Origin of the sequence: Mesorhizobium sp. M0189 (assembly GCF_040322135.1) — a bacterium.
GTDB lineage: Bacteria > Pseudomonadota > Alphaproteobacteria > Rhizobiales > Rhizobiaceae > Mesorhizobium.
In genome coordinates, this window is sequence record NZ_JAMYSW010000009.1 from 57672 (window position 1) to 114502 (window position 56831).

Below are 56831 nucleotides of genomic sequence, written 5' to 3' on the forward strand. Positions count from 1 at the left end.
GGAACGCTGCTACTTGATGAAATCGGCGAGATTTCGCCGGCCTTTCAAGCCAAGTTGTTGCGTGTCTTGCAGGAAGGCGAGTTGGAGCGAGTCGGCGGCACCAAAACGCTACAGGTCGACGTGCGCCTCATATGCGCCACCAACAAGGACCTCGAGATGGCCGTCATAAAAGGGGAGTTCAGGGCCGACCTTTATTACCGCATCAATGTGGTGCCAATTATCCTGCCTCCGCTCAGAGAGCGACCCGGCGATATTCCACGCCTTGCGAACGCGTTCCTCAACCGATTCAACAAGGAGAACGATCGCGCACTCGCCTTCGCGCCGTCGGCGCTTGACCTGATCTCGCAATGCTACTTCCCTGGTAACGTCCGCGAGCTGGAGAACTGCGTCCAAAGGACGGCGACACTTGCGCGTTCAAGGACGATCACGCCATCCGATTTCGCCTGTAAGAAGAGCCAGTGCCTTTCCTGGCTCCTCTGGAAGCGAGCCGACCGCTCGAATGGCGGCAATACCATCGACGATCTCGCACGGGTCAACGCAGTGCCGGTCGGATTGCGGCTGCCGGCCAGTCGCATCGGTGCCTCCGCAGGCAACGTATCTTCCCTTGCGGCCGGCGATCCAAACGATCCCGCTTGTCCCCCGCGTCTGACGGAACGCGATCGGCTGATCGACGCGATGGACAAGGCCGGTTGGGTTCAGGCCAGGGCGGCTCGTATCCTCGGCCTCACGCCGCGGCAAATCGGCTACGCGCTGCGCCGATATGGCATCGAGGTGAAGAAATTCTAGACGTCGTGATGACGTCAAACGTAAGCCCGAAGTAGTCTCCCTCACACCCTTCGCGCCCAAGGCTGGTAGCCTTCGCGACCCGATTTGCTTGTCCACTGTCGGAAGCCCGACAAAGGTGTGTCGGAGCAATCCGACGGAATCCGACACGAAAGCCAATTCGTGAACCAAAACCGCTCTTTGAGCTGGCATAGCTCTTGCGGTTTGAACTGCGACATTCACCCAGCAACGGAGCCGTTCGATGTCCGCACCGGCAATTTCGCTTGAGAGCCTCAGCACGACATTCGGTGACCAGTTGCTTGCCACCGTGAAAGCCGGTGGCTGCGCGTCTTCGTCCTGCGGCTCGTCGATAAAGCCGGACGACACGGATCCGGCTATCTGGGAGAAGATCAAGGATCACCCCTGCTTTTCAGAAGAGGCGCATCACTATTTCGCGCGCATGCACGTCGCGGTCGCGCCCGGCTGCAATATCCAGTGCAACTACTGCAATCGCAAATATGACTGCGCCAACGAAAGTCGGCCTGGGGTGGTCTCCGAAAAGCTGACGCCCGACCAGGCGCTACGCAAGGTGGTCGCGGTCGCCAACGAGGTGCCGCAGCTCTCCGTGCTCGGCATCGCCGGACCGGGCGATGCCTGTTACGACTGGAAGAAGACGAAGGCAACGTTCGAACGAGTTGCCAGGGAAATCCCAGACATCAAGTTTTGCATCTCCACGAATGGGCTCGCGCTGCCGGACCATGTCGATGAGCTTGCCGACATGAATGTCGATCACGTGACGATCACCATCAACATGGTCGACCCTGAGATCGGTGCAAAGATCTATCCTTGGATCTTTTACGACCATCGCCGCTACGTCGGCATCGAAGCCGCCCGGATCCTGCACGAGCGGCAGATGTTGGGTCTGGAGATGCTGACTGCGCGCGGCATCCTCACCAAAATCAATTCGGTGATGATCCCCGGCGTGAACGATGAGCATCTGATCGAGGTGAATAGATGGGTCAAGGAGCGAGGCGCGTTCCTGCACAACCTCATGCCGCTGATTTCGGACCCGGCGCACGGCACGCACTACGGACTGAGCGGGCAACGCGGCCCAAACGCAATGGAGATGAAGGCTCTTCAGGATCGTGTCGAAGGCGGCGCCCAGTTGATGCGCCACTGCCGGCAGTGCCGGGCAGATGCCGTCGGCCTGCTCGGAGAGGATCGTGGCCAGGAATTCACACTCGACCGGATTCCCGGCGAGGTCACCTACGATGCCAGCAATCGCAAGGCCTATCGGGAGCTGGTCGCGGAGGAGCGCCGTGATCACGTGGCGGCTAGGAGAGAAGCGATCGGATTGGTCAAGGCAGCGAGCCCCGGCAAGTCCCTTCTCTTCGCGGTGGCGACCAAGGGCGGCGGCCGCGTCAATGAACATTTCGGCCATGCGAAGGAATTCCAGGTTTATCAAGCCTCGCCGAGAGGGATCAGCTTTGTTGGGCATCGCAAGGTGGAGCAGTATTGCCTCGGCGGCTGGGGCGGAGAAGCCGCCCTCGATGGCGTCATCGCAGCGCTTGAAGGCATAGATATCGTGCTGTGCGCCAAGATCGGAAATTGCCCGCAGGATCAGCTCGCGGACGCTGGAATCCGAGCCATCGACGCATATGCCCACGACTATATCGAGACCGCAATCAGCGCGATTTACGCCGCCGCGTGTGGGACCCCCGCACTCGCGGCGACGGCCTGAGCGCGTCTCATCCATTCGGACCAGGAGTTAAAATGGCTTTCAAGATCATCGCATCCCAATGCACCCAATGCGGCGCCTGCGAATTCGAGTGTCCCTCCGGCGCGATCAAGTTCAAAGGCGAGAGCTATGTGATCGAGCCGCAAAAGTGCACCGAGTGCGAGGGGATCTTCGATGCGCAGCAATGTGCCTCGGTATGCCCGGTGCCGAAGACCTGCGTTCCTGCGTGACGAAGATTGGGTTGCCGACATGGTCGGGGATGCCTTCGCAGGACGCCTGGAACGCCTTTGTTCACAATCTGCAGCCTCAAGAGAAATCAGGGAACGGACATGTCGCTCGGACGCGAAGAGGAGGTCGAAATCCGCAGGCCTCCACGATTCATGCCGGGAGAGCGGGTACGTGCCACTCGCCACATAAAAAATGACGGCACCTATCCTGGCAGGGAGATCGGCGAAAATCTCGTGCGGAAGGGCGACGAGGGATATGTGCGCGACATTGGCACCTTTCTCCAGCAGTTCTTCATCTATGCGGTCGAATGGGTCGACCGTGGCACCGTCGTCGGCATGCGAGCGCGTGAACTGATGAGCCTCGACAAAGCCGAGGCGCCCTGCAGTGCTGAAAGCAATACCAATGAAGGGACGGCCAGATGAAAGTCATGATCCGCAGGACCGAGGCTGGCTTGTCGGCGTATGTCCCGAAGAAGGACCTCGAAGAGCCGATCATCAAGCTCGAGAAGGAAGAGTTGTGGGGCGGAACTGTGACGCTCAGGAACGGGTGGCGGCTCCTCCTACCCGATCTTCCACGGGATACGCGTCTGCCGATCACCGTCGAGGCAAGGAAGGTTTCCGAACAGGACTGATGCTGCCCCTCGATAGGTGCGTCGCGAGGAAACGAGCATGAACACGATCCTGACATCGGGCCACCTCGTCATCGTGCGGGACAGTTTTGCCGAAAAGCTGCTTGACCTGGCGAAGGAAGCGCTCGCCGCCGATCAGGTGATCCCCTATCTCGGTCCGGGTCTTCTTGGGTTCAACTGTGCGGAACCGCCTGTGCCACATACGCCGGAGGTCGTTGCCGCGGCACTCAATGCACGGGCGCCAGCCCCTTCCAGGATCCGCACCAATATGTGGTCGGTTGCGCAGTTCATCGAACAGCGCCGGCATCGCCGAACGCTTCAAGCTTGGATGACCGACATATTCGCAGCGCCGGTGGCGCCGACCCTCCTCCACGCCTGGCTGGCAAGGCTGCCGCTCTCCCTCATCGTCGACAGCTGGTACGACGGCGCGATGCGCACGGCTCTCGTAGAGACCGGCCGAACGGACGTCGTTGAGATACAAGGCGTCACGCGGGCGAACGAAATCGGTAACATTTGGACGAAAACCTACGATTTGTCCGGGAGGGAACTCGACCCCCGATCGGGGGCAAAGACGGTTCTCTATACACCTCACGGGAGTATTAGGCCGGCGCAAAACTTTCTCGTCGCAGATTCCGACTATGTCGAAGTCCTGACCGAAATCGATGTCCAGACACCGATCCCAGACGTGGTGAAGGAACGGCGCATCACCCGTGGATTTTTCTTCGTTGGCTGCCGCTTCAACGATCAGATGCTGCGCACCTACGCCAGGCAGATCATGAAGCGCTCCCGAGGTCCACATTGCGCGGTAATGGACGCGGAAACGCTGACCAGAAACGAAGCGCGTTTCCTTGCGGCAAGCGGAATCACGGTGATCGACATGCCAGTAAGTGAAACCGCGGCTCGGCTTATAGGAACGCGCCCTGCTGCAGGTGGTGGACAGGATTAACAATGGCGGGCCCTTTGATGATTGGTCCTTCGGCTTGCCTCGAAGACGCAAAATGCAGTCGGGAATACACCCGTGAGCAGTGATGCTATCGGCAGCGCAACGAACGCTCTGAATTCGTTGACCCATGTGGAAGCGGCGCGCTGGGGCCAGGATTTGAGTACGCTGTTCCGCATCACGCGTATGAATTTGCGGCATCCCTGGCAGGTCGCCTTCGCCATGGGCTCGACGATCATGGCGGCAATCCTCCAGTTGCTCATTCCCCAGCTTCTCGGCCGGGCTGTCGACCAGACCCAGACAGCCATCGGGGGCGGTGTCGCGGGGGCCGCCGCAGGACAAGCGCTCTGGACCCCGGCTCTCCTGCTGCTCGCCGTCAGCGCGCTACGCGGCCTTTTCACGATGGCGCAGAACTATTTTGCCGAAGCCGTCGGGCATCATGTCGCGTACGAACTGCGGCTCGCCTACTACGACAAGATCCAGCGTCTCAGCTTTTCCTTTCACGACCGGGTCCATTCAGGCGATCTGATCACCATCGGAATGCTCGATCTCCAAGGCGTGCGGATGTATTTTTCCACCGCGCTCGTTCGCGTGGTCCTGCTCACCATGCTGCTCGGGATCGGCGCCTACATGATGATCTCGACCGATCCCATGCTCGGCCTGGTCGCGCTGAGCTTCGTGCCTTTTGTCGCCTGGCGCTCATCGGCCACACAGCTTAGGCTGCGCGCCACCTGGCTCGACCTGCATGAGCGGCTTTCGGTACTAAGCCGCGTGATGGAGGAAAATCTCGCAGGCATCCGCGTGGTCCGCGCTTTTGCGGCTCAAGCCTATGAGATGCTGAAGTTCGACGGCGCTTCCAAGAACGCGCTCGACCTCGCCCACGACCGCGTTGACATCTACGTGCCCAGCACGTCGGCGATGACCTTGTCCTTCTTTTTCGCAATGGGATTGGTGCTCTGGATCGGTGGCAGCAGGCTCGTCGCTGGCGAGATCAGCGTCGGAACGGTGGCGACCTTCCTGACCTTCATGACAATCCTGCAAATGCCAGTCCGCCAGATCGGCCTCATGGTCAATGCCTTTGCCCGCGCTTCTAGCTGCGGTTCGCGGCTTTTCGGTCTCCTCGACCAGGAGATCACAATCAGGGATGCTCTCGAGGCCAGACCGCTCGAGATAAGCGACGGCACTCTGCGCTTCCACAATGTCTCGTTTGCGTACCCCAGCGCCGAAAACCGCGCCATTTTGAAGAACCTCAGCTTTGAGGCCCGTAGAGGCGAGACGATCGCGATCGTCGGTCCGCCGGGTTCGGGCAAATCGACGATGGCTCATCTGGTCCCCCGCTTTTACGACGTGACCGGTGGCGCCATCACGCTGGACGGCCAGGACATACGTAATGTCACCCTCGCGACGCTTCGCAAGGCGGTCGCCGTCGTACAGCAGGATGCATTCCTATTCACCACCACGATCGAGAACAACATCGCTTATGGCGATCCCTGGGCGAAGAGACAGCGAATAGAACGCGCTGGCGAATTCGCCCAGCTCCACAACTACATCCTCGGGCTCCCAGCAGGCTACGAGACGGTCGTGGGCGAACGCGGCGTCTCTCTCTCTGGCGGCCAGCGCCAGCGTCTCACGATTGCTCGCACCATGATGCTGCGCCCCTCCGTCGTCGTTTTCGACGACTCAACGGCCGCGATCGATGCCGGCACCGAGCAGCGCATCCGCGCGGCGATGCGGCGCTTCGCCAAGGATCGGGTGACGATCATCATCGCGCACCGGCTGAGTGCGCTTATGCATGCCGATCAGATCCTTTTTGTCGATAACGGCGAAATCGTAGAACGCGGCACGCATCAAGAGCTTTTGGCGAAGCGGGGACGCTACAGGGCCCTTTACGATCTCCAGACCCGCCCGGGTGATGACATTATGACCCAGTATGGGGACGCCCGCTGATGGCCCAGGGCCGCGCCGGCGAACTCGAAGCCGACCGTGACGACGGCAGACGCCCTCCGCGCGCGGTTGTCGGCTCGCACCGCATCGAGGAGGAGATGTTCGGCCGGGCTTTCGACAAGAGCATCCTCCGGCGCATCTGGGCCTTCGTCCGTCCCTATCGGGCCAGGGTAGTCATCACGATTGCAGCAATGCTGATCTTCACCGGGACGCAGCTTCTCATCCCGTTGATCATCAGCTACGCGATCGACCAGGGCATGAACCCGGCAAGGAACGATCGCTCAGCCCAGCTTGCGGCCGTCGGCGCGTTCGTTTTGGCGATTTTGGTCAATTTCGCTGCCGGCTACATGCAGGAAACCGTGGTTGGGAAAGTGGCCGAAACTGTCCTGTTCGACATCCGCCGCGCCATGTTTGGCCATCTGCAGAAGGTCTCGCTCTCCTTCATGGACAAGACCGAGGTCGGACGCCTCATGTCGCGCCTGCAAGGCGACGTCAACTCCATACAGGAATTCCTCGAAACCTCGGTATATTCCGTAGGCGATGTTGCGCTTCTCTTCGGCATCGTTTTCCTAATGCTGTGGCTCGACTTCCGCCTCGGCCTCCTGACGCTCTCGGTTCTGCCGGTCCTGGTGATCGTCCGCATTGTCTGGCTGCCGCGTGCCCGCGCCGCCTTCATGGCTGCACACGAGACTAATTCCGTCGTCAACGGCGCGCAGGCCGAAGCCATTCACGGCGTGCGCACCGTCCAGTCCATGGACCGCCAGCAGGTGAATTTCATCCTTTTTGACGACAAGGCCCATGCCAACCTCAGGACCCACCTGATCGCTGCCAAATATGCACTGGTCATGGTGCCTATCGTCGATGGCCTCACCGGCCTCGCCATGGCCGCCGTTATTGTGGTCGGCGGCTCGATGGTCCTGAATGGCCGCATAGATGTGGGCGTATTGGTTGCCTACCTATTTTACATCCAGCGCTTCTTTGACCCGATCCGCTCACTCACCCTGCAATATTCGGTCATGCAGCGCGCCATGGCCTCAGGCAAGCGCCTGGCCGATGTGCTCGACGTCAAGATCGATGTTCAGGACAAACCCAATGCCGAGGTGCTTTCGCCCGAAATGGACGGCTCGGTCGAGTTCAGGGACGTCACCTTCGGCTACAATCCGAACCGTTCGGTGCTGAAAAATGTTTCCTTCCGGGTCAATCCCGGCGAGACGGTCGCACTGGTCGGGCCGAGCGGTTCTGGCAAATCGAGTGCGATGGCCCTGGTCCACCGCTTCTATGATGTTCAGCAGGGCCAAGTGCTGGTCGGCGGATATGATGTGCGCGATCTCACCCAGGAATCGCTCGGCCGCCAGGTCGCCATGGTGCTGCAGGAGCCATTCCTGTTCACCGGGACGGTCTTCGAGAACATTCGATACCACAAGACAGAGGCCACGCGAGACAAGGTGATCGAGGCGGCCAAGGCGGTCGGCGCCCACGACTTCATCATGAGCCTCGCCGATGGGTATGAGACCCAACTTGGCGAACGCGGCGACAACTTATCTCTCGGCCAGCGCCAGCTTATCAGTTTCGCCCGCGCCCTCGTCGCCGACGCCAAGATCCTCGTGCTCGACGAAGCTACCGCCAACATCGACAGCTACACGGAAATGCAGATTCAGAAGGCTCTGATAAAGCTGCTTGAAGGCCGTACTGGCCTCGTGATCGCCCACCGTCTTGCCACGATCCGGGGTGCCGACCGCATCATCGTGCTTCAGAATGGCCAAGTTATTGCGGCTGGCAACCACGATCAGCTAATAGCCACGGGGGGCCTCTATTCCAAACTCTACAATCTCAACTACGCCTCCTTCGACGACATTCCCGAATACGATACGACCGTACAAGCTGGCTCCCAGACCTGACGTCTTGCCGGCCTTGTGGTACTGGCATTGACTCGGGCGTGCCGGCGGACACTCGGGCCGCCGCAGACGAGGAAGCAGGCAGCATTCATGCAAAGCACTCGCGCGGATCGTGAAGACCGGCTGCGAACGATTTCCTCCAGCGTCGTTATCCGGCCGCGGTGCACGCCGCGACATCGGGCGAACTCGCTCCAGGTGGTGTCGCTCGGCGTAGCAAAGCCGCTCGCGAGCGCGCCCTCAACAGCGCCGTAGCGAGTGACGGCTTTGCTACCGCCGAGCCGCTGATGAAGCTGGATGCGGGAGCCGCCACCGGCGCCGCCCCGGTCGAGAAGAACCTCTGCGGCCGGCTATGGGCAATGACTAGCGCGAGCGCGACGAGCAGACGCGTGCCGGCACCGTGGCGCGCTCGGCCATCAGCTCCTTAGGATCGTGGAGTCTCACACCGTGCCCAGATGCCGGCCAACGCACAAACCTGGTAATCTGTGCCGCCGGCTCGTCGTCAGTTTGGCCTCCCTCACGATTTCCCAATCCCCACCACGTGCACGCTCGAGCAATGTGAGGGAGCGCTGTTACAACGATTTACCTTCGGATCAGACCGCCAATTCCACGGTCAGCCAAGTCGAGCCATGATTTCGGATTGAATGGTCGTCGCGGTGTATAGGGAAGCATCTAGCGGCAGATTCCCAAATGCCAGTTGACAAAGAAGGTAGTTAGCACCTGCCTCTTCCAACTGACTGAGCAGAGCTTCTCGCACAGACGCTGCTGATCCTACCACGCACAATTCACTCTCGACTGCCGCATCGAAGGTCAGCGGCAGGTTGGGTGGAGTGGGGATAGCGTTAAGCTCGTAAAGGAATTGGAAGCTCTTGAGCCATCGTTCGTAAGCAGGTGCCGCGAGCGAATAGGCATGTGTGTCACAACGCCCAACCACGACCATGCGGAGCAATCCAATAAATGGCGCTTGATCGCCCGCGCCAGCGTTGTCCTCTTGATAGGCGCGGAACGCATCAGTAGTTTTGCGAACAGAAGAGGAAGGTCCTACACACGCGATATTTGCTCCATTCGCAGCGGCCCAGGCTGCGGACTCGGGTCGATTGGCGGCGACCCATGTCGGCGGATGTGGACGCTGATGAGGTCTTAGCGTCAAAGGAACGTCATTGAGCTCAAAATGGCGGCCTTGATAGCACAGCGTGCCAACCTTCATGGCATTAACAAGTATTTCAACAAGAATTTCGCTGGCTTCCGCATAGCGGCCCGGCACCGCGTCCGCACCAATCCCGAAGTAACTCAATTCGATCGGGAGAGCACCGCGCCCTATGCCCAGTTCGAGCCTGCCACCGCTCAACTGGTCCAGCATACAGATCTCTTCGAACGCACGCAGCGGATGATAAAGCGCAAGCAGCATCACCAAGGGTCCGAGACGCAGGCGCCGGGTGCGCTGGGCGACGCTCGATAAGAACAGATTCGGCGATGGACCTCTCCCATGGGGGGTACAGTGGTGCTCTGCGAGATGATAGGCATAGAACCCTAGCTGATCGCACGCCTCTGCTAATATCAGGCGATCTTCGTACTGCCGGGCGATATCGAGGCCGTCCTCGTCCAGATGATCGAAGATGCCGAAGGCTAGGTTTGAAGGAAAGACGTTTGTCACTCGATATTATCCCCGATTTTAAAGAAAAATGTTGTCCGCTTGGGTGACCAAGCAAGTCTAAAGATAGCAATGTGTGATATCGGATTAGCGTCAGCGTACCGAACGGGCAGAGCCTGACGCTCCCCTGCCCGTGGTGCTTGGTATGTTTAACCTTCCAACTATATCGCGAGCGGCAGCAAGAAATGCATCCAATTGCTCTTTTGTGCCGATGCTGACGCGGATGCAATGTTCCAAACCATTGTCCGGAAAGTAGGCAACGAGTATCTTTTGCCTTTCCAAGGCTGCTTGCCACCATGAGCCGTCCTGTCCCGCTGGCACACGGGCTAGCAAGAAATTTGCGTGGGAGGGCGTTACGGAAAATCCAAGTTGCGACAGTGCGGCTGTCACTCGCTGTCGTTCATGTCTGATGTGCTTGTGGTTCTCTGCGTAGGCGCCGCGATGCGCAAGCACGCTGATACCAACCGCATGCCCGATCACGTTCATGTTGAAGACGTTCTGGATGTTGCGCAGCCTGCCAATAATCTCAGGGTGACCGAAACCGAAACCGACGCGAATGCCGGCGGCGGCATAGCTCTTCGAAAATGTTCTCAAGATCAGAAGGTTCGAATAACGGTTGATGAGGCGCAGCCCGTGATCGGGTGCAAAGTCGACGTAGGCCTCATCAAGGACGACCAGGCGATCCGATTGTGCCACGAGGCGTTCGATATTGCTTATCGAGAGGAATGTTCCGGTCGGATTGTTTGGATTGGCAACCAGAATGAACTTGGCGTCTTTTGCCGGACCGGAAAGCAATTGCTCTATTGGCAGCGAATGAGTTTGACATCCGATCTCGAGAAACTCAGCACCATGCAACATGGCAAGTTTGCGGTTGAACGAAAACCCTGGCGATATCATCGCCACCTTGTCGCCAGGGGCGAGGAAAGCTCTGTAGATGAGTCCGAGCAGTTCAGACGACCCGTTGCCTGCGATGACCTGATCCGTGGATACGCCATAGGTATTGGACGCTGCTTCCCTCAAGCTGATGTTATCGTCGTCCGGATACAGATACTGGCGATTGAGGGCCGCCACTGCACTTTGCATTATGATTGGCGGCAACGGAAACGGGTTCTCATTAGTATTCAGCTTGACAAAACTTCTGTCCGGCGCTGGTCCGTTGGACGGCAGAGCATCTAACTGTCGCGTCCCTTGCGGAAGAGACGAAAGCACAGCTTGCAGTTTTGCATCGGACATATTTTATCTCCGTTTCAGTCGCACAGGGGCATCCGTATGAGCTCGCAACGAGAGCAACATGGCGGACGGATTGACGATGGCAGCGTCGCCTTTCACAAGATGGTCGCAACGCCGGCTGCCACGGGAATTCGGCCAGGCTGTCCTCGGTCGGATCGACTTGACGCGGACGCGGATCTGCATCCCTGCGCGGGCCAAGCCGCTAAGCGGTCTCAGCTAATCCGCCTGAGTCATGCTTTCACAGACGCTTGACCTCGATGCCGTATTTCCTCAGCACGTAGCCAATCTGGCGCGGGGTCAGTCCAAGCAGGCGCGCCGCCTTTGCCTGCACCCAGCCACATCTTTCCATGGCAGCAATGACGCGCTCGGCGTCGGTGGTCCTCGCGCCAAATGAGTGGGTTGCTCCGGCAGGCGGGACTGTGGTGGCGGCCGAACGAGCGGCCGCATCCGGCGGCGTGGCCGGATTCACTGCCTCTGGCAGGATTGGCGCTGGTTGCAGCGCGGCCTTGCCTGACCTGCTCTTCCACAGCGCCTCGGCAAAGCATTGGCCGTGGGAGCACGCGAAGTCGTTTCTCCCGATTGATAGTCCCTCCGCCAGGATCGCTGTCCGGTGCACGCAATTTTCAAGCTCGCGAATGTTGCCGGGAAATTCACATTTCATCAGTATTTCAATCGCACGCGGATCGAAGGTCAGCGTACGGCCGTTCTCATCGTTGAAATTCTTGAGAAACTCAGCTGCGAGGAGCGGAATATCGCTGCGCCTTTGGCGTAATGCCGGCACCAGCAAGGGAACCACGTTGATGCGATAATATAGGTCGGCGCGGAACTCATTCCTTGCAACCGCCTCTTCAAGGTTCCTGTTCGTGGCGGCAATCACGCGAACGTCGACCTTGATGGTCTGGTTGCTGCCGACGCGCTCAAACTCCTGCTCCTGCAGCACGCGCAGTAGCTTTGCCTGGAAGGAGGCCGAGATCTCGCCGATCTCATCCAGAAACAACGTCCCCTTGTCGGCGAGCTCAAAGCGACCCTTGCGGGAATTGAACGCGCTTGTGAAGGCACCCTTCTCATGACCGAACAATTCGGATTCCAAGACTGTCTCTGGCAGCGCTGCACAATTGAGTTTGATGAAGGGCCGCTTGGCGCGCGGCGACAACTCGTGAATGGCCTTGGCGACCAGCTCCTTCCCGGTACCGGATTCGCCTCGCAACAGAACCGTGGTCTTTGCCTTAGCCACCACTGCGATCTTCTCGAGCAGCGCGCTTAGCGCCGGACTATCGCCAATCATTCCCTTGACGTGAACCTTCTTGCGCTGCGGTGCAGGGTGCTTGACATCAGAGAATTGCGTTTGCAGCCGATCTTCCACCTCTGTCGGTCGTTCGCGGTCGCCCGCGGAGAAGCGGTGCAACTTGACTGTCTGTCCCACCATGTTGGCTATCATGGTGAGCAGCCGGACATCATAATCGAGCGGATACGTTGACCTGCTGTCCAAGGCGCGGTCGATAGTCAGCGTGCCAACGGCGTTCCCATCAACACGAATGGGAACGCCGATGAACGACACGGGGTCGGAGGCCCCAAGCACCTCTATGTCAGCGGCAGTGAAGGCCGAATGCACCGCTATGTTCTCGGCGACGAGCGGCGTGTCCTTCGTCACAATCCGATCGATTGCCGTGCGCGGCAGACGCATCCGGGAGCGCTCATCGCTGTTCTCGTCGCAGCCGGTGACTACGGTGATGTCCAGTATGCCCTCAGCGTCGAAGAGAGCGATGATGCCGTGCCGCATCTGCACAAACGAGGGCAGGAGATCGACGACCTTGGCCAACGTGACTTCGAGCCGGGCGGGGTCGGTGAGTACTTTCGATATTTCGAAGATGCCGGCAAGCGCGTGCTCGTGCGATGGCACAAAAGGGACCGCGGTGTTCGTCTCGGACTTTGGGTAAGCCCTTTTCGCATCCGGAAGCGAAATGCGGCACTCGCTGGCATTTTGTTCTGATCTGGGAATGTTGTGGTGCATGTGATCCTCGATCTCGCGAAATGAAATGCATGCCTGCGGCATGTGCGCCCGCGACGTCGCGGGCAAAGCGAAAATGCTCTGACGTGAACTCGTGCCACCGCCGTGTGGTCGAGTGCAAAGCGGGTCGAGCCCTGACGCATCGCTTGGCTCTCCCTCCACGAAGCTTGGCCACGTTCTCGGCTTGCACGGGGGCAACCACACGTTGATTTTCAAAAGACTGGAGCGAGGCGGGATAGTCAATCGAGCTTTCTTTCATTCGTGAAAGGAAACCTCGCGGCCTATGATAGAATTTATCAGTTCTAATTTTTGTCGGCGATGTTGAACGACAGAAATACGGCGCCGGCGATGCGGTGCCCGAGCGGCTGACCGCGCCGAGTATAAATTGCCGGGCCGTGCCATTCACCAGCGCCTGCGAACCAGGGGCGGGAGCGATAGTCACTGCCGACGACACTGGTCGGTCGCGGCAACCGCCATTTCCTCGATATTGACGACGAAGATAAGGCGGCGGCGGCGCGTGTGAAGGCGCGAAGCTGGCGGTCGAGCGCGGCTTTCTCGGCGGTGCTCGGAACTTCTGAACCGCATCGTCGCGGTCAGCAACAGCGGCGTCAATCCCTACGTCTCGACGTCGCTTTCAAGCTGTCGCTGCAGCGGCAGCGCGGCAAAGAACACGGCAATTCTCCGCTCTGGTGCCAGCGATGCGGCCCTTCCCAAAGTCGGCAAACCGAGGAGCCCACCACGATATGCAGCAAAACCGCAAGCCAGAGAGATCGACCGGCAATCTGCCGGAGAACATCAAGCGCGTGCTGGACGGCGGCCTTGTCATTCCCGTCTTGTGCCACCGGACTCATCCCACCATTGGCGAGCCCAACGTCAGTTCAGGTCATGCGGATCCATTTGGCATGGGTATTGCGGCGGCGTTGGTGCAGCGTTCGACCGGAGCGCCGCGATAGGGAGAAGCCCGGGAGAAGTCACACCACCTCGATCCGGTCAGGGAGAGAGAAACAGTGTCAGCTGCACAAGTCCGCGGCGCGAGTCCCGCGCCCCGCAAACCCTTCTATGCCAAGCTTTACGCGCAGGTGCTTGCCGCCATCGCCCTCGGCGTGGCAATTGGCTATTTCTATCCGGGGACCGGCGAGAGCCTGAAGCCGCTGGGTGATGCCTTCATCAAGCTGGTCAAGATGATCATCGCGCCTGTCATCTTCCTGACAATTGCGACCGGCATTGCCGGCATGAACGATCTTCACAAGGTCGGCCGGGTCGCCGGCAAGGCAATGGTCTATTTCCTCACCTTCTCGACGCTCGCGCTGATCGTCGGCCTCATCGTCGCCAATGTCGTCCGGCCTGGCACCGGCCTCAACATCGATCCGGCCTCGCTCGATGTCCAGGCCGTGAATACCTATGCCGCAAAGGCCCACGAGCAGTCGGTCACCGGCTTCCTGATGAACATCATCCCGCCAACGATTGTCGGTGCCTTCGCGGAAGGCGACATCCTGCAGGTCCTGTTCTTCTCGGTTCTGTTCGGCATGGCGCTGGCGACGGCCGGAGAGACGGGCAAGCCTGTCGTCTCCTTCCTTCAGGCGCTCATCGCGCCTGTCTTCAAGCTCGTTGGCATTCTGATGAAGGCCGCGCCGATCGGCGCTTTCGGCGCAATGGCCTTCACGATCGGCAAATATGGCATCGGTTCGGTCGTGAACCTCGCGATGCTGGTCGCGACGTTCTATTTCACCGCCTTTCTTTTCGTGTTCGGGGTTCTCGGCGCGGTCTGCCGCTACAACGGCTTTTCGATCTTTTCTCTCATTCGCTACATCAAGGAAGAGCTGCTGCTTGTGCTCGCAACGTCCTCCTCGGAGGCCGCGCTCCCCTCGCTCATGCAGAAGATGGAGAAGGCGGGCGCCAGGCGTTCGGTTGTGGGTCTCGTCATCCCGGCCGGATATTCGTTCAATCTGGACGGCACGAATATCTACATGACCCTGGCGGCCCTCTTCATCGCGCAGGCGACGAACACGGACCTGTCAATCGGCGATCAGGTGCTGCTGCTGCTCGTGGCGATGCTTTCCTCCAAGGGCGCTGCAGGTGTCACAGGTGCGGGCTTCATCACCCTGGCTGCTACGCTCGCCGTAGTTCCGAGTGTTCCCGTTGCTGGGATGGCACTGATACTCGGCATCGACCGCTTCATGTCCGAATGCCGGGCGTTGACTAATTGCGTTGGTAACGCAGTGGCATCCCTCGTCGTCGCCCGCTGGGAAGGAGAATTGGACCAAGCGCAGATGAAAGCCGCCTTCTGCGGTCATCAGCTTGCCGAGGCATCAAACCGGCTATCCTCCGCCGAGTAAGGTCGACGCACCGCGACCGGTTTCGCCAAGCTGGTCACATGACCTGAACGATCGACTCGCAGGCTCTAAACGGCGCCTCACGGACCATGTATCAGAAGCGCTAAATGTGTGAGTGCAAATCATCGCCGCCCTAAGCGAATGCACCTTCCGTTATACCCGGCCGGTCTACGTCTGGAGCAGTCCAATACGCTGTCGATCATTCAGTATGCGGGCGTCTTCACTTTGCCCACCCGAAACCATTGTCGAATCGCGCTAGGTGACAGAGAGCCAGCCTGCGTCAAAAACCAATCAGAATAGGACCCATGACCAAGCGCCCCACAATTGCCGATCTCGCCCGCGAATCCCGAGTCAGCGTAGCAACGGTCGATCGGGTTCTGAACGCCCGCCATCCGGTGCGCGAGGAGACCGCGCGGCGGGTCCACGACGCCGCCCACGCGATCGGCTATCATGCTGCCGGGCTCATCAAGCAGCGCTTGCGGCGAGACCTACCGTGCTACCGTCTGGGCTTCATCTTGAGAAAACCGGCCCAGCATTTCTACCAAGACTTTGCGCGCGAGGTCGAAGCGTCGGTCAATTTGGCCCAGTCCTTCCACGGCATTCCGCTCATCCAATTCGCCCCGTCACATATGCCGAGCGACCTAATCGCACCGCTCAAGGATTTGGGCGCACGCTGCCATGCGATCGCGATGGTGGCACCGGACCACCCAAAAATTACAGCAGCGGTTGAGGACCTCAAGGCCAAAGGCATTCCGGTTTTCTCGCTGCTTTCCGACTTCGCCGCCGGCGTGCGACAGGGCTATATCGGCCTCAACAACCGCAAGGTGGGGCGCACGGCCGCTTGGATGGTATCCAAGGTCGCAAAACGGCCCGGCAAGGTGGCGGTGTTTGTCGGCAGCCATCGTTTCCAGGGGCACGAGCTCCGTGACGTCGGCTTTCGCTCCTATTGCCGTGAGAACGCGCCGACGTTCGAGGTGCTCGATCCGCTTGTGAACCTGGAGAAACGGCAGGTCACCTATGAGGCAACGCTTGATCTCATGCAGCGGGAACCCGAGCTCGTCGGCTTCTATGTCGCCGGCGGCGGCATGGAGGGCGCCATCTCCGCGGTCCGGGAAGAGGGTAAAAGTCGCGATCTCGTCGCAATCGTGAATGAAATCACGCCGGAATCTCGGGCGGCACTCGCAGATAACATCATCACGATGGCGGTCGCCACGCCAATGCGCCGGCTTTCCCAAGAGCTGATAACGCTGATGACGCGGGCTATCGAGACCGGCACTGCTGAAACACCAGGACAGACATTTCTGCCGTTCGACATCCATCTGCCGGAAAATATATGAAGCTGATGGATTCTATCGTAAGCGGGGAGTTTCCTTTCATAAATGAGAGAAAGTTGATTGATGATCCATCCCCGCGGGGTAGCCGCACCCCACAAGCCACAGCCGCGGCCCAGGATGAAAGCGCCGACTGAGTGAACGGATCGGCCGCGCGTTCAGGCGGAAGCGCGAGGTAAATTCCCTACACCGCAGCGTCGACCTCAACCGGCTTCATTGCCAACATCTCGACGTTGTCGGTGCAGGGCGGTGTCGTCAAGGATGCCTCACGCCAGTAGCCGAGCGAGGCCGGCACAGTCCATTGGGATCGAGCTCGTCGACCGCCATCTCCTCGCCTGGCCGCGCGTGAAAAGCCGCGGCATGGCCGGCAAAGTTGGCATTTGAGTGGGGCTAAACACCTTCTGGGACTTCGCACGCGAAATCGGAGGCGGCAGTCAATTCAGTGCCAACCCGGACATGTGTTCTGCTCGTTCCTGGCCCTCGTACTCAGCAAGGAACTGCGCCGCTCTGCCGGGCCAAAGGCCTGACGCCCGAATGGCAACCGCTCCTACGCGATCGCGACCGCCTCCAGGAAGCCACCATCGAAAAGGATGCTCGCGTCGTCACCACCACGTCACGGCCAAAGTGGGCAACGTTTTGAAGGCAGCTGGCATCGCTCTGCCACACAACCTGGACGAACAACTCGCCTGAGATCACCCCCAAAACGTAGTGGTAACACGCGCCGGAGCGCGCCTAACATGCTGATTAATGACATATTCTTGCGGGCGGTGTTTAACTGCCAGGTCGGATGGTCGTGCCCGAGACGCTCAATAGCTTTCAGGCAAAGGCGCCAGGCGAGATGCCTCCTGCAACATCATTTCCCGCATCCACAGGCTTGCCGGATCAGTGTTGTGAAGCGCAGGCCATTGGACGGCCTCCGTGAATGCGGGATGAGGAAGTGGCGGCGGAAGTCCGACAATCCGCAGGGGTGTTGTTTTTGCGAAATGCTGCGCCAGCCGTAAGGGCATGGTCCCGATGCGGTTGGTGCCTGATAGGACGGGCGCGATCAGGCTAAAGCCCTGTACGACGACCTCGATACGTCTCTCGAAACCGTGCTCGAGCAAATACCACTCCTCCATGGTGGGCTGCCGGGTGTGCCTGAATTTGAGCACGACATGCCCCATCGACAAGTATCGCTCGAATGTAAGTGGCTCTGACAGCTGCTTGTTCGTGCCGCAGCCTACGCATACGAGCATATCTTCGAACAGGGCTGCGCGAGGATGTTTCGACATGAACACTTCCGGCATAATCAGAAAATCAACGTCGCCGCGCCGGAGAAGCTCCTCGGGGTCGTCGCAAATAGGCAGACATTCGAAGCGGACGGCGGGAGCTTCCCGCGCAGTACGCTCTACGATCCTCTTAAAAAGCACGAGCGTGAGGTAATCGGAAAGCATGATTCGGAAGAGACGATCCGATTGGGCTGGGTTAAAGGCGTCGGAGGAAATAATCGATAGCTGGATGTGCAGCAATGCGTCCCGGACTGCTGGGGCAAGCCCCTCCGCGCGCGGTGTCAAAATGAGCTCGCGGCCGTTCATCGTAAATAGCTCATTGCTGAAGTAGGCGCGTAACCGAGCGACGGCGGCGCTCATGGCCGGCTGGCTCAGGTTAATACTGTTGGCCGCGGCAGTGACTTTACGCTCCCTGATCAGAGCGTCCAGCACAACGAGGAGATTCAGATCCAGCCCCTTAAACCGCATATCCTGATCTATCCAGCGTGTGGATGGGCATCATCTAAACAATCAATTTTACGAATTTACGAACCATGCATTAGAGGAACGTAAATGACCGACGTCAAGCTCAAATCGACGGCGCCGCGACACGGGCGGGAACATCGAGAGAGCTCACTGGCGAGCCCCACCGGCTGGCTCACCTTCGCTAACGACAACGGTTGAGTGCAGCCAACAACGCCGCCGCTTTGGCCGGGTAATGCGGCCCGCAAGAAACTATTTTGAAGAGAGGTCCTGAATGCGCCCTCAGGTGCAGTGGAAATTGTGCTGGGAAAACGAGTTGCAGCTCTCGGACCACGTCGAGCTCGCCCAGTTCTTTCGTAATACCTACGGGCCGACTGGGGCGTCCAACGCAGAACCGTTCGAAGGTAGTCGAAGCTGGGCCGGAGCCAGGCCTGAACTCCGCGCAATCGCCTATGATTCGAGCGGTGTAGCGGCTCACATGGGCATACTGCGCCGTTTCATCAAGGTTGACGCGGTCGATCTGTTGGTGGCTGAGCTGGGCCTGTACGGGGTACGTCCGGATCTTGAGGGTCTCGGAATCGCCCATTCAATCCATATCATGCTTCCAATACTGCAGGAGCTTGGCGTTCCATTCGCTTTCGGAACCGTCCGGGACGCGCTGCGGAATCATGTTGAGAGGTTCGGGCGGCGATACAGCCCTTTGGCCGTTTTGTCGGGAATTCGCGTGCGCTCCACCCGACCAGAGGCGCGCCTCGACCTGCCGCCCACACGCATCGATGACGCACTCACCATTGTTCTGGCAGTTGGACGGCCGATCAGCGAATGGCCCACGGGCACGATGATCGATCGGAACGGACCAGAGCTATGAGCCGTCCCGATTGCTTGTACGAAGTGCGCCGTGAGTGCTCTGACGGCACCGGCCGTCGCAGCGTTTATCTGACGTTTGACGACGGTCCCAATCCACTTGTCACACCGGAGATTCTGGATGTGTTGGCAGAGCAGCGGGTGCCGGCGACTTTCTTCGTCATCGGCGCCTACGCCTTAGAGCACCCGGATCTAATCCAACGAATGTTTGCAGAAGGGCACGAGCTAGGCAACCACACGATGACTCATCCGGATCTGTACAAATGCGGCTTCGGCGAAGTGCAACGTGAGATCTTTGAAGCGAACGGCGCCATCATGAGGGCGTGCCCTCAGGCCTCAGTGCGCTATATTCGCGCGCCCTACGGGGCCTGGAGCGAAGAAGTCTTCACAGCGTCACAGATCGCCGGGCTAACGGCCCTCCATTGGTCCGTCGACCCTCGAGATTGGTCTCGCCCTGGGGTCGACGCGATTATCGATACCGTGCTCGCCTCTGTCCGGCCGGGCGCAATCGTACTCTTGCACGACGGATGCCCTCCCGGCGAGTTGAGCCAGGGCGCTCACGCCGGTCTGCGCGACCAGACGGTCACGGCGCTGTCCCGGCTGATTCCAGCACTTCACGAGCGCGGATTTGTAATCCGCTCACTTCCTCAACATCACTGAACAAACGAGATCCCATGACTCTTCTTGGTACAACCAGCACTGTGGCCATTTCGCTTTATGCACTGCTCTCGACTGCTTATAAGAGCATGCAGGGGATTTATGCTCTGCCGACAAACGACTCATCGGCGTTGGAGGATCTCGTCGGCTCCGATCAACTGCCCAGCGTGGATGTCATCGTCCCCTGCTTCAACGAGGATCCGCGCACGCTTTCAGAGTGCCTGGCGTCCATTGCAGACCAAGAATACGCCGGAAGACTTCGGGTCTATGTGGTTGATGACGGTTCTGGAAATCGCGAAGCCGTAGGAACTGTCCACGAAACCTACGCGCGCGACCCTAGGTTCGACATCATTTTGCTTCCCGAGAATGTTGGAAAGCGCAAGGCGCAGATCGCCGCGATACGCCGCTCATCCGGGGATTTGGTGCTTAACGTTGATTCAGACACGATACTCGCGTCCGACGTCATCACCAAGCTTGTACCGAAGATGCGAGATCCAGCGGTCGGCGCAGTCATGGGTCAGTTGATTGCCAGTAACCGGAGCGAGAGCTGGCTGACAAGGCTGATAGACATGGAGTACTGGCTGGCTTGCAACGAGGAGCGCGCGGCACAGGCTCGCTTCGGTGCCGTTATGTGCTGTTGCGGCCCATGTGCCATGTACCGCCGGTCTGCGCTCCTTTTGTTACTGGACCAGTACGAGTCGCAATTTTTTCGGGGCAAGCCAAGCGACTTCGGGGAGGATCGCCATCTCACTATCCTCATGCTGAAAGCAGGCTTTCGAACCGAGTACGTTCCGGGCGCCATCGCGGCCACAGTCGTTCCGAACAGACTCGGACCGTATCTGCGCCAACAACTCCGTTGGGCACGAAGCACATTCCGGGACACGCTGCTTGGGCTGCGCTTGCTGCCCGGCCTCAATAGCTATCTCACGTTGGACGTGGTCGGACAGAATCTCGGGCCGCTACTCCTCGCCCTATCGGTACTAACGGGCCTCGCACATTTCGCACTGACAGGCACTGTGCCTTGGTGGACAGGACTGATGATTGTGTCCATGACCATGCTCCGATGCAGCGTGGTAGCATTTCGTGCTCGACAGTTTCGATTTCTGGGCTTTTCCCTGCACACGTTCATCAACATCTTTCTCTTACTTCCCTTGAAGGCCTACGCACTGTGTACATTGAGCAATAGCGATTGGCTGTCGCGAAGCTCTGCTGTCGCTACATCGAACACTGGGGGAAAACAGACCCCCACCCAAACTCCGATCACTGGATCAAGCAGGGCAGAATTCTCACCGCATGCGGCTCCGCTTCGCAGGCTCAATCTTGCGCGGATTCTTCGGGATTAGCGCTGTCGAGCAACATCTGCGGCGACGAGTGATCGCTAATTACCTAGGTGGACGAGAGGTGGACGAGTTTGACCCAGAACATGAATCATCAGTTGCTCGATCGGGAATTGGCCGCAGACGATCCGTGGCGCCTCGACGGCAATCCGTTCGAGCGGGAGCGCCACACGCAAATGCTCCAGCTGGCGCTTGCCCAAGGCTCCATTACAAATGCCCTCGAAGTCGGGTGCGCTGCCGGCGCATTCACGGAAAAATTAGCTCCCAACTGCCAAGGGCTCACCGTCATCGATGTCGTGGCGCAAGCGATTGCTCGAGCACGTCAACGGATAAAGGAGCCGTCGCGCATCAACTGGATAGTCTCCGATGTTCAACAGTTTTCGACCGACGAGTTGTTTGACCTGATCGTTGTGGCGGAGGTCCTATACTACCTCGAAGACATAGCCGAGATGCGCGCGGCCGTCAAAAACCTGGTGCGGGTGCTTGCGCCAGGCGGGCATCTGATCTTCGGATCGGCAAGGGATGCTAATTGCCGTCGCTGGGGTCACGCCGCTGGTGCTGAGCCGGTCATCGCCATGCTGAACGAAACGTTGATCGAGGTAGAGCGTCTTGAGTGTCGGGGCGAGTCGGTCAACGAAGACTGCTTGCTCGTCCGTTTCCGGAACCCGCTTTCCGCTTCCTGATCAATCGAATCTATCGCCGTTAACGTGGAGACACTATGCGCATCTGTGGTACCAAGCTGACCCATGATGGGGCGATCGCCCTTGTCGAGGATGGACGGCTCGTCTTCTGCGTTGAGCAGGAAAAGCGGCACAACAATCCGCGTTATCAAACCATCGATAATCTCGACGCAATTGTCGCCGCTTTGGCGGAACAGGGGCTAAATCCTTGTGATGTCGATCAGTTCGTTATCGACGGCTGGGATGGCGAAGACGAGTCACAGTTTCAGGTCCGGCAGGCAACCAAGCAACCGCCAGTCTTGGCGTCCCTCTCGGTAAAATGAACCCATGTCCATGGTAGCGATCGATCTTACTGACGTAAGCAAAACTTATGACAAGCTCGTTGTCGACAGACTGTCGTTCCGCGTTGCGGCGGGGGAATGCTTCGGGCTCCTGGGACCGAACGGTGCGGGCAAAAGCACGATTGCGCGTATGGTCCTCGGCATGACATCGCCTGATGCGGGGAAGATTACTGTGCTCGGCGCTCCAGTGCCGGCGCGCGCGCGTTTGGCACGTATGCGCATCGGCGTGGTCCCGCAGTTCGACAATCTTGATACCGCGTTCACTGTACGCGAGAACCTGTTGGTGTTCGGGCGCTACTTCCGGATGAGCAGACGCCAGATCGAAGCGGTCATACCATCGCTGCTTGAGTTTGCCCGCCTCGAGAACAAAGCGGATGCGCGCGTCGCCGAACTGTCCGGCGGCATGAAGCGGCGCCTGACGCTCGCGCGTGCGCTGATCAATGACCCGCACTTGCTGGTGATGGACGAGCCGACCACCGGCCTCGATCCGCAGGCCCGCCACCTGATCTGGGAACGGCTGCGATCGCTGCTGGCGCGGGGCAAGACTATTCTTTTGACTACCCATTTCATGGAAGAGGCCGAGCGGCTGTGCGATCGGCTGTGCGTTATGGAGGAGGGGCGCAAGATCGCCGAAGGCCGCCCGTCCGCACTCATTGACGAGCAGATCGGCTGTGACGTGGTCGAGGTCTACGGCGGCAATCCGCATGAACTGGGTGCGCTGATCCGGCCGTACGCACAGCGCATCGAGGTGAGCGGTGAGACGCTTTTTTGCTATGCACCCGATCCGGAGCAGGTGCTGGTGCAGCTACGCGGGCGCGCGGGTCTGCGCCTTCTGCAGCGTCCCCCCAATCTCGAGGATGTGTTCTTGCGGCTAACCGGGCGCGAGATGGAGGACTGAACAATGGGCGAACGGTATGCGGCGGCCATGCCCGCCAATGCGTGGAATTGGGTCGCGGTTTGGCGCCGCAACTATCTTGGATGGAAGAAAATCGGGCTTGCATCGGTTCTCGGCAACCTCGCCGATCCGATGATCTATCTGTTCGGTCTCGGCTTTGGCATCGGAACAATGATAGGTCCTATTGAGGGCACGTCGTACATTGCGTTTCTCGCGGCTGGCATGGTTGCCACAAGCGCGATGGCATCGGCGACTGCTGAAACGGTTTACGGGAGTTTCGGCCGCATGGACAACCAGCGCACCTGGGAAGGAATGTTATGCACTCAGCTGACGCTTGGCGATATCTTACTCGGCGAATTGGCGTGGGCAGCCACCAAGGCCCTGATGGCGGGCACAGCAATCACTGTTGTTGCCACCACGCTCGGCTACACATCGTGGCCATCCATCCTCTGCTTGCTGCCAGTCATCGCTCTCAGTGGCCTCGCCTTCGCGAGTCTAGCGATGGTCGTCACGGCGCTTGCGCCCAGTTATGAATATTTCATATTTTATAATACGCTTGTTATAACACCCATGCTGTTCCTTTGCGGCGCGATGTTTCCGGTCAACCAATTGCCCGGCACTTTTCAGGACGTCGCCTCCTTGTTGCCGCTCGCACATGCAATTGACCTCATTCGTCCGGCGATGCTTGGCCGTCCGGCCGGCAGCATGGGCCTGCATATCGGCGCGCTTTGCATATACACGGTTTTGCCGTTCTTCCTATCGGTTGCTCTATTTCGTCGTCGGCTGATGCGTTGACGCTACTCACCATTCGTAAAATTGATTCTTTGGGCGATACCCATCCACGCGTCGGATAGGTCAATACATGCGTTTTAAGGGACTCGATCTAAATCTCCTGGTTGTGCTGGACGCTTTGATCAGGGAGCGTAAAGTCACCGCCGCGGCCCGCAGTATTAACCTGAGTCAGCCGGCCATGAGCGCCGCCGTCGGTCGGTTACGCGCCTATTTCAGCGATGAGCTATTTACGATGAACGGCCGCGAACTCATTTTGACACCGCGCGCGGAGGGGCTCGCCACAGCAGTCCGGGACGCATTGCTGCACATCCAGCTGTCGATTATTTCCTGGGACGCCTTTAACCCGGCCCGATCGGATCGTCGCTTCCGCATCATCCTTTCCGATTACCTCACGCTCGTATTTTTTAAGAAGATCGTAAAGCGTGCTGCGCGGGAAGCTCCCGCCGTCCGCTTCGAATGTCTGCTTATTTCCGACGACCCCGAGGAGCTTCTCCGGCGCGGCGACGTTGATTTTCTGATTATGCCCGAAGTGTTCATGTCGAAACATCCTCGCGCAGCCCTGTTCGAAGATATGCTCGTATGCGTAGGCTGCGGCACGAACAAGCAGCTGTCAGAGCCACTTACATTCGACCGATACTTGTCGATGGGGCAGGTTGTGCTTAAATTCGGGGACACCCGGCAGCCCTCCATCGAGGAATGGTATTTGCTCGAGAACGGTTTCGAGAGACGTATCGAGGTCGTCGTACAGGGCTTTAGCATGATCCCGCCCCTTCTATCAGGCACCAACCGCATTGGGACAATGCCCTTACGGCTGGCGCAGCATTTCGCAAAATTAACACCCCTGCGGATTGTCGAACTTCCGCCGCCACTTCCTGCCGCATTCACGGAGGCCGTCCAATGGCCTGCGCTTCACAATAATGATCCGGCAAGCCTATGGATGCGGGAAATGATGTTGCAGGAGGCATCTCGTATGATTACCCCGCCTAAGAGCACCGGACGTCTCAGTTGTCGGCCGACGACCCCTCCGTTATGAGAGGAGGCATGGATGGCGATTGGGATTGGGCGATTCCTGCATTGTCGAGAACGATGCAGGGAGAGCAGATCCTTCAGCCTGAAGAGGTGGCAGCGATGCTGCCGCTGCATGAGCTTGGCTGGGGAACCGACGGGCGAACGAATTCGGGTGCGCTCGCAACACGGTGCCTCGGTATCCAAGCGAGGGCGGGACTGTTCCGTTTCGCAAGCCTGTGCGGCCGACCGCGTTTGACGGACTGGACGATTGGCTGCGGGAGCGCTTCTTCCCCCATGGCTCGGGCTGGATGACGATCTCGACCCGCTCCAGATGCGCCGGGAACGCCTTGCGCGGTCGCGCAGCACGTCGCGGCTCGCCTGTCGGTCTTGCGGCCTCGAGCTCGGACTCAATCGCGCCGAGCCCGGTCTGGATTTCGAAGGCGAAGGCCTGCTAGGCACGTTCGAGCTTCTCGGAGCTGCGACCGAAGCGGCGCGCTCCAGCTGCTTGACGATCCCATGAAGGTCGGCGATCCTCACCTGGGCACGCTCGTTGAGTGTCGCCATCCGGACGATCTCGGCCTTGAGTGTTTCGCTCCGGAGTTGTTGCAGTTCGGCCTTCTCCGCCGCCATGGCGACGAACATCGCCTTGAGCGTATCGATTTCGTGGGGACGGGCCGAAGCGCTTCTCATCATGACGCCGACAGAAGCTTATTGTGCACGGCCTGAAGCCCGCCTTTTGCGCCTGAGTCACTTCGCCACCGCCTTCCGGCCGGACGCCGTCGCCGTTCGGCTCGAACGCGTGTCCAGTCCATGCCTTCGACGAGCGCCATCAGTTTCGGCGCGGCAAGCCGATCACGCCGTTCTCCGCCAGCGGAACTTGTCCTCGTCCAGCGCTCACGGTGCGGGTATGCCGGCGTCGAGCAAACAGAGAGAAGTTTGGGGCCCGACCAGGACGGCCCCGTTACGAAGTTCGTCCTAGTCCCGGTTTGAGTGTCGAATCTTCATCGATTGCTTGGGCGACCAGCGTCCCCGCCGCCAGCGAGCCCGCAACTGCTCAGCAGAAGGGCGAAGTGAACGTGAATGCATCCATTTCGTAAATGTGTGTCTATCCAAGCAATCGATTTCTCTAATTATCCGATGAGCAATATGAACGCGTCAGGCAGGGTGCATCATTAGGAGTATTTTCGATGGCAAAGATTATCGAGGGTGGCCCGGGTGCCGAAACACTCATCGGCACCGAGCTTGACGATTGGATGGAGGGTTTCCAGGGCGGTGACTGGATTGACGGTCGCGGCGGCAACGACGAGATCTCGGGTGGCCCGGACAGTGACCGACTCATCGGCGGCAAGGGTAACGACCGCATCTTCGGCGGAGATGGCTGGGACGATCTCTCCGGCGACAACGGCCGCTTCAACCCGCGCGTCTCCGGTGAGGACAATGACAGGCTCAGCGGCGGTCCCGGCCAGGATGTCCTCTACGTGGGTGACGGCCAGGACACGTTGACCGGGGGCACCGACAGTGACACGTTCGTGTTCCAGTTCCACAATCCGGTGCCTGGGGTTGTCGGGTCGAAGTCGGACATTACCACTATCACCGATTTCAACCCGGCGGAGGACAAGTTCGCCTTCGATGCGGTGGGCCTCTACAATGACGGTTTTGGCGCGAACTTCGTCAACAACGCCAGCATACAGTCCGGCTACCCGGTGAGCAGCTTCTACAGTGGTGCGGCCTCAGGTGCGAACGGCGAACACGTCGTGGTAATCACTGGCGAATCTTTCAACTCTGCTTCTGAAGCCGCGAGTGCGATCTCCGGCGAGCACGCCGGCGACATCATTGTCTACCAAAGCAGCTACACCGACAGAGTCGCAACTCTGGCCTATGTCACCGCCGACAACAACGCGCATGAATTCGTCCACCTGGGCGGTGTGGTCACCGTGGCCGACCTAGGCCTGACCGCGTCGGACTTCACCTTCGTTTGATCCAGAAAACCCATACGGAACAGCGCCCCGCCCCCCGGGGGCGGGCGCTTCCGTTTCCGCTACTTGCGATGGGCCGGGGCGCCCGGGAGCAGTCGCAGCGTGTACAGCTTGACGAAGCCCTGCACGTCGCGCTGGTCGTACACCGAAATCTCCCTGAACGCGTGGAGGCGGAAGCCTGTTCGGGCCCTTGCGGCCGGCCACGATGACGTTGCCCTTCCAAGCCTTCAGCCGGACGGTGTTGTTGTTGACCCGCTCCATTAGATGCCAAGCCAAACATATTCGGCGGGAGCACTGATCCTGAATCAGCGAGTCGGTTGCCGCTCGGGGAGCAATATAGGGAGCTGGGTCGCCAGATCCTCACGGAGACCTACGTGAGTAACCATTCCTTGAAGGATTCAGCTTTGAGACCTTTCCCTCTGACTTCCGCTATTTGGGGAATTCTGTTGATCAGCGGCGTGGTCAACGTGCTTGCGCTGATCTCGCCGCTGTTCATGCTTCAGGTCTACGACCGCGTTCTGGCAAGTGGCAGCGTATCGACGCTAGTGGGGCTCGTCGTGCTTGCTGCAGGGCTTTATGCGTTCCAATGCCTGCTCGACGTTTTGCGCGCCCGCGTGCTGCTGCGGATTGGCGAGCGTTTCGATGAACAGTTTTCCGGACGCGTTCACGATGCGATCGTTCGCCTTCCGCTTTTAACGCGCATGCCGGGCGACGGCTTGCAGCCGCTTCGCGACCTCGACAATATTCGCGGATTCTTAGGTGGAAACGGTCCGACAGCGTTCTTCGATCTGCCATGGATGCTGCTTTATCTTGCCATTTGCTTCCTCCTTCATTTCTGGATCGGCATGACGGCACTTATCGGGGCGATCGGTCTCACATCTCTGACACTTCTTACCAACACTCTCTCGCAACGGCCGATACGCGATACCATTGACCACAACATGGTACGCAATGGTCTACTGGAAGCAGCGCGCCGCAATGCCGAGGTCGTGCAAGCTCTCGGTCTCGCAAAGCGGATCGCTGCCCGATGGCACAAGGCCAATGCCGAGTATCTGGCCGCCAACCGGAAAGCTGGGGACGTGGCAGGTGGGCTGGGTGGCATTGCAAAGTCGTTGCGCGTGCTGCTGCAATCGGCCATTCTTGCCGTCGGCGCGTACCTTGTCATCAGGCAGGAGGCTACGGCCGGGGTCATGATTGCCAGTTCGATCATGATGGGGCGTGCGCTGGCTCCGGTCGATCTGGCCATTTCAAGCTGGAAACCCTTCCTCATGGCGCGCCAGGGTTGGGCGCGGCTGGAGGACCTCCTGGGAAAGGTTCCTGAAACCGCTCCTGTTATGCCAATGCCTGCACCTGAACGCGAACTCCGCGTCGAAGGCGTGACAATCGTTCCGCCCGGCGAAAGGAAGCCGACCGTGACCGGCCTTGCGTTTGCCGTTCAGGCGGGAAGCGCACTCGGGATCATCGGTGCATCGGGTTCGGGCAAGTCGACACTCTCGCGCGCCATCGTCGGCGCATGGACGCCGGTCGCCGGAAAGGTTCGCATCGACAGCGCAAGCCTCGATCAATGGGACCCGGAAGCGCTAGGCCGTCATATCGGCTATTTGCCGCAAGGTGTTGAACTGTTCGACGGCACCATTGCCGAAAACATCGCTCGTTTTGAAGATAATCCTGACCCTGAGGCTATTGTCACCGCGGCGAAAGCAGCGGGCACGCACGAACTGATCCTCCGATTTGAGCACGGCTACGAAACTCCGATTGGTGAGGCCGGATCGGCACTTTCCGCCGGGCAGCGCCAGCGTATCGGTCTTGCCCGTGCTCTTTATCGAGACCCTTTCCTTGTTGTGCTGGATGAACCCAATGCCAATCTCGATGCGGAAGGTGAGGCTGCGGTCGTCAAGGCGATCGCCTCCGTGCGCGGGCGCAAGGGCATTGCGGTTGTCGTCGCCCATCGGCCGAGCGCCATGCGCGCCGTGGATTTTGTGTTGGTCATGGAAGGTGGACGGCAGCGAGCATTCGGTGCGCGTGATGAAGCGCTTTCCAAAGTCTTGAAGAGGGCAGCGATGGCACCAGGCGCTGGCGTCAAGGCCATCGAGTCTACACAGGATAACGTGGGAGAGCGCGCTGACATGGAGGATCCCGGTGGCCGGCATTCATCAGAATAATGACGTTTCCAGCTCCATTCGCCGGCACCTGGTGGCGGGCCTTCTGGCGAGCGTGATCTTTGTTGGAGGAGCCGGAGCCTGGGCGGCCTTCACGAATCTCTCCGGTGCGGTTGTCGCGTCCGGACACTTTGTCGTCGATTCCTATGTGAAGAAGGTGCAGCACCCGACCGGCGGGGTGGTGGGAGAAATCCTGGTGAGCGAAGGTGATAAAGTAAAAGCCGGCGACATCCTTATGCGGCTCGACGCCACCCAGACGCGCGCCACTCTCGCTGTAGTCACCAAGCGGCTCGATGAGCTGGCCGCCAACCTGGCACGACTCGAAGCTGAGCGTGACGATCTGGCGGAGATCGCCTTCCCGGACTGGCTGCTCGCCCGCAGAGATGTTCCGGACGTAGCTTCGGCAGTACATGGCGAGACGCGGCTGTTCGAATTCCGCAGACAATCCCGCGACGGAAGGCAGGCGCAGCTAGCGGAACGCATCACTCAATATGAGCACGAGATCGAGGGGCTCAAGGCGCAGGAAATCGCTTCTGAGAAAAGCACCGAGATTCTCCAAAAGGAAATTGCTGCCCTGAGTGGGCTGCGCGACCAAGGCATTGTCTCGGACCAACGCTTGAACAGCCTGAAGACGCAGGTTGCCACTTTCGGCGGCGAACGCGGTGAGAAGATTGCACATCAGGCACAGACGGCAGCCCGCATAGCCGAAACGCGCCTCCAGATCCTGCAGATCGATCCGGATTTCAAGACGGAAGTCGGCCAGGAGCTCAGAGAGGTTCAGGCGCAGGTTGGGGAGTATGTTGAGCGCAAGATGGCGGCTGAACAGGAACTGCGACGGATCGATATTGTCGCGCCGCAGTCAGGCGCCATTCAACAACTCGCAGTTCATACGGTCGGAGGAGTGATCACGCCCGCCGATCCGATTATGCTAATCGTGCCGGAAGGCGACGATCTTGCGCTTGAAGCACGAATCACCCCGAAGGACATCGACCAAATCCAGCTTGGTCACAAGGCCGTGCTGCGGATGTCAGCCTTCAATCTGAGGACCACGCCGGTATTGAACGGATATGTCAGCCGGATCGCAGCCGATCTGGCGACGGACGAAAAAAACGGCGTTTCGTATTACCTGGTGCGTCTGTCGGTTCCGCATGCGGAACTGACGAAGCTCAAGGACCTGACGCTCGTGCCCGGCATGCCGGCCGAAGCGATGATCCAGACGGGCGAGCGTACGGCGCTTTCTTATTTTGTGAAGCCGCTGTCGGACCAAATCAGTCGCGCATTCCATGAGGAATGAAAGTAATCCACAGAAATATTTTGTTTGTATTCTTGTTGGTTGTTACGCATGCATGAGAGTCATAACCGTCTGAAAACACAGCCATGCTTTCCTCAGTTGGATTCCGCCTCTGACTCAGATTCGTGGTTCCGCGGTCATTTTGCCCTTCCAAGTCGCCGACCATTCAGTTCTTGGCCTCGAGCGCATTAAGATACCCATCATCGTACACAAAGGCTGGAAAAGAGTCCGGTGTCTTGAGCGATCCTAGGTCTGGAGACCTAGGGTGAGCCTGCAAGCACAGGGCCAGGACATGATTGAGCGTCTGCAATATTCGGACAGGTACATAGGAACACAGGCAGGCGTCAAAAACGCGCTTTCAACGCGCTAAACCGATGCTACGCACCCCGAGCGTCTTGCCGCCCTCGCTCCCGCCGGTAGGAATCAATCGCGAGCAGGCTGCGACGTTCATCGGCGTAAGCTCAACGACCTTTGATGAAATGGTCCAGGACGGCCGGATGCCGCAGCCACGAATGCCGAGCAAGGGGCGCATTGTTTGGGACGTCGAGGAACTTGTATTGGCCTTTCGAAAGCTCCCTCACCGCCAAATCGGAGGAGCACCAAAGCTTGACGAAGATTCGCCGCCACTAGACAATCCTTGGGATCGAAAACCACGAACATGACGGATGAGCCCGTGAAAATCGATCTTAAGGGCGTAGTGAAGGACACTGATCGCCACGGCAATGATCGGTACTATTTTCGCGCACCGGGTCGGAAGAAGGTCCGGCTCCGTGAACCGACCGGCAGCGACGAGTTCCTCGAGGAACTGCGCTGCGCACGCGCCGAGGTCTCTTATGTTCGGCCCGGCACTCTTCCCGAGATTTGCCGGCGCCTCCCCAAGCCTTCCGAGCCAGCGAAGAAAGGCACGTTAGTGTGGCTTTGCCAGGAGTATTACCGTCGGGGCGGCACGGAAATCACCCAAGACACTATGGCGCGCCGACGAGCAATTCTGGAGCGCGTATGCGAATTACCTCATCCCCTCGAAGGTGACCCGGATCCTCAGTATCCCACCAAGGGATCTCTGCCATTCGCCGGTATGAAACGGTCTCATGTTAAGGAGATCAGGGACACCAGGCTCGACGCCCTGGGCGCGGCAAACAATATCGTAAAAGCCATCAGCGCGATGTTTGAGTGGGCAAAGGACACAGAGATTCCGGGCGTCGACTCCAATCCCGCCCGCGGCATCAGACGGCTAAAGAGCGGCGACGGCTGGCACCCATGGGACGTGTCGGAGATCGTTCAATATGAGAAGCGGCATCCGCTGGGTACCGCAGCCAGACGTGCGCTCTCGATCTTCATGTTTACTGGCCTGCGGTTGTCCGACGTCGCGATCTTCGGTCGACAGCACATCACGCTCGTCTACAACGAGGAGACCGAGCAGTGGGAGAAGTGGATCAGAATTAAGCCTGGGAAGACCAGTCGTAACAAGGATGCGGTGTTGGTGGAGCTCCCGCTTCTGCCCGAACTAGAGGCGGAACTTGAGCACACGCCTTCCGACCAGATGACCTTCCTGGTCAATGAGTATGGTCGCCCGTTCTCGGAGAACGGTCTGGGCAACAAGATGCGCCAGTGGTGTGATCAAGCTGAGCTGCCGCACTGCAGTGCTCATGGAATTCGGAAGGCCGGCGCGACGATCGCCGCTGAGAACGGCGCGACGCACGAGCAGCTGAAGGCGATATATGGGTGGACTACGTACCAGCAGCCCGACCACTACATCAAGAAAGCGCGTCGCCGGAAGGTAGCGAGAGCGGCGAAATACCTGCTGGTTATCGATCGAAAAGAGAACAAAATTGTCCCACTTTCTGAGGGGGTTGAAAGAGGTGGGACAAAAATGGCCAAAAAATCCAATTAAATCAACGGCCACAAAAGCCAATGGTGGGCCCGGAGGGACTCGAACCCCCAACCAAGCGGTTATGAGCCGCCGGCTCTAACCATTGAGCTACAGGCCCCACGGCGTTGGATTAGTGTTTTTCCCTGAACCGCACAAGGCTTTCAGAGCGGCTTTCCGAGGGGGCTGGCCGAGACCGCCCAAATCAGCCCATATTGATAACCTATTGCACGTCCCCCATTGGAGCCGCTCGACACTCGGCAGTCTTGGGATCGCAGATCGAGGAGATTTCATGACCAGACGTATTTTGCCACTGGCGATTGCCGCCGCAATCGCATTTCCGGCGATCGCCGGCGCCGCCGATTCGCCGCCGCCGCGCATCGTCGTCACCGGCGAAGGCGAGGCGGCGATAGCACCCGATCTGGCTCTGCTGACGCTCAGCGTCATGCGCGAGGCCAAGACGGCGCGTGCCGCGCTCGATGCCAATAACGACGCCATGGCCGCGGTGATCGCGGCAATGAAATCGTCCGGCATCAAGGAGCGCGACCTGCAGACCGCGGGCATCCAGATCAACCCGCGCTATAACTACACCAACAAGCCCGACGGCAGCCAGGAGGCCGAACTTGTCGCCTATCAGGTGACCAACACGCTTTCGGTGCGCATCCGCGACATCGACAAGACCGGCGACATTCTCGACAAGGCGGTGTCGCTCGGCGTCAACCAGGGCGGCGGCATCTCCTTCTCCAACGACGATCCGGCGGCAGCCGTCACTGAAGCGCGCAAGAAGGCCGTCGCCAATGCCATGGCCAAGGCCAAGACGCTGGCCGAAGCGGCCGGCGTCGGCATCGGCCGGGTTCTGGAAATCACCGACCAGAATTTCGCACCGCCGCCGATGCCAATCGACGCCAAGGCTTTCGATGCGGCCGGCGCATCGGTCCCCGTGCAGGCCGGCGAGAATTCCTATACCGCGCAGGTGACGGTGACTTTCGAACTGAAGTGATCGTCGATCGCAGCGCATGAAAAACCCCGGAGGACCGATCCTCCGGGGTTTTCGAGCCGCACCTTTCCGTCCTGGCGGAAAGAGGCTCCGCTACTTTACCGGCTGAAAGACGCCGGCCGCAAAGCTTCGACGGGCTTAGCGATAGATAATCGGACAACCGCGCTCGTTGGCGAATACGATCACCACGCGGTCGCCGTACTGGCGGCCAGCGACCTTGACCGTGCGGCGGTTGATGTCGACTATGCGGGCGCGACGCAGGCCCATACGTTCGGCCTTGTCGAGGGCACGCTCCGGCGAACAGGAGCGGCGCCAGTTGCGCTCACGGCGGTGTTCGCGATAGTAACCATCATCTTCGTCGCCGGTATAGACGCCGACGCGCGGATCTTGGTTGTTGCCGAAACCGAGATAGATACTGTCTGCATGGGCTGGGATGGCAGCAAGCGTGCCAAGGCCGACAAGAGCCGAAAGAGCCGCCGTCTTGATGGTGTTGAACATTGTCTTCTCTCCTTGTTTGAGGGTTTCCACCCGTTTTCGTCGAACCGATGGGAGGAGAATGCACCCGCCTGTCTGAATTTTTTGCGAACCGGCCGTTCATCTCCGGTTCATGCGGCAGAACCGGGATAGTCTCTCGCTTCCGGAACCGGTGCTATGGACGGCGGTCCTACATAGGGTGGACCGGCATGGGCGGATAGGCAACGTCCGTTTTGCTGTCGGTTCTGGGTCCTCGATTCCGGAGTAAATCCTAAGGCTCGTCTGCAAGCATATGGTCGAAATAATCCTCCGGCTCGGCAAGCTCCGTCTCGCTGGCGCTGACCCGGCCGCGCATCGAGATGCCGGCCTCGTGCACAGTCTCGTCGCTTCCCGACACCAGCCTGTGCCACCAATAGAGATCGCGGCCCTCGGCAACCAACCGGTAAGCGCAGGTCTTGGGCAGCCAGCTGATGGTGCGCACATTCTGCGGCGTCAGCCCGACGCAATCCGGAACACGCGCCAGCCGGTTGGTATAATCGGAGCAGCGGCAGCTTCCAGCGTCGAACAGCCGGCAGCCGACGCTGGTCCAGTAGATATCTCCGGTGTCCTCGTCTTCGAGTTTGGACAGGCAGCATTTGCCACAGCCGTCGCAGAGCGATTCCCACTCGGCCGGGGTCATCGCCTCCAGCGTCTTGGTTTTCCAGAACGGCTTTTCCATCGTCGGCATGTGGACCTCGGAGGCGTCAAGGTCAAGCGCAGCAACCCATGCACCCTCGTCCGAACAATACGCCGGGACCATACGCCAAGACCATACGAATGACATGAAGTCGCCTTCAAAACGCCGGTCAATCGCCCTGTGCCACCGCTAAGACCTACAAACAGGAACCAAACATGGTTGCTGAAAGTTTGGGCAGGGATGGGACGCCACAAGGAGTGTTTATGATGAAACGCCAACCATGGATTCTGGCAGGCACGGCGCTTGGCCTGTTGATGGCGTCCGCGCCGTTAGGCGCGTTCCCGCTGCAAGGCAGCGCCGCATTCGGCCCCGCTCGGAACAGCGCAGTGCTTATCCCGGCGCAGTCGAATTGCGCCGAAGGCGAGTCGGCCGAAGCCTGTGCCCAAGGCGGGCAGGCGGAGCCGGAACAGAAGCCCGGCAAGAGGCGCGAACGGCAGGAGCGAACCGAAGCACCCGCCGAACAATCGGGCGAGTCCGAGCAAAAGCCGCGCCGGAACAAGCGCGAGCAGCAACAGACCGAATCCGCGCCCGCCGAACAACTCGCGCCCTCGGGCGGAGAGGAGCAGGGCAATCAACGCAGGAAAAAGAGGCAGCAACAGCAGATCGAAGCCGAACAGCCGGCCGAGCAGGCTGCACCCGTGAATGACGATCAGCAGATCAAGCCGCGCAGGAAGAAGCGCGACCAGCAACAGCGGGAAGCCGCACCTGCTGAACAGCCGGCCGAGCAAGCTGCGCCCGCGAGCGACGATCAGCAGCAGCTCAAGCCGCGCAGGAAGAAGCGCGACCAGCAACAGCAGGAAGCCGCACCTGCTGAACAGCCGGCCGAGCAGGCTGCGCCCGCGAACGACGTTCAGCAGCAGCTCAAGCAGCGCAGGAAGAAGCGCGACCAGCAACAGCAGGAAGCCGCACCTGCTGAACAGCCGGCCGAGCAGGTTGCCCCTGCAAACGACAACGAGCAGGGCAATCCGCGCAAGAGGAAGAATAAGCAGGACCAGCAGGCGGCGCCGGCTCTCCCACAGGCCGAGCCACTTCCAACCGACAAGCAAGCCGCTCCTGCTCAAGCCGAACAGCCCCAGGACCAGGCGAAGAAACGCGGCAAGAAGCCCGTTGGGGAAGAGCCGGTGACAGGCGAACAGCAGCCCGCAACCGGTGAGCAACCCGCCACCGGCGAACAGGCAGCACCCGCCGAGGGTGGGCCCCCTGCTTCGGGCGAAGCCGCGGCCAACCCGAACGAGGCGCCCATACTGGACAGTCAGAAGGATGTCAGGCGCAGGCACGGCAAGGACCAAGGCGGCCAAAACGCGGGTCGCCAAAATGGCGGCAAAACGGGTGGTCAGGAAGGCAACCAGCCCGTCGAGGAGAACGGCAACCAGGCGGAAGTCTCGAAACCGGCTCCGGTCGACCAGGGGCCGCCCCCGACCGACGACCGGGCAGCGCAGCAGGAGATCAAACCTGAAAAGATCGCTCCCGTGACCGAGGAAAAAGGCAAGCGCGTCGAGCGCTCAGCCGATTTCGAGGATGTTCGTCGTCGTCGGCGCCCGCAAGGCACCAATGTCCTCAGGGAATTCGGCGACCGCGTCATCCTCCAGTTCAACAACCAGACGTTCGTCGAAAGCAGCGACGCCCCGCGTATGCACCGCGGCGCCAGGAATGTCTATTATGAGGACCTGTCGGGCGATCGCACCCGGGAAATCGTGGAGCGTGACAACGGTTTCCGGATCGTCACCATCCGCAACCGCTACGGCGACGTGATCCAGCGTTCACGCATCGCGCCTGACGGACGCGAATATGTGCTGAGCTATGTCGACGAGCGGAACTATGACGATGATGCAGACTGGCGCGACCCGGGCGACGACCTGCCGCCGATGCGCCTTACCATCCCGCAAGAGGAATACATTCTGGATTCCGAAGAGGTCGAGGATCCGGACGACTACTACACCTTCCTCGAACGACCGCCGGTGGAGAAGGTCCAGCGCCTCTATTCGATCGACGAGGTCAAACGCTCGGCCCGCGTGCGCGACATTGCCCGCCGCATCGACCTCGATACGCTCAACTTCGAATTCGGTTCGGCTTCGATTTCCGACACCGAGGTCCAGAAGCTGGAGGGTGTTGCCAACGCCATGGACAAGCTGCTGAAGAAAAACCCGGCCGAGACCTTCCTGATCGAAGGCCACACGGATGCAGTCGGCAAGCCGGAAGCGAACCTTGCATTGTCCGACCGCCGCGCCGAGGCAGTCGCCGAAGCCTTGACCAATGCCTTCGGCATCCCGCCGGAGAACCTGACGACACAGGGCTATGGCGAGGAGTATCTCAAGGTAGACACGTCGGGACCCAACCGTGAGAACCGCCGCGTCGCCATCCGCCGCATCACCTCGCTGGTGGCGCCGGTGGCCAGCGCCCAATAAGCGGAATGTGAACCGCGCGATCCGATCAACCATTGAATCGCGCGGTCACCAATCTTGAAACGCGAGGTCACCAATCCCAAATTTTGGAAAGGGCGTCCCTGCCCCGTCCCGACTCCAGCGGGACACACGAGCCCCGCCGGTTCCCCTCCCCGGCGGGGTTTCGTTTTTTAGAACCTTGCAAACCGCCGCAGCCTGCCCGAAATACGGCACTCCGACAACGGAGCCCGGAATCGCCGCATGAAGCGCCTCGAACTCGCCATCGAATCGATCATTCTCGCCTCGCGCTGGCTGCTGGTCGTCTTCTATCTCGGACTGGGCGCGGCGCTTGCCATCTATGCCGTGTCCTTCGGCAAGAAGCTGTTCGAGTTCGTCTCCGTGGCCTTCACGCTCGACGACACCGATACCATCCTGAAGATCCTCGGCCTCATCGACGCCGCGCTGGTCGCCTCACTGGTGGTGATGGTGATCATCTCGGGCTACGAAAACTTCGTAAGCCGCTTCGATGAAAATGACGGCAAGGTGCATTGGCTGGGCACGATCGATGTCGGCTCGCTGAAGGTCAAGGTCGCCTCGACAATCGTCGCCATCTCCTCGATCCACCTCTTGCAGGTTTTCCTGAACTCGGTCTCCTACACGACCGACCAGCTGATGTGGCTGACCATCATTCATCTGGCCTTCGTTCTGTCGGCACTGATGCTTGCCTATATCGACCGGCTGATGGGTCTTGGCAAAGCCAAGAAAGCCGAAGGCTGAGCACGCGTCTGTGCCGGTCTTTAAGAGATACGCCTGTCAGCTAGATGCTTTCCGTCAGTAAATACCTTTGATTTTGGTATCAGTCCGCTCGAACACCTCGTCCGGCACAAAAAAGTCGCCGGCGAGCGGGCCTGTCGCGCCCGGCGCATAGGCTGAGAAATCGCTGACGCCTTCGGCGCGCAGCACTTCTTCGTCGATGTAGAAATTACCGGTTGCCCCGCGCGACGGCCTGACCAGGATGGCGTGTGCGGCATCGGCCATGATGTCGGGCGAACGGCTCATCGCCGCCACCGTCGCCCCGCCCAGGAGGTTGCGCACCGCCGCCGTGTCGATGGTCGAGATCGGCCAGAGCGAATTGACCGCAATGCCATCCCTGGCGAACTCGGCGCTCATGCCCAGCGTGCACATCGACATGCCGAACTTCGCCATCGTGTAGGCGACATGGTTCTTGAACCACTTGGCCTTCATGTCGAGCGGCGGCGCCAGATTCAAAATGTGAGGATTTTCCGCCAACCTCAAGTGTGGAATGCACATTTTGGAGACGAGAAAAGTACCGCGCGTGTTGATCTGGTGCATCAGGTCGTAGCGTTTCATGTCGGTCTCCAGCGTGCCGGTGAGTTGGATGGCGCTGGCATTGTTGATGCAGATATCGATGCCGCCGAACGTCTCCACGGTCTTGGCGACGGCTTCGGCGACCTGCGCTTCATCGCGGATGTCGCACAGCGCCGGCAGCGCCTTGCCGCCGGCCCGCTCGATCTCTTGCGCCGCTGTGTAGATCGTCCCCGGCAGCTTCGGATGCGGCTCGGCGGTCTTGGCCGCGATCGTCACATTGGCGCCGTCGCGCGCGGCGCGCAGCGCAATCGCCAGCCCGATGCCGCGTGACCCGCCAGAGATGAACAGCGTCTTTCCCTTGAGCGACATCCTCGCCCCTCCCTGTGCTACTCTCTTTTCTACCATCTTTTCTCCTTGCGATCCTTGCCTGCACCGCCGGCGGATACAAGCGCCCTTAACCCGCAGCGGTGGTGTGACGCTACGGAGGGTCGTGGATTTCGCGGGAGCGCGCGTTGAATCTGTCGGGCAAGTTGGTATATATTCTATACGAAAAGGGAGAATATATAAATGGCCTTATCGATCAAGAATATGGCGGTCGAGCAACTGGCACGTGAGCTCGCCCGCCGGCGCCAGGTATCGGTGACGGAGGCCATCCGTCAAAGCCTCGAGCGCGAGGTTGCGCGCGAGCGGCTTGTGCCGCGCGACGAGACCGGTGACCTTTTTCAACGTCTGATGGCGATTGCGGAACGAGCTGCACGAATACCGGAGCGCAAAGACGCGATGAGCGACGATGAAATTCTCGGTTATGACGAACTGGGTATCCCGACGCGATGATCATCGATTCCTCGGCGCTGGTCGCCATTTTACGCACGGAGCCGGGCTACGACCGCTTCGTTTTGGCGATCACCCAGGCTGAAAGACGTTTGCTTCCGGCACCGACACTGCTTGAAACGACAATGGTGCTCGTCGGCCGCTGGCAGGACCAGATTATCGATCGCTTCGAAACTTTTTTGCGCACCGCCTCGATCGAGACGATCCCCTTCACGGCCGACCACGCCGCGGTCGCTCGTCAGGCGTTCCTGCGCTATGGCAAGGGCCGGCATCCGGCCGCCCTCAACTTCGGCGACTGCATTGCCTATGCTGCGGCACGTATCGAAGCCATGCCGTTGCTGTTCAAGGGTGACGATTTCCGGCTGACCGACATCGAACCGGCTGTTTGATCCACGGCTAGACCAGCACCAGGCCCTGCCGCATGGCGATGGCGATCGCATCGGTGCGGTTGGCGGCACCGAGCTTCGTCAGGATCGCTGCGACGTGGAATTTCGCCGTATGCACGGAGATGTTCAGCCGCCGCGCGATGACCTTGTTGGGCGCGCCTTCGGCGAGCAGTGCCAGCACCTCGCTTTCGCGCGGCGAAAGCGTCGGCCGGACGATTTGCTCGTTACTCGGTTCCTCGTCGAACCGGTCGCTGTCATGAAAGGTAAAATCGTGCCCGTCTGACAGAGCGTGGCTGTCACGCGAAATCCGGTAGCCAGCCGCCGCCAGCCGCGCCGCAGCGGCGATCAGCACGTCGTCCGCTGCCACCGGCAGCACGGCAAACACTGTATCGGCCGGCCGCTCCCCGGCCGCTCGCGACGATAGCAGCACTCGAGGCATAGCGGCGTCGACGAGCCCGCCTTGCACCCCATGATCATCGACGATGGCGACATCCGCCGCCCAACGCCCGTCGACTTCGCCCGCCAGAAAAGGCTGCAGGTCATCGGTCGCAGCGAGAGCCGCGGACAGACTTCGCGCGCGCTCGACGTCACGGAGCACGATCAGCACCGTCAGCCGTCTGCCAGCGACCTCACCGCTTACCATCTATCCCTCAGCTCAGTGGTTTTTCACCGATGGTCAGTGAGATCTCACGGTTCTCGCCGCCGCGCACCACGCCGAGTGTCACCAAGGCACCGGCGCTGTCCGGCCCGAGCTTGCGGATCAGCTCGCGCGGGCCATGCACCGTCTCTGCGTTCCACGATACGATGATGTCGCCGAGACTGAGACCGGCGGCTTTCGCCGGGCCGCTATCGTCAAGGCTCATCACCATGGCGCCCTGTGTATCACCATTGCGGACCGGATGCAGGCCGGCACCAAGATAGCCCCTCGCCACATGACCCTTCTCGCGCAGCGTCGTGACTGCCCGCTCGATCGTTTCGTAAGGCATGACCAGCGCCCGCCGGCGTGGCCCGAACAGCAGCATGCCGATCAGTCCGCCCTTGGCGTCGAGCACAGGGCCGCCCTCGAAACGGCCGCCGGCATTGACGGCAAGGTTGATGCGCCGGTCGATCGTGCCGCCGCGCATTGAACGCCAGGCCGGGCCGACCTCGCCGACCGTGCCGAAGGTAGCGAGCGAGGTGCCGTCGCTATTGCCCGCGACGATCGCCAGATTGCCCGGCCGCACTGCATCCGCCTTCACCAGGGACGGCACGCTTGGTGCGCCGGTGGGTTTCAAAACGGCCGTGCCGGTGGACGGGTCGCGGCCGACCAGCTCGGCCTTGACGGTTTCGCCCGAAGGAAACGTCAGCTCGATCTCCTCGCCGGCCTCGACCGCCTCCTCGGCAGTGACGAAATAGTCGTCCTGCCAGTGGAAAGCGGTAGACGTGCGGTGGTGGTGCGTCGCGAAGCTGGCCGTCGCTGGAGCCGCGGCTGCGGCGATGTCGGCAATGGCGTCGGAAAATGTGCTCAGATTGAAATCGCTCATGATTTGTCTCCTGGGTTCCTCGTGACCCAGATATCGCCCGGCAGGGCGTTGGCGGATACTCGCCTGACGGCTAGTTGGGCGTTTGACTGGCCATCTGGTCAGGTCGCGGCCGGTCCGGCCGCTCCGCACATATAGGCATTGTTCATCTTGTTCCAAAAGCTACGGAGCCCCGCAGATGGCCCTGCCCGCCCAGCAATTGCAATATGACGATGCCCTTCTCGATGCCTATTCGGCGACGGTCGCCGATGCCGTCGACCGCATCGGGCCCGCCGTCTGCCGCATCGAGCGTGTCGGTGGCCCGGGCGGCCATGGCTCAGGCTTCGTCATCGCGCCGGACGGGCTGGTCGTCACCAACTTCCACGTCGTCGGCGATGCGCGCAGTGTGCGCGTGTCGATGCCGGACGGCGCCTCCAGGGAAGGCCGCGTGCTCGGCCGCGACCCCGACACCGACATTGCGCTGGTGCGCGCCGACGGCAACTTTGCCGACGTTGCGCCGCTTGGCGATTCCAAGCGTTTGAGGCGCGGCCAGATTGCAATTGCCATCGGCAACCCGCTCGGCTTCGAATGGACCGTCACCACCGGCGTCGTCTCGGCGCTCGGCCGCTCGATGCGTGCCTCCACCGGCCGGCTGATCGACGACGTCATCCAGACTGACGCCGCGCTCAACCCCGGCAATTCCGGCGGACCGCTGGTGTCCTCGGCCGGCGAGGTGATCGGCGTCAACACCGCGATGATCCACGGAGCGCAAGGCATCGCGTTCGCGGTTGCCTCCAACACCGCCAATTTCGTCATCTCGGAGATCATCCGCTTCGGCCGCGTGCGCCGCGCCTTCATCGGCGTTTCCGCCGACACCACCAACCTGCCGCGCCGCGCAGCACTCTTGTCGCAAGTGTCGAGCAGCACGGCGGTGCGCCTGCGCAGCGTCGAGAAGAACAGCCCGGCGGACAAGGCCGGCCTCAGGGAAGGCGACATTATTGTCGCCATCGACGGCCGCCCGGTCACCGGCGTCGACGATCTTGTGCGCATGCTCGACGCCGAGCGCATCGGCCGCGAGACACTGTGCACGGTGGTGCGCCGCTCCGGCATTGCCCAGGTCACGGTGATGCCGTTGGCGAGGGCAAGCTAGCTCGCTGCAGCACCCTGCGCATATTGCGCCAGGAATTCCGGGCTCGGCGGGATCGGCCTGATCACGTCGATCAGCACGCCGTTGGGATCCTTGGTGATGAAATGGCGCTGGCCGAAGGGTTCGTCGCGCAGCGTTAGCAGGATCGGCAGGCCGGCGGCGGTGATCCGCTCATAGACGGCATCCGGGTCCCTGACCTCGAAATTGATCAGCACGCCAGACGCGCGGCCCCGCCCCTCCTCCGGGATCGTCTCATGATCGCCCTGGACGATGCCGAGGTTGACGCGGCGATCTTCGGCTGAGCGCAGATGGATGTACCAGTCGGCCTCGAACAGCGGCTTGAAGCCGAAATGCGCGACATAAAAGGCTGCAGTGCCGGCAACATCGCCCGTCATCAGCACCGGATAATAGCTCGTCGTCCTCATCTTTCCTTCTCCCGGCGAACACCATACAATCTGCATGTAAATGTAACTAACATACAGGCTGAATGTATGCAACAGCGATCCGCTCGCCGCTCCAACCGTGATCGCACCGAAGCGACACGCGCCGAGCTCATCGCTGCGGCGCGAAAACTGTTCACCGAAAAATCCTATGCCGAGACCAGCACACCCGAGATCGTCGCCGCTGCCGGCGTAACGCGCGGCGCGCTTTATCATCACTTTGCAGACAAGCAGGCGCTGTTTGCCGCTGTGGTCGAACAGGAGGCGCAAGCCGTGGCGGAAGAGATCGAACGCGCGTCGCCGCCTTCGCTATTTGCCCGCGATGCGCTGATTGCCGGCTCGGATGCCTATCTGGCTGCCATGCGCGCCCCCGGCCGAACTCGGCTCTTGCTGCTTGATGGCCCCGCCGTGCTCGGCCGCGCCGCCATGGATGCGATCGACAATCGCCATGGCAACCGTTCGCTGCGTGAGGGCCTTGTTGCCGCGATGCGCTCGCACTCTATGACGAGATTGCCTGTGGAAGCACTGACCGCTTTGCTCGCCGCTGCCTTCGACCGCGCAGCGCTCGCCATTGAAGCTGGAGCATCGATCGAGGACTATCGCGCCGTTCTCATCGCGCTGATCGACGGTCTGTCTCCGGCTCCTCCTTAGGCACCTCACCCGGCTCGAATTCGTTGAAACAACCAAGCTGGCGCTTGAACTGATCGATCAGCCAGGCGGCCGCCGGTTTCGGGCTGCGATCGGCGCGGTGCATGGCATAAAGCGGCGAGCGGACTTCGCTGTAAGGCTCGAGATCGAGTTCGACGAGCCGGCCGTTCGCCAGATCATCGGCAATCAGCCATCGCGGCAGCCCGCCCCAGCCCAGCCCCTCGCGCATCAGCACGTGCTTGGTGCGCACATCCGTCAGCCGCCAAGTGCGGTAGGCGAAGACGCCATAGTCGCGCCCGCGCGTACGCTCGGACTGGTCCGAGACGACCAGTTGGATGTGTTCGCGGACATCCTCCAGCGCCACTGGTCTGGGCAGCAGCGCCAGCGGGTGATCAGGCGCTGCGGCCGGCACCAGGGAGAAGAAACCGATGCGCAGCAGATTCACGTCCGCCTCGCCCAGAAGCCCTCCGATGCCGAGATCGGCCTGTCCGCCGACAACATGATCGAGGATAAGGCCAAGCGAGCCGATATGCAGACGCAGTGTCACGGCCGGAAACTGCACCTCGAATGCCCTTAGCACCCGAACCAGCACCGGCGACGGTAGCGTCACGTCGACCGACAGCGCAACTTCCGCCTCCAATCCCTGCCGATATCCGTCGATACGCGAGCGGATGCGTTGCAGCACGCCGACCATGCGCCGCGCATCTTCCAGCGTCGCCTTGCCGACATCGGTCAGTTGCGGCTCACGCGTGCCCTCACGCTCAAACAGCTTCAGCCCAAGCTGCGCTTCGAGGTTGGCAATGGCGTAGCTGATGACCGACTGCGCGCGGTTGAGCTTACGGCCGGCAGCCGAGAAGGAACCGGTGTCGGCCACCGCAACCAGGATCTGCAGTTGGTCAAGCGTCGGGTTGGGCTGCATCTTTCAATCCACAATTTAGATGGATCATATACAAAATATACCAGTTTTTCAAATGGGTCTGCGCACACATATTTGCCGGGAGATTTTAATCCAACCTTGGAGAGTCACCATGTCCATCCTTCTTGTCACATCCAGCCCACGCGGCGCCGCCTCGCACTCGACCCGTGTCGCCAACGAACTCGCCGACAAACTGCTTGCCGCCGATCCTTCGGCCAAGCTTGTCGCCCGCGACCTCGTCGCCAACCCGCTGCCGCATATCGACCCCGACTATTCGACCGGCATCTATACGCCGGCCGAAGCGCGCACCCAGCGCCAGGCTGAGGTCGTCGGCGTTTCCGATACTGTACTGGACGAGCTGTTTGCGGCCGACACCGTCATTCTCGCCACCGGCTTCATCAACTTCAACATCTCGTCGACGCTGAAATCCTGGGTCGACCACGTCGCCCGCTCCGGCAAAACCTTTGCTTATAGCGATGCTGGCCCGAAAGGCCTCGTCACCGGCAAGAAGGTCTATATCGTGCTGGCTTCGGGCGGTATCTATTCCGAAGGTGCGGCCGTGCAGTTCGATCACGCCATTCCCTACCTGCGCAGCGTGCTCGGCTTTCTCGGCATGACCGATGTCGAGGTCATCCGCATCGAAGGAGTCGGCATGGGCGCCGATGCGGTAGCAGCAGCGCTGGCCAAAGCCTCGACCAAGGTCGACGCCATTGTGGCCGCGACCGGAAGCGCCGAGCGCGTCGCCGCCGCGGCGTAAAGCCAGCATCGTTTGAATTGAACAAGGGTAGGCGCTCGGTGCCTGCCCTTGCTGTCGTTGGCGACAACCTATTGTGGTGGGCCAACAACTGCCATTGGTTATTCCGCTTGTCTGCGCTATCGGTCGCGGATGTTCCTGTCCGTTGCCACAACGCACCGTCCGGCCACCGATCTCGGTTTCCTGCTGCACAAGCATCCCGATCGTTTGCACGAGACCGACCTCTCCTTTGGCAAAGGGTGGCTATTCTATCCCGAAGCGACCGAAGAGCGTTGCGAGGCAGCACTCCTGCTCGATGTCGACCCGATAGGGCTAGTGCGCGGCAAGGGGCGGGCGGAAGGCTTGCTGGACCAATATGTGAACGACCGGCCTTACGCGGCATCGTCTTTCCTGTCCGTGGCGCTAAACAAAATGCTGCGGACGGCGATGACCGGAATGTCAAAGGAGCGCCAGGAACTGGCTAGCGGCGAACTGCCGCTGGAGGCAGTCGTGACTCCACTGCCGATGCGCGGCGGTGAGGCTCTGGTTCGAAGCCTGTTCGAACCCTTGGGCTGGACAGTCGATCTGACGCCAATCGAGGGAATCGGGTCTGGTGCAGGCGAGTCCCGGTACGGCCATCTGAAGCTGACCGGCACGGGCCGGCTCAGCGCCTTGTTGAACCACCTCTACGTGCTGATCCCGGTGATGGACGATGCCAAGCATTATTGGGTCGGCGAAGCAGAGGTCGACAAGCTGCTGTCCAAGGGAGAGGGCTGGCTGGAAAAACATCCCGCCAAGGACCTGATAGTTCGCCGATACTTGCGCAACCGCGGTGCCTTGGCCCGCATCGCTCTGGAACGACTGGTTCCTGAAACGGCCAGGGAGACTTTGCCGCCCGAACTGCGTGTCACACCTGAGGAAGCGCTGGAGACGCCGATCCGGCTCAACGATCTGCGCATGGAAGCTGTTGTCCGAGCCATCCAGGCAACGGGTGCAACCACGGTTGCGGACCTGGGATGCGGCGAAGGCAAGCTACTTTATCGGCTCGTGCGCGAGCGATGGGTCCATAAGCTGTTCGGGTTGGATCCAGCGGCACGCGAACTGGAATGGGCTGCAAAGCGTCTCAAGCTGAACGAGTTTGGCGGGCCGCCGGAGGGCCGGGTTACGCTGCTGCACGGATCTCTGACATACCGGGACGGCCGCTGGGCGGCAGCCGACGTCGCCGTGCTGGTCGAGGTCATCGAGCATCTCGACGAGGACAGGCTGCCCCTGGTCGAACGCATCGTTTTCGGCGAGACGGCGCCTAAATCCGTCATCGTGACCACTCCGAACGCGGACTACAACGCTCTGTTTCCCAGATTGGCCCCTGGCGCATTTCGCCATCCCGATCACCGTTTCGAATGGAGCCGGGCTCAGTTCGAAACCTGGGCGGCCAAAATCGGTGAGATCTATGGCTATGCAGCCACCTTCAGCGGTATCGGAGCCCAGGATTCTACCCTCGGCGCGCCCACGCAGATGGCGGTGTTCACCCGATGAGAGAACTGGACAAGACCGATCTCGCCATTCCTGACTTTGCCCTCGTCGTGCTGATCGGCTCGACCGGATCGGGCAAGTCGACTTTCGCGGCCAGGCATTTTCTGCCGACCGAGATCATCTCCTCGGATCAGTGCCGGGCGCTGGTCTCCGACGATGAGACCGACCAGGACGTCTCTGCAGATGCCTTCGATCTGGTGCGCGAAATAGCCGGCAAGCGGCTTAAACACCGCAGGCTGGCCGTCATCGACGCCACCAACGTGCGAGCCGCCGACCGCAAGGCCTGGATTGAGCTGGCGCGCAAGTGGCACGCTTTGCCCGTCGCCGTGGTCCTCGATCCAGGCGTCGAGGTGTGCGTCGCACGCAATGCGGTGCGAGCCGACCGGCCGGTCGGCGCCGGGGTCGCCCAGCGCATGACAACCGAGATCCGCAAGGGTCTTGGCGGCCTGCAACGCGAGGGCTTCCGCCAGGTCTGGACGCTTACCAGCGAGGCCAGCATCGACGCGGCCGAGGTGTCGCGGCAGCCGCTATGGACCGACAAGCGCGACGACCACGGCCCGTTCGATATCATTGGCGACATCCACGGCTGTTCGGATGAACTTCAGATGCTGCTCGCTCGACTGGGCTACAGCGTCGCCTGGTCTGAACATCAGGGCGACCGAACGGCCACTGTGATCCCGCCGCAGGGCCGCAAGATCGTCTTTGTCGGCGACCTCGTCGATCGCGGCCCCAACTCGCCCGACGTACTGCGCATCGCCATGAGCATGGTCGCGGCCGGGACCGCCTATTGTGTCCAGGGCAACCATGAACGCAAACTCGGCAGCTGGCTGGAAGGTCGCAAGGTCACGGTCGCCCACGGCCTCGAGCAGACGATAGACCAGTTGAACACGCAGGACCGCGGCCTGCGAGAGGCGCTGCCGGCCTTTCTCGACGGCCTGCGCAGCCACGTCTGGCTGGACGGCGGACACCTCGCCGTCGCCCACGCCGGTCTCAAGGAGGAAATGATCGGACGCGGCTCCGGCGCCGTGCGCGAGTTCGCTCTGTACGGCGAGACCACAGGCGAGACTGACGAGTTCGGGCTGCCCGTCCGCGCGGACTGGGCCGCAGCCTACCGTGGCAAGACAGCCGTAATTTATGGACATACGCCAACGCTGTCGGCCGAGTGGGTCAACAACACCCTGTGTATCGACACTGGATGCGTGTTCGGCGGCAAGCTGACGGCCTTACGCTGGCCGGAACGCGAACTGGTAGAGGTGCCGGCAATCCAGACATGGTCGGAGCCGATACGTCCGCTGGGCGGGTCCTGTCTGGGCAAATCGGCACAGGCCGACGCCGACGGCGTGCTCGATTACCAGGATGTCTCCGGTCGCCGCTGGATCGAGACCGGGCTGAGGGGCCGGATTGTGGTGGCCGAGGAGAACGCCTCGGCGGCACTGGAAGTGATGAGCCGCTTCGCGCTGTCGCCGCAATGGCTGATCTATCTGCCGCCGACCATGTCGCCGTCCGAGACCAGCAGCCAACACGGCTGGCTGGAACGTCCGGAAGATGCCTTCGCTTATTTCCGCGAACGCGACGTCGCCCAGGTCGTGTGCGAGGAAAAGCATATGGGTTCGCGGGCGGTGGTCGCGCTGTGCCGGAACGCGCAGGCGGCGCGCAGCCGCTTCGGGATCCCGGGCGACGAGACCGGCGCAATCTGGACCCGCACCGGACGTTCCTTTTTCAACGACGGCACCATGACGGAAGGCCTGCTCGCTCGTCTCCGGGTCGAGGTCGACGCGGCGGATCTGTGGACGGAATTGAACAGCGACTGGCTGCTGCTGGACACCGAGATAATGCCTTGGTCGGCAAAGGCCGGCAGCCTGATCGAAAGCCAGTATGCGCCGGTGGCGACATCCTCAGCCGCCGGTTTCAAGGTCAGCCGCGAGGCGCTAGCCCGTGCGATGGCGCGCGGCGTCGATGCGGCCGGCCTGAACGCACGCCTTGAAGACCGGGCCGCCCGTGCGGCTAAATACGCCACGGCCTGGGCGCCTTACGTGTGGCCGGTCTCCGGCGTCGACGACCTTAAGGTCGCGCCTTTCCACCTGCTCGCCAGCGAGGGACGTGTTTGGTTTGACCAGGATCATGTCTGGCACATGTCGCTCGCGGACCGTCTGGCTGCCCATGTTGGCGTGGTCACGCCGACCCGATGGCGTACGGTTGATCTGGCCGACGGCAGCGCGTGTGCGGAGGCTATTGCCTGGTGGGAGGCGCTGACTGGCTCGGGCGGCGAAGGCATGGTGGTCAAACCACGCGACTTCGTCAGCCGTGGCAAGAAGGGACTCATCCAGCCGGCGCTGAAGGTCCGCGGCCCGGAATATTTGCGCATCATCTATGGTCCCGAATATGACGCGCCGGACAATCTCATCCGCCTGCGAGAACGCGGCCTGAGCGGCAAGCGCAGCCTGGCACTCAGGGAGTTCGCGCTCGGTCACGAGGCGCTGACGCGATTTGTCGCCAAGCAGCCGCTACGCCGCGTTCACGAGTGTGTCTTCGCCGTGCTGGCGCTGGAAAGCGAGCCAATCGACCCAAGGCTGTAATAACGATCTACCCGAAGATCTTCTCGCCTTGCTCATCGACCAGTTGGATGCCCTTCTTGATCGAGATGTCGACAGCGTCATCAAGCCCGGCAAAGCGATCGGCGCGGATGAATTTGTGCTCCTTCATCACGCCGTCGATCTCCTTCGAAACCACGCCGCAGGTCTGGTACTGGCCCTCCGCCTTGTAGGGCGTGGCGCTGATCAAAAATCCCTTGTGCTCGATTTGCTTTACCGGCGCCGCTGTCTTTGGCTCAGCGGCTTCGTTGCCGCCGCCGAAAAGACGCTTCAGAAAAGACATGGGGTATCCTCCAACGGCAATCATCCTGCACCACATAGCGTGGTGCAGGATGATTTTCAGTACCGGTCCTTGGCCGAGCGGGCAAGGGCCGCAGCTGGCTTGGCACTCAGGGGTCAGTCGCGCGACAGCGCTTCCAGGGCCTCTGCGGCAGCTTCCAATATGCTGATTGCCTCGGCCTGCTTTGCTTCAGGCGCATCTACGATTTCGCCGAGCGCGGCGCGCAGCCGGTGGCGCACGGCGCGGAATTCGTCGCGCTTTTCCGAGCGGCCGCGGCCGCGCCGGCCACCGTCGCCGTCATCGTTCCAGCCGAACCACTCGCGCGCCTTCGCCATCTTGCGGCCGAAGCGCTCGAGATGGTCGAGCACGTGGTCGATCATCTCGCGATTTTCGTTGAGATGCGCCTGCCCTGCCTCGGTGATCGAAAACACCTTCTTGTTGCCTTCCGCCGCAGAAACGGCATAGCCGGCCTCTTCCAGGAAGGTCAGCGTCGGATAGACGACGCCGGGGCTCGGGCTGTAGACGCCGCTGGTGCGCTCCTCCAGCGCCTTGATGATGTCGTAGCCGTGCCGCGGCGCCTCGGCCAGCAGCGACAGCGTGATCAGCTTGAGATCGCCGTCAGCCAGCATACGCCCGGCGCGGAACATGTCGCCTGGTCCGCCGCGTCCGCCGCCGCCTCTCATGCCATGCCCGAACGGGCCGAACCCGCCGCGTCCGCCGAACTTGCCGGCCATATGCATGAAAACGCGCTCGGCGTGTTCGCCAAAACGATGATGCCCGAAATGATTGTCTTTGTGCATTGTCTGCTCCTTGAGTTATGTCTTACGATATATCTCAATTAGGTGCTCGCCACGATCGAGTCAAGATATATCTTACGATGTATCTGAAAATGCGCCAGCAGGATTGATTTCGCCGGCAAGGGCAGCTAGGAAGCGCGTGAGGGTCGAAGACCCCTCCGTAAGCGTCTGACGTGAAGCAACGCATCCACCCCGGTCGTTTCCGGGCAGTTACGCCGGAAGACCGGCGAATGGATGCCAATGCGACGGACCGGATGCTTCAGGGAAAAATCCAAATGACCATGAAAACCCCGCGCAGGAAGCTGCCTGCGCGCTATGCCGCCGTCCTCGGCCCGCTGGTGCTGTCGTTGCTGATGACGTTCATCGTGTCGTTCATCTCGACACTGAAAAGCCTTGGCTTCCAGCCCGATCTGCCGGCCACCTGGCTGACGGCTTGGGGCCTGTCCTGGATGGTGGCCTTTCCGACGCTGCTGCTGTTGCTGCCGGCGGTGCGCCGCATCGTTGGCTGGCTTTGCGAGCCCGTGGCTCGATAGCAGGCTGCGCCAAGGGCCCGAAGCAACTTACGGGTCTTTCAGTGCGAAGTGAACGGACACTATCACCAACGGCCTTTGCGGCGGTTCCAGGCATAGAGCAGATCGGCGAAGCGATCATAGGCATAGCGCGTCAACGGCAGCGTGGCGGGATTGCCGAACAGCGTCGCCAACCAGCCCTCGCCCGGCGTTATCAGCCAAGCCGCAACGGCAACATCGGCGCCGACCAGCAATTTGCCACCGGCGTCGGTCGCATGCAGCCGGCGCCGGATATCCTCCAGCCCGATGCCGTAGCGGGCCAGCGCCGTCGGTTCGGCATTGATGTCGCGAAATTCGATCCGCCCCGCCTTGACCGCCTCGATCAGCCGCCGCTTCTGCCGGCTGATGCCGGCATCGCAGACCGGACAGCGCGTATTGTACCAGACGGTCAGCAGAGGCTTGGCCATGGTTCGCAACACCAGCGGAGGACGCGCGACGACTATCCAGCAACTGCCGTTGCGCCGCAACGTGACGCGACACCGCGGAATGTCCCGGCTTCGGCTAATGCACGTCGCCCCAAAAACATGTCCTCGGGCCTGGCCCGAGGGTGCGCGGCGGTTTGCCATACCGACCTGTTTAAAAAGAAGAGCGTAAAGCGCGTCGCAAGAGGCCGTTCAAGCGCGACGCGCTTCAGGCACGGCACTCAGCCGAGCGAGGTAATGATCTCGCGATAGGCATCCTCCGGGAAAGCCTTGAGTGTCCGCGTCCTGACGTTTCCGCCCGCCGCCAGCATCAGCGAGAAACGAGCTAGTACGGCATCGTCGGGGGCTTCGACCACCGCCACCATGTCGCAATCCCCCATGGTGAGATAAAATGCCTTGAAGGACCCGCCCATGTCTCCCAACAGCTTCTTGGCGGCATCGAGCCGCTTCGGCGACTCGCGCACGTTTTTGGCGCCTTGCTCCGTCCAGTTGATCAGCACGATGTAAGTTGTCATGGCACACCTCCCTCCGGGGCCACGGAGCACGGCGTCACAGCCGGGGCGGGCATCCGGGTTTGTCGCCCAGAAAATGCATCCGTCGCGGAATTATCCTCTCGTAGGGCACGACCCGCAAGAGCGGCGCGTCCAATCGTGATCGCCTGTGCCCAAACGGAAAAGGACGCCACCGGCGCCCTTTAAACTGCTTATCCGTCACCCAGACTCAGCTGTCGAGGAAGCTTCTGAGCTTGCGCGACCGGCTCGGATGCTTGAGCTTGCGCAGCGCCTTGGCTTCGATCTGGCGGATGCGCTCGCGGGTGACCGAGAACTGCTGGCCGACCTCCTCAAGCGTGTGGTCGGTGTTCATGCCGATGCCGAAGCGCATTCTGAGCACGCGCTCTTCGCGCGGCGTCAGCGAGGCCAGCACGCGCGTCGTCGTCTCGCGCAAATTGGCCTGGATCGCCGCGTCGATCGGCAGGATCGCCATCTTGTCCTCGATGAAATCGCCGAGATGCGAATCCTCCTCGTCGCCGACCGGCGTTTCGAGCGAGATCGGCTCCTTGGCGATCTTCAGCACCTTGCGCACTTTTTCCAGCGGCATTGCGAGCTTTTCCGCCAGTTCTTCCGGCGTCGGCTCACGGCCGATCTCATGCAGCATCTGACGCGAGGTGCGTACGATCTTGTTGATCGTTTCGATCATGTGCACCGGAATGCGGATGGTGCGCGCCTGGTCGGCGATCGAACGGGTGATCGCCTGCCGGATCCACCATGTCGCGTAGGTCGAGAACTTGTAGCCGCGGCGGTATTCGAATTTGTCGACCGCCTTCATCAGGCCGATATTGCCTTCCTGGATCAGGTCGAGGAACTGCAGGCCGCGATTGGTGTATTTCTTGGCGATGGAGATGACGAGACGCAGATTGGCCTCGACCATTTCCTTCTTGGCGATCGCGGCTTCGCGCTCGCCCTTCTGCACCTGGTTGACGATCTTGCGGAATTCCTGGATCGAAATCGCCGTCTCGGTGGCGAGGTTCTGGATTTCGGCGCGCAGATCGCGGATGGCGTCCTTCTCGTTCTTGGTGAACTCCTTCCAGCCGCGCGAGGTCAGATTGCCGATCGAACGCGTCCAGTTCGGATCGAGCTCCGAGCCCTGATATTCCTTGAGGAACTCCTCGCGGCGCACGCCATAGCTTTCGGCCAGCCGCAACAGCTTGCCCTCGTTCTGCACCAGGCGCTTGTTGATGTCGTAGAGCTGCTCGACTAGCGCCTCGATGCGCGCCGTGTTCAAGGACAACGACTTCACCGCCTTGATCAGCTGGTCCTTCAGCTCCTTGAGCCGACGGTCCTGGCTTGGCGACAGCGTGCCGGCGGCGGCCAGCCGGTTCTCGACCTGCTGGTCCTGCAGCTTGCGCAGCTTCTTATAGGTGTCGGCAATGACGTCGAGCGTCTCCATCACCTGCGGCCGCAGTTCCGCTTCCATCGCCGCCAGCGACAGGCTCGCCTCGTCATCGTCCTCCTCGTCGTCGTCCACCAGGCCACGGGTGTCGCCGCCGACATTGGTGATGTCGTCCTCGTCCTCGCGCGAACGGCGCGGCTTTTCCTCGGTCTTGGCTTCCTCGATACGCTCGACCACCGGCGCCTGCTTGGCCTCCGGCCCGGCATAGGTCGCCTCGAGGTCGATGATCTCGCGCAGCAGGATCTTCGATTCGTTGAGCTCGTCGCGCCAGATGATGATGGCCTGGAAGGTCAGCGGACTTTCGCAGAGGCCCGCGATCATCGTCTCGCGGCCGGCCTCGATGCGCTTGGCGATCGCGATTTCGCCCTCGCGCGACAGAAGCTCCACCGAGCCCATCTCGCGCAGATACATGCGGACCGGATCGTCGGTGCGGTCGGTCGGCTCTTTTTTGGTCGTGGTGGCGGCGACGGCGGTGCCGGTCTGCTCAGCCAGCTCGTTGGCATCCTCCTCGGCGTCAGCGGCGGTATCGGCGGCTTCGGGCTCCTCGCCCTGCTCGTCGTCCTCGACCACGTTGATGCCCATGTCGGAAAGCATGGCCATCGTGTCCTCGATCTGCTCGGAGGTCACTTCCTCCGAGGGCAGCACCGAATTCAGCTCGTCCATGGTGACATAGCCGCGCTTCTTGGCGGCCTTGATCATCTTCTTGACAGCATCGTCGGAAAGGTCGAGCAGAGGGCCATCGGTCGCGGCCTCGCGTTCGGTCTCGACTTCTTCCTTTTCTTTTGTCGCCATAGTCTTTATTTTCTCCAAGCGGCTGAGTATCAAAACCGCGTAAGCTGCCGGTCCGGTCAAATTGGATGCGCTCTTTCCAGAACGCGCTTTACCGGGCCAGTAACTGCATCTCTCGTTAAGTCCAGATTAACCCTGATATCTGTGGCAAGCTGACTGCCTGTCCAGTGATCAGTACCTTACATCGCTGCATTCCCGTCGATGCCGGGGCGGGTTAACGTTTCGAATCGACCTGATTCCGCCATTCTGCCGGAAGGTCAAGCGCCTCTCGCATGATTCGCATGAAAAAAGCGAATCAATTACCCGACTTAGAGCGCCGCACGCTTGATTCGACGCGCAAGCACGTCCTTACATTCAGTCTTCTGGGGGCTTCGATCTAAACGCGCCCAGCCCTGCCCGACGATACGCCAAACCCTTCGATCAGCGCTTCCGTTGCCTGCACATCACGAAATTGCGCCTGGATTTCGACCAGGTGCCGGTAGTTTTCGTCCGTGGGGTCGCTGGCGAGCGCTGCTTCCGCCTGCTTCAGCTCCTTATGTAAGGTGCGCGCGCTGCGCTGCAAGTGGAGGGCCTGGCTGAACGCATCGCGGGCATCGTCGAGTGCCGCCGTTTCCAGCGCCGGCCATTGCCGCGCACGTTTGATCAGCGCCACCGCACGCTGCCAGATCTCGCCGCAGCCGGCCCGCTCGATCGTCGCGATCACCGCGTCGCGGTCATTGGCCATATCATGCGCCATGGCGTCGAGGATCGCCGCATGCAGCCGCTTCAGATCGGAGTTGGCGAGATCGAGGAACTCGACATGGGCGAAATTCTCGTCGATCAGCACGGGATGGTTGACGAGGGCGGCAATGATCGTCGCCTCGCGTACCGACATGCCCTCGCCGCCGCGCTTGACCAACGCCGAGCGACCGAGGCTTTCGGTGATCGCGGTGCGCCCACCGGCATTGCCGCCGCGCGCAAACTGTCCGCCGGGTGCTGAACCCTTGCCCTGGAAACGTTCGCCGGGCCGTCCGTCCTGACGCCCCTGGCGTCCGCGCTGGGCACCGAAGAAGCTCTGCACCCGCTCGCGCATTTCCTGTTGGTAGTGATAGCGAAGGCTCTCGTCGCGGATACGGCTGGTCAGTTCGCGCAGCGTCTTTTCGAGCTCGGCTCGCCGTTCCGGCGTGTCGAAGATGCCGCCGGCCGTCTCGCGCATCCACAAGAGGTCGGCCAGCGGCCGCGCCTCGGAAAGCACGGCGCGGAACGCATCCGGTCCGTCACCCTTGACCAGATCGTCGGGATCCTTGCCCTCCGGCAGCAGGGCGAAGCGAACCGAGCGGCCCGCCTGGACCGCCGGCAGCGCCATGTCGGCGGCGCGCCATGCTGCCTTCAACCCGGCGTGGTCGCCGTCGAAGCACAGCACCGGCTCGCCGGCCATGCGCCATAGAAGTTCGAGCTGGTTTTCAGTCAATGCGGTGCCGAGCGGCGCCACCACGTTTTCGAAGCCGGCCTGCGCCAGCGCGATCACATCCATGTAGCCTTCGACGGCAATGACCGTGCCGCCCTTGGCCAGCGCCCCCTTTCCCAGCGCCCCCTTTCCCAGCACTTGGCGTGCACGAGCGAAATTGTAGAGCACGTTGCCCTTGTGGAAGAGCTCCGTATCGGGCGAGTTCATATATTTGGCCAGCGCATCCGGCGCTAGCGCCCGCCCGCCGAAGGCGATGATCTTGCCCCTGGAATCCGGGATCGGGAACATAATGCGGTCGCGGAACCAATCGTAGGAAACCGGGACGTCGTCGCCATGGCGCACCAGCCCGCACGCCTCGATGTCGGCCTTGGGGACGCCCTTGGCGGCAAGATGCTCCTTCAGCGCGTTGCGGCTGTCGGGCGCATAGCCGAGGCGGAAGGACTGCTGCGTCGCCGGTGTCAGTCCCCGGTCGCGCAGATAGGCGCGGGCCTTTGCGCCTTCCGGTCCCTGCAGCCGTTCCTGGAAGAACACCGTCGCCATCTCCATGACATCGGTCAGGCTGGCGCGTTCCTTTTCGCGCCGTTCCTCATCGGCGTCGCGAACCGGCATCGGCACGCCGGCCATGTCGGCGATCTTCTCGACGGCCTCGGGAAAGCTCATCCCGTCGAGTTCGGTCAAGAACTTGAAATGGTCGCCCGAAACCGAGCAGCCGAAACAGTGATAGCGGCCCTTCTTGTCCTCGCAATGGAAGGACGGGCTCTTCTCGCCATGGAACGGACAGCACGCCCAATAATCACCGCGCGGCGCGTTTGTCTTTTTCCTGTCCCACGCGACGCGCTGGCCGATCACCGAAGAAATCGGCACGCGGTCGCGGATCTCGTCGAGGAAAGCAGGCGGAAAGCGCATGAGGGACAGCTCGTTTGGCCTCCATATAATCACACGGGCCAAGCCCGACGACTCCTAATGCGGAACCATACCCGGTTTTCCCAGGCCAAAAAGAGAAGGCGGCCTGCGGGCCGCCTTCTCGATTCCGGCGCAGCGCCGGTCAGCCGTTCCGCACCTACTGCGCGGCGATAGCGCCGAAGATCAGGCCCGAGAGGTTGCTGACCAGCAGATAGTCGTTGCCGACCCGGATCCACTCCTGGCCGGGACCGGGACGGCGCAAGCCGTAGTGGCGATAGTCGCGGATCGGCTGGTGACGCTTCCAGCTGGAATATCTCTGGCCGTTGCGCCAATGGCTGCGCTTCACCACGATCTTTTTCGTCACTACGACGCGCTTGTTCACCTCGACATGCTTGTTCACGTGGACATTGCCGGGCTTTTGCCAGTCGACCTGGCTATAACTTGATTGCGGTGCGTTTGGTGGGTTCAATGGTGCAGCCTGGCCCTGCAAGGCCGTTGCAGCCAGCATCGAGAAGGCAATGGCGGAAAGAACGATGCGTTTCATAGCGGGTACTCCTTGGTTGTCGATGCCTCTGGAATAGAGCCGGAAGGATGAACCGAAACTGAACGCAGAGATTACGTTTTCGTAATGATTTCCTACATTTAGCACGCCTAATTCAGCACTACCTTTAAAGCGGCTGTCCGAGCACGGACGCATGACCCTCCGCAACTCCGCGGGCAATGCAACCATTTTGCCGGCCATCCATTTCCG

The 56831-nt window shown here is 60.8% G+C and carries 51 protein-coding genes, 1 tRNA gene and 3 pseudogenes (1 of these 55 only partly in view); 36 read left to right on the forward strand and 19 right to left on the reverse strand.

All coding sequences use genetic code 11. The annotated features are described in order from the left end of the window. From nifA (NKJ09_RS17960) to NKJ09_RS17995, 8 genes are all read left to right on the forward strand, one after another. Positions 1-786 carry the 3' portion of a nif-specific transcriptional activator NifA gene (gene nifA, locus NKJ09_RS17960; RefSeq protein ID WP_352763180.1) on the forward strand. Its footprint begins 978 nt before the window's first position, so the window shows 786 of its 1764 coding nt (coding positions 979-1764); its start codon lies off the left edge, out of view; the stop codon is at positions 784-786. 238 nt (positions 787-1024) lie between these two features. After that, complete coding sequence (nifB, locus tag NKJ09_RS17965) at positions 1025-2503, forward strand: nitrogenase cofactor biosynthesis protein NifB (protein WP_352763183.1); 1479 nt, start codon at positions 1025-1027, stop codon at positions 2501-2503. Beyond that, on the forward strand, positions 2470-2730 hold the full coding sequence (locus tag NKJ09_RS17970) for a 4Fe-4S dicluster domain-containing protein (protein WP_352763186.1): 261 nt from the start codon (positions 2470-2472) through the stop codon (positions 2728-2730). The genes nifB and NKJ09_RS17970 overlap by 34 nt, the downstream gene beginning before the upstream one ends. Before the next feature lie 99 nt (positions 2731-2829). Beyond that, the gene (locus tag NKJ09_RS17975) at positions 2830-3150 is read left to right on the forward strand and encodes a nitrogen fixation protein NifZ (RefSeq protein WP_352542072.1); all 321 of its coding nucleotides are present in this window, start codon (positions 2830-2832) and stop codon (positions 3148-3150) included. Beyond that, a complete protein-coding gene (nifT, locus tag NKJ09_RS17980) occupies positions 3147-3359 on the forward strand; it encodes a putative nitrogen fixation protein NifT (RefSeq protein WP_352542071.1) in 213 nt (70 codons plus the stop codon). The genes NKJ09_RS17975 and nifT overlap by 4 nt, the downstream gene beginning before the upstream one ends. Before the next feature lie 37 nt (positions 3360-3396). Then, positions 3397-4302, forward strand: coding sequence for an SIR2 family NAD-dependent protein deacylase (locus NKJ09_RS17985; protein WP_352763190.1), 906 nt, complete (start codon positions 3397-3399; stop codon positions 4300-4302). A gap of 72 nt (positions 4303-4374) precedes the next feature. Next, entirely contained in the window at positions 4375-6243 is a 1869-nt protein-coding gene (locus NKJ09_RS17990) for an ABC transporter ATP-binding protein (protein WP_352763193.1), read from the forward strand. Then, on the forward strand, positions 6243-8138 hold the full coding sequence (locus NKJ09_RS17995; RefSeq protein ID WP_352763195.1) for an ABC transporter ATP-binding protein: 1896 nt from the start codon (positions 6243-6245) through the stop codon (positions 8136-8138). Before NKJ09_RS17990 ends, NKJ09_RS17995 begins: the two co-directional genes overlap by 1 nt. A gap of 607 nt (positions 8139-8745) precedes the next feature. On the opposite strand, the gene NKJ09_RS18000 is transcribed toward NKJ09_RS17995, so the two are convergent. From NKJ09_RS18000 to nifA (NKJ09_RS18010), 3 genes are all read right to left on the reverse strand, one after another. Continuing rightward, positions 8746-9786, reverse strand: a complete 1041-nt coding sequence (locus NKJ09_RS18000) for an LLM class flavin-dependent oxidoreductase (protein WP_352763197.1) — start codon at positions 9784-9786, stop codon at positions 8746-8748. 90 nt (positions 9787-9876) lie between these two features. Next, the gene (gene hisC, locus NKJ09_RS18005) at positions 9877-11016 is read right to left on the reverse strand and encodes a histidinol-phosphate transaminase (RefSeq protein ID WP_352763200.1); all 1140 of its coding nucleotides are present in this window, start codon (positions 11014-11016) and stop codon (positions 9877-9879) included. A 235-nt stretch (positions 11017-11251) separates the two neighbouring features. Beyond that, positions 11252-13024, reverse strand: coding sequence for a nif-specific transcriptional activator NifA (gene nifA, locus NKJ09_RS18010; RefSeq protein ID WP_352763202.1), 1773 nt, complete (start codon positions 13022-13024; stop codon positions 11252-11254). Positions 13025-13764: 740 nt separating this feature from the next. On the opposite strand from nifA (NKJ09_RS18010), the gene NKJ09_RS18015 reads away from it, so the two are divergent. The 4 genes and pseudogenes from NKJ09_RS18015 to NKJ09_RS32505 all read left to right on the forward strand — a co-directional run. Continuing rightward, positions 13765-13974, forward strand: a complete 210-nt coding sequence (locus NKJ09_RS18015; protein WP_352763205.1) for a hypothetical protein — start codon at positions 13765-13767, stop codon at positions 13972-13974. Between the two features lie 54 nt (positions 13975-14028). Beyond that, complete coding sequence (locus tag NKJ09_RS18020; RefSeq protein ID WP_352763207.1) at positions 14029-15357, forward strand: dicarboxylate/amino acid:cation symporter; 1329 nt, start codon at positions 14029-14031, stop codon at positions 15355-15357. 302 nt (positions 15358-15659) lie between these two features. Next, complete coding sequence (locus NKJ09_RS18025) at positions 15660-16691, forward strand: LacI family DNA-binding transcriptional regulator (protein WP_352687758.1); 1032 nt, start codon at positions 15660-15662, stop codon at positions 16689-16691. A gap of 443 nt (positions 16692-17134) precedes the next feature. Next, positions 17135-17375: pseudogene (locus NKJ09_RS32505) on the forward strand (IS1634 family transposase); the annotation flags it as partial. Positions 17376-17491: 116 nt separating this feature from the next. Here the strand turns inward: NKJ09_RS32505 and NKJ09_RS18030 are convergent. Continuing rightward, positions 17492-18421, reverse strand: coding sequence for a LysR family transcriptional regulator (locus NKJ09_RS18030; protein WP_352494956.1), 930 nt, complete (start codon positions 18419-18421; stop codon positions 17492-17494). A gap of 268 nt (positions 18422-18689) precedes the next feature. Between NKJ09_RS18030 and NKJ09_RS18035 the strand changes: the two genes are divergently transcribed. The 13 genes and pseudogenes from NKJ09_RS18035 to NKJ09_RS18095 all read left to right on the forward strand — a co-directional run bounded on the left by NKJ09_RS18035 (position 18690) and on the right by NKJ09_RS18095 (position 32306). Beyond that, positions 18690-19283, forward strand: a complete 594-nt coding sequence (locus NKJ09_RS18035; RefSeq protein ID WP_023719307.1) for a NodA family N-acyltransferase — start codon at positions 18690-18692, stop codon at positions 19281-19283. After that, a complete protein-coding gene (nodB, locus tag NKJ09_RS18040) occupies positions 19280-19939 on the forward strand; it encodes a chitooligosaccharide deacetylase NodB (RefSeq protein ID WP_023719308.1) in 660 nt (219 codons plus the stop codon). Before NKJ09_RS18035 ends, nodB begins: the two co-directional genes overlap by 4 nt. A gap of 14 nt (positions 19940-19953) precedes the next feature. Then, complete coding sequence (nodC, locus tag NKJ09_RS18045) at positions 19954-21279, forward strand: chitooligosaccharide synthase NodC (protein ID WP_031194121.1); 1326 nt, start codon at positions 19954-19956, stop codon at positions 21277-21279. A gap of 80 nt (positions 21280-21359) precedes the next feature. Beyond that, complete coding sequence (nodS, locus tag NKJ09_RS18050; RefSeq protein ID WP_031194123.1) at positions 21360-21956, forward strand: nodulation methyltransferase NodS; 597 nt, start codon at positions 21360-21362, stop codon at positions 21954-21956. Between the two features lie 35 nt (positions 21957-21991). After that, positions 21992-22237: pseudogene (locus tag NKJ09_RS18055) on the forward strand (carbamoyltransferase N-terminal domain-containing protein); the annotation flags it as partial. Positions 22238-22280: 43 nt separating this feature from the next. Continuing rightward, positions 22281-23192, forward strand: a complete 912-nt coding sequence (nodI, locus tag NKJ09_RS18060; RefSeq protein ID WP_023719311.1) for a nodulation factor ABC transporter ATP-binding protein NodI — start codon at positions 22281-22283, stop codon at positions 23190-23192. A gap of 3 nt (positions 23193-23195) precedes the next feature. Continuing rightward, entirely contained in the window at positions 23196-23984 is a 789-nt protein-coding gene (locus NKJ09_RS18065; RefSeq protein ID WP_352494954.1) for an ABC transporter permease, read from the forward strand. Between the two features lie 67 nt (positions 23985-24051). Next, positions 24052-25014, forward strand: a complete 963-nt coding sequence (locus NKJ09_RS18070; protein ID WP_352684127.1) for a LysR family transcriptional regulator — start codon at positions 24052-24054, stop codon at positions 25012-25014. 8 nt (positions 25015-25022) lie between these two features. Further along, positions 25023-25285, forward strand: a pseudogene (locus NKJ09_RS18075) (hypothetical protein); the annotation flags it as partial. 891 nt (positions 25286-26176) lie between these two features. Continuing rightward, positions 26177-26968: a calcium-binding protein gene (locus tag NKJ09_RS18080; protein ID WP_352483785.1), complete on the forward strand. Its 792-nt coding sequence runs from the start codon at positions 26177-26179 to the stop codon at positions 26966-26968. A 386-nt stretch (positions 26969-27354) separates the two neighbouring features. Continuing rightward, positions 27355-29127, forward strand: a complete 1773-nt coding sequence (locus NKJ09_RS18085; protein ID WP_245278601.1) for a type I secretion system permease/ATPase — start codon at positions 27355-27357, stop codon at positions 29125-29127. Further along, the gene (locus NKJ09_RS18090) at positions 29105-30418 is read left to right on the forward strand and encodes an HlyD family type I secretion periplasmic adaptor subunit (RefSeq protein WP_023719317.1); all 1314 of its coding nucleotides are present in this window, start codon (positions 29105-29107) and stop codon (positions 30416-30418) included. The genes NKJ09_RS18085 and NKJ09_RS18090 overlap by 23 nt, the downstream gene beginning before the upstream one ends. 670 nt (positions 30419-31088) lie before the next feature. Then, positions 31089-32306, forward strand: a complete 1218-nt coding sequence (locus NKJ09_RS18095) for a tyrosine-type recombinase/integrase (RefSeq protein ID WP_245278594.1) — start codon at positions 31089-31091, stop codon at positions 32304-32306. 21 nt (positions 32307-32327) lie between these two features. On the opposite strand, the gene NKJ09_RS18100 is transcribed toward NKJ09_RS18095, so the two are convergent. Beyond that, positions 32328-32403, reverse strand: a tRNA-Ile gene (locus NKJ09_RS18100). A gap of 171 nt (positions 32404-32574) precedes the next feature. Between NKJ09_RS18100 and NKJ09_RS18105 the strand changes: the two genes are divergently transcribed. Then, a complete protein-coding gene (locus NKJ09_RS18105; RefSeq protein WP_352494952.1) occupies positions 32575-33282 on the forward strand; it encodes an SIMPL domain-containing protein in 708 nt (235 codons plus the stop codon). 135 nt (positions 33283-33417) lie between these two features. Here the strand turns inward: NKJ09_RS18105 and NKJ09_RS18110 are convergent, their stop codons facing one another. Further along, positions 33418-33777, reverse strand: a complete 360-nt coding sequence (locus tag NKJ09_RS18110) for a hypothetical protein (protein ID WP_023719320.1) — start codon at positions 33775-33777, stop codon at positions 33418-33420. Positions 33778-34024: 247 nt separating this feature from the next. Further along, on the reverse strand, positions 34025-34471 hold the full coding sequence (locus NKJ09_RS18115; RefSeq protein ID WP_023719321.1) for a YcgN family cysteine cluster protein: 447 nt from the start codon (positions 34469-34471) through the stop codon (positions 34025-34027). 224 nt (positions 34472-34695) lie between these two features. On the opposite strand from NKJ09_RS18115, the gene NKJ09_RS32510 reads away from it, so the two are divergent. Both NKJ09_RS32510 and NKJ09_RS18130 read left to right on the forward strand, forming a co-directional pair. After that, positions 34696-36894, forward strand: a complete 2199-nt coding sequence (locus NKJ09_RS32510; protein ID WP_502901808.1) for an OmpA family protein — start codon at positions 34696-34698, stop codon at positions 36892-36894. Between the two features lie 237 nt (positions 36895-37131). Next, a complete protein-coding gene (locus NKJ09_RS18130) occupies positions 37132-37647 on the forward strand; it encodes a TIGR00645 family protein (RefSeq protein WP_023719323.1) in 516 nt (171 codons plus the stop codon). Positions 37648-37701: 54 nt separating this feature from the next. Here the strand turns inward: NKJ09_RS18130 and NKJ09_RS18135 are convergent, their stop codons facing one another. Continuing rightward, positions 37702-38568: an SDR family oxidoreductase gene (locus tag NKJ09_RS18135; protein WP_352494950.1), complete on the reverse strand. Its 867-nt coding sequence runs from the start codon at positions 38566-38568 to the stop codon at positions 37702-37704. A 198-nt stretch (positions 38569-38766) separates the two neighbouring features. On the opposite strand from NKJ09_RS18135, the gene NKJ09_RS18140 reads away from it, so the two are divergent. Together NKJ09_RS18140 and NKJ09_RS18145 are read left to right on the forward strand one after the other, a co-directional pair. Then, positions 38767-39033: a type II toxin-antitoxin system VapB family antitoxin gene (locus NKJ09_RS18140; protein WP_023719325.1), complete on the forward strand. Its 267-nt coding sequence runs from the start codon at positions 38767-38769 to the stop codon at positions 39031-39033. Continuing rightward, positions 39030-39419, forward strand: a complete 390-nt coding sequence (locus tag NKJ09_RS18145; protein ID WP_023719326.1) for a type II toxin-antitoxin system VapC family toxin — start codon at positions 39030-39032, stop codon at positions 39417-39419. Before NKJ09_RS18140 ends, NKJ09_RS18145 begins: the two co-directional genes overlap by 4 nt. Before the next feature lie 7 nt (positions 39420-39426). On the opposite strand, the gene NKJ09_RS18150 is transcribed toward NKJ09_RS18145, so the two are convergent. Both NKJ09_RS18150 and NKJ09_RS18155 read right to left on the reverse strand, forming a co-directional pair. Next, positions 39427-40059 carry a helix-turn-helix transcriptional regulator gene (locus NKJ09_RS18150; RefSeq protein ID WP_023719327.1) on the reverse strand — a complete coding sequence of 211 codons (633 nt, stop codon included), beginning with the start codon at positions 40057-40059 and terminating at the stop codon, positions 39427-39429. A gap of 7 nt (positions 40060-40066) precedes the next feature. Beyond that, the gene (locus tag NKJ09_RS18155; protein ID WP_352494949.1) at positions 40067-40939 is read right to left on the reverse strand and encodes a S1C family serine protease; all 873 of its coding nucleotides are present in this window, start codon (positions 40937-40939) and stop codon (positions 40067-40069) included. A 175-nt stretch (positions 40940-41114) separates the two neighbouring features. Here NKJ09_RS18155 and NKJ09_RS18160 point away from each other — a divergent pair, with 175 nt between their 5' ends. Further along, on the forward strand, positions 41115-42065 hold the full coding sequence (locus NKJ09_RS18160; protein ID WP_352494948.1) for a S1C family serine protease: 951 nt from the start codon (positions 41115-41117) through the stop codon (positions 42063-42065). On the opposite strand, the gene NKJ09_RS18165 is transcribed toward NKJ09_RS18160, so the two are convergent. Continuing rightward, complete coding sequence (locus tag NKJ09_RS18165; RefSeq protein ID WP_352483190.1) at positions 42062-42487, reverse strand: VOC family protein; 426 nt, start codon at positions 42485-42487, stop codon at positions 42062-42064. The two genes, NKJ09_RS18160 and NKJ09_RS18165, sit on opposite strands and share 4 nt — an antisense overlap. Positions 42488-42553: 66 nt before the next feature. On the opposite strand from NKJ09_RS18165, the gene NKJ09_RS18170 reads away from it, so the two are divergent. Next, the gene (locus tag NKJ09_RS18170) at positions 42554-43153 is read left to right on the forward strand and encodes a TetR/AcrR family transcriptional regulator (protein WP_023719331.1); all 600 of its coding nucleotides are present in this window, start codon (positions 42554-42556) and stop codon (positions 43151-43153) included. On the opposite strand, the gene NKJ09_RS18175 is transcribed toward NKJ09_RS18170, so the two are convergent. Continuing rightward, the gene (locus NKJ09_RS18175) at positions 43113-44069 is read right to left on the reverse strand and encodes a LysR family transcriptional regulator (protein ID WP_352494947.1); all 957 of its coding nucleotides are present in this window, start codon (positions 44067-44069) and stop codon (positions 43113-43115) included. The genes NKJ09_RS18170 and NKJ09_RS18175 overlap by 41 nt on opposite strands. A 109-nt stretch (positions 44070-44178) precedes the next feature. Between NKJ09_RS18175 and NKJ09_RS18180 the strand changes: the two genes are divergently transcribed. From NKJ09_RS18180 to NKJ09_RS18190, 3 genes are read left to right on the forward strand one after another with little or no spacing between them, the layout of a single operon-like run. Further along, positions 44179-44823, forward strand: coding sequence for an FMN-dependent NADH-azoreductase (locus tag NKJ09_RS18180; RefSeq protein ID WP_352494946.1), 645 nt, complete (start codon positions 44179-44181; stop codon positions 44821-44823). Positions 44824-44871: 48 nt separating this feature from the next. Beyond that, on the forward strand, positions 44872-46335 hold the full coding sequence (locus NKJ09_RS18185; RefSeq protein ID WP_352639935.1) for a 3' terminal RNA ribose 2'-O-methyltransferase Hen1: 1464 nt from the start codon (positions 44872-44874) through the stop codon (positions 46333-46335). Next, on the forward strand, positions 46332-48908 hold the full coding sequence (locus tag NKJ09_RS18190; protein WP_352494944.1) for a polynucleotide kinase-phosphatase: 2577 nt from the start codon (positions 46332-46334) through the stop codon (positions 48906-48908). The genes NKJ09_RS18185 and NKJ09_RS18190 overlap by 4 nt, the downstream gene beginning before the upstream one ends. Positions 48909-48915: 7 nt before the next feature. On the opposite strand, the gene NKJ09_RS18195 is transcribed toward NKJ09_RS18190, so the two are convergent. Both NKJ09_RS18195 and NKJ09_RS18200 read right to left on the reverse strand, forming a co-directional pair. Continuing rightward, positions 48916-49206, reverse strand: a complete 291-nt coding sequence (locus NKJ09_RS18195) for an HlyU family transcriptional regulator (protein WP_023719334.1) — start codon at positions 49204-49206, stop codon at positions 48916-48918. A 113-nt stretch (positions 49207-49319) separates the two neighbouring features. Further along, positions 49320-50003, reverse strand: coding sequence for a PadR family transcriptional regulator (locus NKJ09_RS18200; protein WP_023719335.1), 684 nt, complete (start codon positions 50001-50003; stop codon positions 49320-49322). A gap of 272 nt (positions 50004-50275) precedes the next feature. Here NKJ09_RS18200 and NKJ09_RS18205 point away from each other — a divergent pair, with 272 nt between their 5' ends. Further along, positions 50276-50533, forward strand: coding sequence for a DUF2798 domain-containing protein (locus tag NKJ09_RS18205; protein WP_023719336.1), 258 nt, complete (start codon positions 50276-50278; stop codon positions 50531-50533). Positions 50534-50595: 62 nt separating this feature from the next. On the opposite strand, the gene NKJ09_RS18210 is transcribed toward NKJ09_RS18205, so the two are convergent. The 5 genes from NKJ09_RS18210 to NKJ09_RS18230 all read right to left on the reverse strand — a co-directional run bounded on the left by NKJ09_RS18210 (position 50596) and on the right by NKJ09_RS18230 (position 56624). Then, entirely contained in the window at positions 50596-50976 is a 381-nt protein-coding gene (locus tag NKJ09_RS18210) for a thiol-disulfide oxidoreductase DCC family protein (RefSeq protein WP_352494943.1), read from the reverse strand. 236 nt (positions 50977-51212) lie between these two features. Further along, on the reverse strand, positions 51213-51506 hold the full coding sequence (locus tag NKJ09_RS18215; protein ID WP_023719338.1) for a GYD domain-containing protein: 294 nt from the start codon (positions 51504-51506) through the stop codon (positions 51213-51215). Positions 51507-51711: 205 nt separating this feature from the next. Beyond that, a complete protein-coding gene (gene rpoD, locus NKJ09_RS18220) occupies positions 51712-53733 on the reverse strand; it encodes an RNA polymerase sigma factor RpoD (RefSeq protein ID WP_023719339.1) in 2022 nt (673 codons plus the stop codon). A 373-nt stretch (positions 53734-54106) separates the two neighbouring features. Then, positions 54107-56083: a DNA primase gene (dnaG, locus tag NKJ09_RS18225; protein ID WP_352494942.1), complete on the reverse strand. Its 1977-nt coding sequence runs from the start codon at positions 56081-56083 to the stop codon at positions 54107-54109. 154 nt (positions 56084-56237) lie between these two features. Then, positions 56238-56624: an RcnB family protein gene (locus NKJ09_RS18230; protein ID WP_352495013.1), complete on the reverse strand. Its 387-nt coding sequence runs from the start codon at positions 56622-56624 to the stop codon at positions 56238-56240. Positions 56625-56831: the final 207 nt, after the last annotated feature.

What these genes read in the sequence shown, in the direction of transcription:
- nifB (WP_352763183.1), top strand. Translation starts at nt 1,025, where the DNA reads ATGTCCGCACCGGCAATTTCGCTTGAGAGCCTCAGCACGACATTCGGT.
- NKJ09_RS18025 (WP_352687758.1), top strand. Translation starts at nt 15,660, where the DNA reads ATGACCAAGCGCCCCACAATTGCCGATCTCGCCCGCGAATCCCGAGTC.
- NKJ09_RS18155 (WP_352494949.1), bottom strand. Translation starts at nt 40,939, where the DNA reads ATGAGCGATTTCAATCTGAGCACATTTTCCGACGCCATTGCCGACATC.
- NKJ09_RS18160 (WP_352494948.1), top strand. Translation starts at nt 41,115, where the DNA reads ATGGCCCTGCCCGCCCAGCAATTGCAATATGACGATGCCCTTCTCGAT.
- NKJ09_RS18145 (WP_023719326.1), top strand. Translation starts at nt 39,030, where the DNA reads ATGATCATCGATTCCTCGGCGCTGGTCGCCATTTTACGCACGGAGCCG.
- NKJ09_RS18105 (WP_352494952.1), top strand. Translation starts at nt 32,575, where the DNA reads ATGACCAGACGTATTTTGCCACTGGCGATTGCCGCCGCAATCGCATTT.
- NKJ09_RS18195 (WP_023719334.1), bottom strand. Translation starts at nt 49,206, where the DNA reads ATGTCTTTTCTGAAGCGTCTTTTCGGCGGCGGCAACGAAGCCGCTGAG.
- nodS (WP_031194123.1), top strand. Translation starts at nt 21,360, where the DNA reads ATGAATCATCAGTTGCTCGATCGGGAATTGGCCGCAGACGATCCGTGG.
- NKJ09_RS17975 (WP_352542072.1), top strand. Translation starts at nt 2,830, where the DNA reads ATGTCGCTCGGACGCGAAGAGGAGGTCGAAATCCGCAGGCCTCCACGA.
- NKJ09_RS17985 (WP_352763190.1), top strand. Translation starts at nt 3,397, where the DNA reads ATGAACACGATCCTGACATCGGGCCACCTCGTCATCGTGCGGGACAGT.
- NKJ09_RS18135 (WP_352494950.1), bottom strand. Translation starts at nt 38,568, where the DNA reads ATGTCGCTCAAGGGAAAGACGCTGTTCATCTCTGGCGGGTCACGCGGC.
- nodB (WP_023719308.1), top strand. Translation starts at nt 19,280, where the DNA reads ATGAGCCGTCCCGATTGCTTGTACGAAGTGCGCCGTGAGTGCTCTGAC.
- NKJ09_RS18115 (WP_023719321.1), bottom strand. Translation starts at nt 34,471, where the DNA reads ATGGAAAAGCCGTTCTGGAAAACCAAGACGCTGGAGGCGATGACCCCG.
- NKJ09_RS18190 (WP_352494944.1), top strand. Translation starts at nt 46,332, where the DNA reads ATGAGAGAACTGGACAAGACCGATCTCGCCATTCCTGACTTTGCCCTC.
- NKJ09_RS18080 (WP_352483785.1), top strand. Translation starts at nt 26,177, where the DNA reads ATGGCAAAGATTATCGAGGGTGGCCCGGGTGCCGAAACACTCATCGGC.
- nifA (WP_352763202.1), bottom strand. Translation starts at nt 13,024, where the DNA reads ATGCACCACAACATTCCCAGATCAGAACAAAATGCCAGCGAGTGCCGC.
- NKJ09_RS32510 (WP_502901808.1), top strand. Translation starts at nt 34,696, where the DNA reads ATGAAACGCCAACCATGGATTCTGGCAGGCACGGCGCTTGGCCTGTTG.
- NKJ09_RS18175 (WP_352494947.1), bottom strand. Translation starts at nt 44,069, where the DNA reads ATGCAGCCCAACCCGACGCTTGACCAACTGCAGATCCTGGTTGCGGTG.
- NKJ09_RS18180 (WP_352494946.1), top strand. Translation starts at nt 44,179, where the DNA reads ATGTCCATCCTTCTTGTCACATCCAGCCCACGCGGCGCCGCCTCGCAC.
- NKJ09_RS18035 (WP_023719307.1), top strand. Translation starts at nt 18,690, where the DNA reads ATGCGCCCTCAGGTGCAGTGGAAATTGTGCTGGGAAAACGAGTTGCAG.
- NKJ09_RS18200 (WP_023719335.1), bottom strand. Translation starts at nt 50,003, where the DNA reads ATGCACAAAGACAATCATTTCGGGCATCATCGTTTTGGCGAACACGCC.
- NKJ09_RS18215 (WP_023719338.1), bottom strand. Translation starts at nt 51,506, where the DNA reads ATGACAACTTACATCGTGCTGATCAACTGGACGGAGCAAGGCGCCAAA.
- NKJ09_RS18210 (WP_352494943.1), bottom strand. Translation starts at nt 50,976, where the DNA reads ATGGCCAAGCCTCTGCTGACCGTCTGGTACAATACGCGCTGTCCGGTC.
- NKJ09_RS18065 (WP_352494954.1), top strand. Translation starts at nt 23,196, where the DNA reads ATGGGCGAACGGTATGCGGCGGCCATGCCCGCCAATGCGTGGAATTGG.
- NKJ09_RS18130 (WP_023719323.1), top strand. Translation starts at nt 37,132, where the DNA reads ATGAAGCGCCTCGAACTCGCCATCGAATCGATCATTCTCGCCTCGCGC.
- NKJ09_RS18015 (WP_352763205.1), top strand. Translation starts at nt 13,765, where the DNA reads ATGCAGCAAAACCGCAAGCCAGAGAGATCGACCGGCAATCTGCCGGAG.
- NKJ09_RS18205 (WP_023719336.1), top strand. Translation starts at nt 50,276, where the DNA reads ATGACCATGAAAACCCCGCGCAGGAAGCTGCCTGCGCGCTATGCCGCC.
- NKJ09_RS18030 (WP_352494956.1), bottom strand. Translation starts at nt 18,421, where the DNA reads ATGCGGTTTAAGGGGCTGGATCTGAATCTCCTCGTTGTGCTGGACGCT.
- rpoD (WP_023719339.1), bottom strand. Translation starts at nt 53,733, where the DNA reads ATGGCGACAAAAGAAAAGGAAGAAGTCGAGACCGAACGCGAGGCCGCG.
- nodI (WP_023719311.1), top strand. Translation starts at nt 22,281, where the DNA reads ATGTCCATGGTAGCGATCGATCTTACTGACGTAAGCAAAACTTATGAC.
- NKJ09_RS18170 (WP_023719331.1), top strand. Translation starts at nt 42,554, where the DNA reads ATGCAACAGCGATCCGCTCGCCGCTCCAACCGTGATCGCACCGAAGCG.
- NKJ09_RS18165 (WP_352483190.1), bottom strand. Translation starts at nt 42,487, where the DNA reads ATGAGGACGACGAGCTATTATCCGGTGCTGATGACGGGCGATGTTGCC.
- NKJ09_RS18070 (WP_352684127.1), top strand. Translation starts at nt 24,052, where the DNA reads ATGCGTTTTAAGGGACTCGATCTAAATCTCCTGGTTGTGCTGGACGCT.
- dnaG (WP_352494942.1), bottom strand. Translation starts at nt 56,083, where the DNA reads ATGCGCTTTCCGCCTGCTTTCCTCGACGAGATCCGCGACCGCGTGCCG.
- NKJ09_RS18230 (WP_352495013.1), bottom strand. Translation starts at nt 56,624, where the DNA reads ATGAAACGCATCGTTCTTTCCGCCATTGCCTTCTCGATGCTGGCTGCA.
- NKJ09_RS18140 (WP_023719325.1), top strand. Translation starts at nt 38,767, where the DNA reads ATGGCCTTATCGATCAAGAATATGGCGGTCGAGCAACTGGCACGTGAG.
- NKJ09_RS18150 (WP_023719327.1), bottom strand. Translation starts at nt 40,059, where the DNA reads ATGGTAAGCGGTGAGGTCGCTGGCAGACGGCTGACGGTGCTGATCGTG.
- NKJ09_RS17995 (WP_352763195.1), top strand. Translation starts at nt 6,243, where the DNA reads ATGGCCCAGGGCCGCGCCGGCGAACTCGAAGCCGACCGTGACGACGGC.
- NKJ09_RS18110 (WP_023719320.1), bottom strand. Translation starts at nt 33,777, where the DNA reads ATGTTCAACACCATCAAGACGGCGGCTCTTTCGGCTCTTGTCGGCCTT.
- nifT (WP_352542071.1), top strand. Translation starts at nt 3,147, where the DNA reads ATGAAAGTCATGATCCGCAGGACCGAGGCTGGCTTGTCGGCGTATGTC.
- hisC (WP_352763200.1), bottom strand. Translation starts at nt 11,016, where the DNA reads ATGTCCGATGCAAAACTGCAAGCTGTGCTTTCGTCTCTTCCGCAAGGG.
- nodC (WP_031194121.1), top strand. Translation starts at nt 19,954, where the DNA reads ATGACTCTTCTTGGTACAACCAGCACTGTGGCCATTTCGCTTTATGCA.